The 42474-nt window shown below is 70.9% G+C and carries 39 protein-coding genes; 24 read left to right on the top strand and 15 right to left on the bottom strand.

The genetic code is table 11. The features are described from left to right. Together IT293_08910 and IT293_08915 are read right to left on the bottom strand one after the other, a co-directional pair. The coding region (locus IT293_08910; GenBank protein ID MCC6764768.1) for a methylmalonyl-CoA mutase at positions 1-530 on the bottom strand (530 nt) is incomplete at its 3' end. 65 nt (positions 531-595) lie between these two features. Further along, positions 596-904: a DUF2007 domain-containing protein gene (locus tag IT293_08915; GenBank protein MCC6764769.1), complete on the bottom strand. Its 309-nt coding sequence runs from the start codon at positions 902-904 to the stop codon at positions 596-598. Between the two features lie 109 nt (positions 905-1013). Between IT293_08915 and IT293_08920 the strand changes: the two genes are divergently transcribed. From IT293_08920 to IT293_08930, 3 genes are all read left to right on the top strand, one after another. Then, on the top strand, positions 1014-1865 hold the full coding sequence (locus IT293_08920) for a DsbA family protein (protein ID MCC6764770.1): 852 nt from the start codon (positions 1014-1016) through the stop codon (positions 1863-1865). A 410-nt stretch (positions 1866-2275) separates the two neighbouring features. Beyond that, positions 2276-2530: a hypothetical protein gene (locus IT293_08925; GenBank protein ID MCC6764771.1), complete on the top strand. Its 255-nt coding sequence runs from the start codon at positions 2276-2278 to the stop codon at positions 2528-2530. Positions 2531-2532: 2 nt separating this feature from the next. Then, a complete protein-coding gene (locus IT293_08930; protein ID MCC6764772.1) occupies positions 2533-2967 on the top strand; it encodes a type II toxin-antitoxin system VapC family toxin in 435 nt (144 codons plus the stop codon). A gap of 724 nt (positions 2968-3691) precedes the next feature. Here IT293_08930 and glpX read toward each other — a convergent pair. The 4 genes from glpX to recG form a co-directional block, all read right to left on the bottom strand. After that, the gene (gene glpX / locus IT293_08935) at positions 3692-4642 is read right to left on the bottom strand and encodes a class II fructose-bisphosphatase (protein MCC6764773.1); all 951 of its coding nucleotides are present in this window, start codon (positions 4640-4642) and stop codon (positions 3692-3694) included. Further along, the gene (locus IT293_08940) at positions 4642-5991 is read right to left on the bottom strand and encodes a homoserine dehydrogenase (protein MCC6764774.1); all 1350 of its coding nucleotides are present in this window, start codon (positions 5989-5991) and stop codon (positions 4642-4644) included. Before IT293_08940 ends, glpX begins: the two co-directional genes overlap by 1 nt. A gap of 68 nt (positions 5992-6059) precedes the next feature. Further along, entirely contained in the window at positions 6060-6698 is a 639-nt protein-coding gene (locus IT293_08945; protein MCC6764775.1) for a hypothetical protein, read from the bottom strand. 145 nt (positions 6699-6843) lie between these two features. After that, on the bottom strand, positions 6844-9315 hold the full coding sequence (recG, locus tag IT293_08950) for an ATP-dependent DNA helicase RecG (GenBank protein ID MCC6764776.1): 2472 nt from the start codon (positions 9313-9315) through the stop codon (positions 6844-6846). A 98-nt stretch (positions 9316-9413) separates the two neighbouring features. Between recG and mtgA the strand changes: the two genes are divergently transcribed. The 4 genes from mtgA to IT293_08970 all read left to right on the top strand — a co-directional run bounded on the left by mtgA (position 9414) and on the right by IT293_08970 (position 12717). Continuing rightward, complete coding sequence (mtgA, locus tag IT293_08955; GenBank protein ID MCC6764777.1) at positions 9414-10139, top strand: monofunctional biosynthetic peptidoglycan transglycosylase; 726 nt, start codon at positions 9414-9416, stop codon at positions 10137-10139. 128 nt (positions 10140-10267) lie between these two features. Beyond that, on the top strand, positions 10268-11539 hold the full coding sequence (locus IT293_08960; protein MCC6764778.1) for a beta-lactamase family protein: 1272 nt from the start codon (positions 10268-10270) through the stop codon (positions 11537-11539). Between the two features lie 16 nt (positions 11540-11555). After that, positions 11556-11885, top strand: a complete 330-nt coding sequence (locus IT293_08965; protein MCC6764779.1) for a TraR/DksA family transcriptional regulator — start codon at positions 11556-11558, stop codon at positions 11883-11885. 112 nt (positions 11886-11997) lie between these two features. Then, positions 11998-12717, top strand: coding sequence for a superoxide dismutase (locus IT293_08970; protein MCC6764780.1), 720 nt, complete (start codon positions 11998-12000; stop codon positions 12715-12717). Positions 12718-12812: 95 nt separating this feature from the next. Here the strand turns inward: IT293_08970 and IT293_08975 are convergent, their stop codons facing one another. After that, positions 12813-13460, bottom strand: a complete 648-nt coding sequence (locus tag IT293_08975; protein ID MCC6764781.1) for a GNAT family N-acetyltransferase — start codon at positions 13458-13460, stop codon at positions 12813-12815. A gap of 90 nt (positions 13461-13550) precedes the next feature. On the opposite strand from IT293_08975, the gene IT293_08980 reads away from it, so the two are divergent. Then, positions 13551-14075, top strand: a complete 525-nt coding sequence (locus IT293_08980; GenBank protein MCC6764782.1) for a GNAT family N-acetyltransferase — start codon at positions 13551-13553, stop codon at positions 14073-14075. Between the two features lie 17 nt (positions 14076-14092). On the opposite strand, the gene IT293_08985 is transcribed toward IT293_08980, so the two are convergent. After that, positions 14093-15703 (bottom strand): fumarate hydratase, encoded by a 1611-nt coding sequence (locus IT293_08985; GenBank protein ID MCC6764783.1) that lies wholly within the window; start codon positions 15701-15703, stop codon positions 14093-14095. A gap of 264 nt (positions 15704-15967) precedes the next feature. On the opposite strand from IT293_08985, the gene IT293_08990 reads away from it, so the two are divergent. The 9 genes from IT293_08990 (at position 15968) to gluQRS (ending at position 25361) form a co-directional block, all read left to right on the top strand. Beyond that, on the top strand, positions 15968-17062 hold the full coding sequence (locus tag IT293_08990) for a hypothetical protein (GenBank protein MCC6764784.1): 1095 nt from the start codon (positions 15968-15970) through the stop codon (positions 17060-17062). A 4-nt stretch (positions 17063-17066) separates the two neighbouring features. Next, positions 17067-18083: an efflux RND transporter periplasmic adaptor subunit gene (locus IT293_08995; GenBank protein ID MCC6764785.1), complete on the top strand. Its 1017-nt coding sequence runs from the start codon at positions 17067-17069 to the stop codon at positions 18081-18083. 19 nt (positions 18084-18102) lie between these two features. Beyond that, the gene (locus IT293_09000; protein ID MCC6764786.1) at positions 18103-19047 is read left to right on the top strand and encodes an ABC transporter ATP-binding protein; all 945 of its coding nucleotides are present in this window, start codon (positions 18103-18105) and stop codon (positions 19045-19047) included. Continuing rightward, the gene (locus IT293_09005) at positions 19044-19991 is read left to right on the top strand and encodes an ABC transporter ATP-binding protein (protein ID MCC6764787.1); all 948 of its coding nucleotides are present in this window, start codon (positions 19044-19046) and stop codon (positions 19989-19991) included. The genes IT293_09000 and IT293_09005 overlap by 4 nt, the downstream gene beginning before the upstream one ends. Positions 19992-19994: 3 nt before the next feature. Continuing rightward, the gene (locus tag IT293_09010) at positions 19995-21161 is read left to right on the top strand and encodes an ABC transporter permease (protein MCC6764788.1); all 1167 of its coding nucleotides are present in this window, start codon (positions 19995-19997) and stop codon (positions 21159-21161) included. A 2-nt stretch (positions 21162-21163) separates the two neighbouring features. Further along, complete coding sequence (locus tag IT293_09015) at positions 21164-22303, top strand: ABC transporter permease (GenBank protein ID MCC6764789.1); 1140 nt, start codon at positions 21164-21166, stop codon at positions 22301-22303. Between the two features lie 3 nt (positions 22304-22306). Next, on the top strand, positions 22307-23032 hold the full coding sequence (locus IT293_09020) for a SprT-like domain-containing protein (protein MCC6764790.1): 726 nt from the start codon (positions 22307-22309) through the stop codon (positions 23030-23032). 143 nt (positions 23033-23175) lie between these two features. Then, the gene (locus IT293_09025) at positions 23176-24432 is read left to right on the top strand and encodes a hypothetical protein (protein ID MCC6764791.1); all 1257 of its coding nucleotides are present in this window, start codon (positions 23176-23178) and stop codon (positions 24430-24432) included. Positions 24433-24521: 89 nt separating this feature from the next. Further along, entirely contained in the window at positions 24522-25361 is an 840-nt protein-coding gene (gluQRS, locus tag IT293_09030) for a tRNA glutamyl-Q(34) synthetase GluQRS (protein ID MCC6764792.1), read from the top strand. 102 nt (positions 25362-25463) lie between these two features. Here gluQRS and IT293_09035 read toward each other — a convergent pair whose 3' ends face one another. After that, the gene (locus IT293_09035) at positions 25464-25814 is read right to left on the bottom strand and encodes a hypothetical protein (protein MCC6764793.1); all 351 of its coding nucleotides are present in this window, start codon (positions 25812-25814) and stop codon (positions 25464-25466) included. Positions 25815-25972: 158 nt separating this feature from the next. Between IT293_09035 and IT293_09040 the strand changes: the two genes are divergently transcribed. Continuing rightward, positions 25973-27508: an aldo/keto reductase gene (locus IT293_09040; GenBank protein MCC6764794.1), complete on the top strand. Its 1536-nt coding sequence runs from the start codon at positions 25973-25975 to the stop codon at positions 27506-27508. A 23-nt stretch (positions 27509-27531) separates the two neighbouring features. Here IT293_09040 and nhaR read toward each other — a convergent pair whose 3' ends face one another. Further along, complete coding sequence (gene nhaR, locus IT293_09045) at positions 27532-28428, bottom strand: transcriptional activator NhaR (GenBank protein MCC6764795.1); 897 nt, start codon at positions 28426-28428, stop codon at positions 27532-27534. Between the two features lie 101 nt (positions 28429-28529). Here nhaR and IT293_09050 point away from each other — a divergent pair, with 101 nt between their 5' ends. From IT293_09050 to IT293_09060, 3 genes are all read left to right on the top strand, one after another. Beyond that, entirely contained in the window at positions 28530-29402 is an 873-nt protein-coding gene (locus IT293_09050) for a zinc metalloprotease HtpX (GenBank protein MCC6764796.1), read from the top strand. Between the two features lie 10 nt (positions 29403-29412). Next, entirely contained in the window at positions 29413-30357 is a 945-nt protein-coding gene (locus IT293_09055; protein MCC6764797.1) for a TerC family protein, read from the top strand. A 122-nt stretch (positions 30358-30479) separates the two neighbouring features. Then, positions 30480-31907, top strand: coding sequence for a wax ester/triacylglycerol synthase family O-acyltransferase (locus tag IT293_09060; protein MCC6764798.1), 1428 nt, complete (start codon positions 30480-30482; stop codon positions 31905-31907). 9 nt (positions 31908-31916) lie between these two features. On the opposite strand, the gene IT293_09065 is transcribed toward IT293_09060, so the two are convergent. Beyond that, a complete protein-coding gene (locus IT293_09065) occupies positions 31917-32849 on the bottom strand; it encodes a sulfotransferase domain-containing protein (protein MCC6764799.1) in 933 nt (310 codons plus the stop codon). Positions 32850-32972: 123 nt separating this feature from the next. Between IT293_09065 and IT293_09070 the strand changes: the two genes are divergently transcribed. After that, entirely contained in the window at positions 32973-34607 is a 1635-nt protein-coding gene (locus IT293_09070) for an ABC-F family ATP-binding cassette domain-containing protein (GenBank protein ID MCC6764800.1), read from the top strand. Between the two features lie 29 nt (positions 34608-34636). On the opposite strand, the gene IT293_09075 is transcribed toward IT293_09070, so the two are convergent. Both IT293_09075 and IT293_09080 read right to left on the bottom strand, forming a co-directional pair. Further along, positions 34637-35434, bottom strand: coding sequence for a TIGR03084 family protein (locus tag IT293_09075; protein ID MCC6764801.1), 798 nt, complete (start codon positions 35432-35434; stop codon positions 34637-34639). Between the two features lie 24 nt (positions 35435-35458). Further along, a complete protein-coding gene (locus IT293_09080; GenBank protein MCC6764802.1) occupies positions 35459-36598 on the bottom strand; it encodes a nitronate monooxygenase in 1140 nt (379 codons plus the stop codon). A gap of 201 nt (positions 36599-36799) precedes the next feature. On the opposite strand from IT293_09080, the gene IT293_09085 reads away from it, so the two are divergent. Both IT293_09085 and IT293_09090 read left to right on the top strand, forming a co-directional pair. Next, positions 36800-37303: a winged helix-turn-helix transcriptional regulator gene (locus tag IT293_09085; protein MCC6764803.1), complete on the top strand. Its 504-nt coding sequence runs from the start codon at positions 36800-36802 to the stop codon at positions 37301-37303. Positions 37304-37306: 3 nt separating this feature from the next. Continuing rightward, positions 37307-39112 (top strand): chloride channel protein, encoded by a 1806-nt coding sequence (locus tag IT293_09090; protein ID MCC6764804.1) that lies wholly within the window; start codon positions 37307-37309, stop codon positions 39110-39112. A gap of 60 nt (positions 39113-39172) precedes the next feature. On the opposite strand, the gene IT293_09095 is transcribed toward IT293_09090, so the two are convergent. Then, positions 39173-39901, bottom strand: a complete 729-nt coding sequence (locus tag IT293_09095) for a metallophosphoesterase family protein (GenBank protein ID MCC6764805.1) — start codon at positions 39899-39901, stop codon at positions 39173-39175. A gap of 303 nt (positions 39902-40204) precedes the next feature. Further along, positions 40205-42474 (bottom strand): carbamoyl-phosphate synthase large subunit (gene carB, locus IT293_09100; GenBank protein MCC6764806.1); only part of this gene is annotated, 2270 nt, incomplete at its 5' end.

Below are 42474 nucleotides of genomic sequence, written 5' to 3' on the forward strand. Positions count from 1 at the left end.
AGCTTCGCCATCGGGATGCCGCGGCGCTCGGCGACGGCGAAGTACATCGCGAGGATGATGCTCGCCGAGCAGTTGACGGTCATCGAGGTGGTGACCTCGTCGAGCGCGATGCCGTCGAAGAGCTCGGTCATGTCGTCGATGGTCGAGACCGCCGTGCCCTCACGCCCGACCTCGCCGAGCGAGCGCTCGTGGTCGGCGTCGTAGCCCATGAGGGTCGGCATGTCGAAAGCGGTCGAGAGACCCGTTTGCCCCTGCGCGAGGAGGAACTTGAAGCGCTCGTTGGTGTCGCGCGGCGTCCCGAAACCGGCGAACTGCCGCATCGTCCACGAGCGGCCGCGGTACATCGTCGGGTAGACGCCCCGCGTGTAGGGGAACTCGCCGGGCCTGCCGATGTCGGCGGACGTGTCGCGGCCCGCGAGATCGTCCGGCGCGTAGCACTCCTTGATCTCCATGTCGGAGACCGTCGAGAAGCGGCGCGCGGTCTCTTTCGACGCGGACCCCGGCGGGACGAATCGTGGTTGTGCGCTCATGGCAGTCTCCGGGTTCCGTCGACGGTCTTATCGCGATCGCCGCCGCCAGTGCGAGCGGCGTTTCGTCAGGGCTCGAGCGGCCGGGAGCCGCGCGCGCCCGGCGACACGCGGCGCCGCCGCCGGAAGTCGACGTCGATCACACGGGCGCGCGGCAGGCGCGGACGCGGGGTGCGATGCGAGATGAGCTTCGCCGCGACCGGCACCCATTCCTCGGGCACGAGGATGCGGATGGTGCCGAGGCTGCCGGTGCGGACCGGATCCATCTCGAAGCGCCGGCTCTCCAGCAGGCACGGAATGCCCTGGTGCTCGAGGAATCCTTTGACGAGGTGCGCTTCGGGCTCGAATGCCGTGGCGTGGCAGACTTTCCAGGGCATGACGGGACTTTTCCGTATAGATGATCCTCCTTGTCATGCCAAGGCATACTTGACGGTCGCACCAAACGCGGGCAAGCGGAAGCCCAACCAAATCCACAGGAGGCACCGCATGAACCGATTGGCACCGCGTTTCGCATTGGCCGGCCTGCTCGTCGTGGCGAGCGCCAGCGTGGCGCTCGCCCAGAGCGAGGACGCGCTGATCAAGTATTTCCGCAAGAAGAACAACCTCCCCCCCACCGCCGCCGTCACCGTCCAGGGCCTGAAGGACTCGGCCAACTTCAAGGGATCGAAGGAAGGCACGCTCAACATCGCGGGCCCGCAGGGCAACAAGGCGCTCAACTTCATCGCGTCGCCCGACCTCAAGTATGTCGTCGTGGGCGAGGTGGTGGACACCACGGTCGATCCGTCGAAGGCCGTGATGGCGAAGATCAACCTCCAGGGCGAGCCGTTCAAGGGCGCGAAGGACGCCAAGGTCACGATCGTCGAATACTCTGAGTTCCAGTGCCCGTTCTGCAAGCGCGGCTTCGACACCATCGAGAACCAGGTGCTGAAGCAGTACGAGGGGAAGGTGAAGTTCTACTTCAAGAGCTTCCCGCTGCCGTTCCACCCGTGGGCGATGCCGGCCTCGATCGCCGCCGAGTGCGCAAAGAGTCAGAAGGCCGAAGCGTTCTGGAAGGTCTACGAGTCGTTCTTCAACCACCAGTCGGAGATCAATCCGCAGAACGTGAAGGACAAGGCGGCGGAGTACCTGAAGGACACCGGCATCGACATGGCCAAGTGGAACACCTGCTTCGACAACAAGGAGACGGCGGCGAAGGTGAACAAGGAGCACGACGAAGGCGCGGCCCTCGGCGTCACGGGCACGCCGGCCTTCTTCATCAACGGCCGCATGCTGGTGGGGGCGCAGCCGTTCGAGCAGTTCAAGAACGTGATCGACGACGAGCTCGCCGCGGCGAAGTAGTCGCTACCTTTTCCGATCCGGGCGCCGCCTGCCTCGTGCAGGTGGCGCCTTCCCTTTTTGCGGTACAGGAAGACCGCGCGTAATGGCGCCGCTGCGGGGTGCGGGAGACCGGCTCGCTGGCTCCGCAGATCCTCGACTCCGCACCGTTCAAGGGCACCATGCGCAGGGCCGCGTAGCGGATCTAGTCGCCTGCGAGCCGGTCTCCCGCACCCCGCCGAAGCGCCGCTGCGCGATCTGGAACAGCCAGCAGCGGACCGTCGGTGTGCGACCGGCTGTGCGCCGCGCAGCATCACCACGACTGCGCCGCCGAAGCTCGTGCTTTCGTGGTCCGAGCGCGCACGTCGCGCCGCGGCGACCCGTCGGCAGCGTGGCGGCTTGCAGTGCGCCACTCATGGTGACACTGTGTCACCATGACGAGGAAGGGGTCGATCACCATCAAGGATCTGCACGCGCAGACGGGAGCGCACGTGCGGCGGGCCGGCCGCGGGCGGGCGCCGGTGCCGGTGACCGATCGTGGGAAGGTCGTCGCCGCACTGGTCCCCCCGACGTTGCTCCCGACGGGCCGCCGGCGGCGCACCGTGCTGGCGGAGTACGCCACGTGGCTGTCGCGCGAGCCGGCGACCCGGGTGCTCGACGATCTCGACGCCGTACGCGGCGAGCGCTGACGATGCTCTTCTGCGACACGTCGACGCTCGCGAAATACTATGTGGCCGAGCCGGAATCCGAGGCGGTCCGCGCTCGGCTCGACGCCGAGGATCGCGTGCTGCTCTCCGAGCTCGCGCGGGCCGAGCTCATGGGCGTGTTCCACCGGCAGCTCCGCGAGCGCCGATGGGATCGGAGCGCGTTCCAGACCGTCGTGCGGCAGTGGTCGACCGACGACGCCGGCGGCTACTGGACGTGGCTCCCACTCGATGCCGAGATCGTCGAGCAGGTCGTGCGGGTGTACGCCACGCTGCCGGACGACGTCTTCTTGCGGACGGCCGACTGCCTGCACCTGATCACGGCGCTCCGCCATGGGTTCTCGGAGATCCACACCCACGACGCCCAGCAGCGCGCGGGAGCCGGTGCGCTCGGCCTGACCGCGATCGCGATCTCCGCGTAGACGACCGCACCTGCAGCAGGCGCCCTATTTGCGAGCGGAGATTCAACCAATGAAACCCCGCCACGCAGCGACCGAAGTGCATCGCGACTCGGCGACTCGGAACGACGATCAGTATTCGGGCTTGAAGTCGAAAGTGGTGCGTCGTCTCGAGGTAGCGCACCGTGCGGGTCTGGGATCGACGACGAGCTCGCCGCGGCGAAGTAGTCCTCCGTTGCATCGAAAGGCGCCGCCCTCGCGCGGGCGGCGCCTTTTCTTTGGTGCCGACCAAACGGACCGCGCGCAGGGGCGGTGCCACGGGGCGCGGGGGAGCGGCTCGCTGGCTCCGCAGATGGCACGCCCATCCCGCTCAAGGATCACCATGCGCATGGCCGCGTGTGCCATCTAGTCGCCTGCGAGTCGCTCCCCCGCAGCCCTCGACAACGAGCTGCGCGATCTGTTTCTCCCGCCGACGGCAAGCCGACGGTGCGTGGCTGGCCGGCGACATCGCTGCAGCTTACGACGTCGCCGCCGATGCTCGTGCTTTCGAGGGCCGAAGACACCTTGCGCAGGGTCGCTACTGAGCGGGGTGGGGCGGCGCTTCGCAGGCGACTAGATCCGCTACGCGGCCCTGCGCACGGTGCCCTTGAACGCCACGGAGTCGAGGATCTGCGGAGCCAGCGAAGCGCCGCCCCACCCCGCCGCGCAGCGGCCCCGCTGCACCACGCCTCAGCGACCCGCGAGAGGGTCAGTATTCGGGCTTGAAGTCGAAGTGGTGCGTCGTCTCGAGGTAGCGCACCGTGCGGGTCTGGGAGCGCATGACGACCGAGTTCGTCTTCGCCCCGCCGCGGAAGAAGCGCACGCCCTGGAGGAAATCGCCGGTCGTCACGCCGGTCGCCGCGAACATCACGTCACCGCGCACGAGATCGTCGATCTTGTAAACCTGCTGCAGATCCGTGAGCCCCGCCGCGTAGCAGCGGTCGCGCTCGTCGTGGGTGAGCGGCGCGAGCCTGGCCTGCATGTCGCCGCCCGCGCAGCGCAACGCCGCGGCCGCGAGCACGCCCTGATGACCGCCGCCGACGCCGATCAACAGATCGATCCCCGACTCGGGGCGCGTCGTCGCGAGCGCCGCCGAGAGATCGCCGGCGCCGAGCAGCTTGATGCGCGCCCCCGCCTGTCGGACCTCGCGGATGAGCTTCGCGTGGCGGGGCCGCTCGAGCACGACGACCGTCAAGTCCTCGACGTACACGCCCTTCGCCTCGGCGAGCGCGTGCAGGTTGTCCTGCGGCGCGCGCGTGATGTCGATCACGCCCCGCCCTTCCGGCCCGACGGCGACCTTCTCCATGTAGGCGTCGGGGCACTGGAAGAAGACGCCGGGCTCGGCGATCGCGATGATCGAGAGCGCCCCGGGCCCGCCCGTCGCGGTGATGCTGGCCCCTTCGAGCGCGTCGAGCGCGACCTCGGTCGTGATCTCGCCACCGCCGATCTTCTCGCCGACGTAGAGGGCCTTCGTCTGCTCCTGTGTGCCCTCGCCGATCACGACCGTGCCGCCGACGGCGATCGCGTTGAACGCGCGCCGCATGGCCTCGACCGCGGCCTGATCGGCCCCCGCCTCGTCGCCGCGCCCCATGAAGCGCGCCGACGCGAGTGCCGCCGCCTCCGTGACCCGAGCCACCTCGAGCGCCAGGTTGCGGTCCATCAGGCTCCTCCGAGGTCGTCGGCGATGCGCAGGCAGATCGGCGTGCCCTGCGTGCCGGCCAGGCGCCCGATGCGGCCGAGCGCCGTCTGCAGATCCCGCTCGCGCGCCTCGTGCGTACGGATCACGACGGGCACCGTCCCGCCGGCGCTGCGCTCCTTCTGGATCACGGTCGCGATACTAATCCCGTGTCGTCCGAGGATGGAAGCGAGGTTTCCGAGGACGCCCGGCCGATCGCGCACCATGATGCGCAGGTAATACGCCGTACGGAGATCCCCCATCGGGATGCGCTTCGGACGCCGGAGCGCGGGGATGCCGAGCGGCGGGACGCGCGCCGACGTGTCCTGGAGGCGGTTGCGCGCGATCTCGATCAGGTCCGCGACGACGGCGGTCGCGGTCGGCATCATGCCCGCGCCGAGGCCGTAGTACATGCTCGAGCCGAGCGCCTCACCCTCGACGTAGATCGCGTTGAAGGCGCCGCGTACGCCCGCGAGCACGTGCGCCGCCGGCACCAGCGTCGGATGCACACGCGCCGCCACGTCGTCCCCGTGCATCGACCCGATCGCGAGGAGCTTGATCTCGTAGCCGAGCTCGCGCGCGTAGCCGACGTCCATCTGCGCCACGCGCCGGATGCCCTCGGTGTGCACGTCCCTCAAGTGCAGCTCGGCGCCGAACGCGAGCGCGCTCAGGATGACGAGCTTGTGCGCGGAGTCGATGCCGTCGATGTCGAAGCTCGGGTCGGCCTCGGCGAGGCCGCGCGCCTGCGCCTCCCGCAACACGTCCTCGAACTGCGCGCCCTCCGCGCTCATCTTCGAGAGGATGTAGTTGCAGGTGCCGTTCACGATGCCGCGGACGGCGACGGTACGGTCGGCGACGACGCCGTCGCGCAGCACCCGCACGATCGGGATGCCGCCGCCGACGCTCGCCTCGAAGCCGATGTCGACGCGCTGCCGGGCCGCCGCGCCGAAGATCTCGCGGCCGTGCACGGCGAGAAGCGCCTTGTTGGCGGTGACGATGCTCTTGCCGCGTCCGATGGCGCCGAGGACGAACCGCCGCGCCGGCTCGTAGCCGCCCATGAGCTCGATCACGACATCGACGTCGTCCGCTTCGTAGACGCGCCGCGCGTCGGGCACCAGCATGCCCTTGGGCAGGCGCACGCCGCGGTCGCGCCGGGTGTCGAGGTCGGCGATGCGCACCAGGCGCAAACGCGCGCCGAGCATCGCGTCGATCGCCGCGCGCCGGCGCTGCAGGAGCTTCACGACCCCGGTGCCGATCGTCCCGAAGCCGATGAGGCCGGCGCGGATCTCGCGATCCGCGGGCCGGATGCTCGCCAGGCGCTTGCTGCTACCCATGGGCCACGCGCGCGTCGAAGCCGGCGGTGATGCGGGGAAATTCCATCCGGACCGCGACGTCCCGGAGCTCAGAATCGGAAGCCGAGCGACCCCATCGTCGTCACGAACTGGCGATCCGAGCGGTTGTTGAGGAACGCCTGGTGGTAGCTGCCGTGCAGGCCGAGCGTGATCTCGAGCAGCGGCACTTCGTCGTTCTCGCGCTCGTAGAGCGTGAAGATGGTGCCGGTGAGGCCGAGCCCAGCTTCGATGCCGGCCGCATCCTCGTCCTCGTCGGTGAAGACGCCGATGCCGTTCACCTCGGCGCTGTTGAAGTTCGCGAAGTGGTACCACCCGCCCTTCACGGTCGCGTACGGCCGCACCGGATACGACGACGGCAGGAAATTGATGCGCGGCCCGAGCGCCACCACGAAGTTCTGGTGGACCTCGTCGGTCTTGAACTCGAAGTCGCCCTGCCGGTACCGCTCGGAGTCGCCGTCGTTGTCGTTGAAGGAGTGCGTGAACTCGAAGATGCCGTCGAGGAAGGGCAGGAACTCGTAGCCGGCCGCGATGCTGTAGGCGCCGCCCGGGTTCTGCTCGTGGCTGAAGTCGCCGACGGGGATCAACGCGCCGCCGCGCACTTCGAGGAACGCGGCGCCCGGCTCCGCGGCGGCACGCCCCACGAGCCCGAACACGCACAGGATGGCCAGCGACAGCGAGCGGATCTTCATGACCCCTCCCCTTTCCCCCAAAGCGATCGATTTGGCGCTAAGTCCGCGTCGTACAACGCGTGCGATCTCGGGCGACGATAGCGGGCACCTTCCGGGAAGGCAAGGCATGAATCGCAGCGTCTGCGTGACTCGCGCCGCGCCGCCGTCACCCGATCCGCGCGAGCTCGAGCCGACCCGCCCAGCGCGCCTCGAGCACCGCGCGCAAGGACCGAGAGGCCGGCGACGCGAGCCCCGGATCGGAGGCGAGCCACCCCGCCGCATCCTCCTGCGCCTGCCGCAAGAGCGCGCCGTCGCGCACCAGGTTCGCCGCGCGGAAGTCGGGCAGGCCCGATTGGCGCGTGCCGAGGAACTCGCCCGGCCCGCGGATCTCGAGGTCCTTCTCCGCGATGCGGAAGCCGTCGTTCGTCTCCTCCATCACGCGCAAACGCTCGCGCGCCACGTCGCCCTGGGCGTAGGAGGCGAGGAGGAAGCAGAGCGAGCGGTGCTCGCCGCGCCCGACGCGGCCGCGCAGCTGGTGCAGCTGGGCGAGGCCGAAGTGCTCGGCGTGCTCGATCACCATGACGGTCGCGTTCGGCACGTCGATCCCGACCTCGATCACGGTCGTGCACACCAGCACCTGGTACTCGCCGTCGCGGAAGCGGCGCATGACCGCGTCCTTCTCGTCGCCGCGCATCTGCCCGTGCATGAGCCCGACGCGGTACCTCGCGAGCGGCCCCGCGGCGAGCTCGCGCGCCATGCGGGTCGCGTCGAGGAGGTCCGTCTTCTCCGACTCGCTGACGAGGGGGTAGACCAGGTACGCCTGCCGGCCCTGGTCGAGCTCGCGTGCGAGGAGCTCCAGCACGGATTCGCGCCGCCGTTGGTTGAACACGCGGGTCACGATCGGCCGCCGGCCGGGCGGCAGCTCGTCGATCGCCGACACCTCGAGATCGCCATAGAGCGTGAGCGCGAGTGTGCGCGGGATCGGCGTCGCCGTCATCAACAGGATGTCGGGGTTCGTGCCGTGGCGCTTCAGCATCTGCCGCTGCAGCACGCCGAAGCGGTGCTGCTCGTCGATGATGCCGAGACCGAGCTTCTTGAAGGCGACGCCCTCCTGGATGAGCGCGTGCGTGCCGACGACGAGGTCGATGTCGCCGCGGGCGATCGCCCGCTCGGTGCGGCCGCGGAGCTTCCCCTGCACCCCGCCGGTCAGGAGCGCCACCGTGAGGCCGACCGGGTTGCCGAAGCGGCGGAGCGTGGCGCAGTGCTGCTCGGCGAGGAGCTCCGTCGGCGCCATCAGCGCGGCCTGATAGCCGGCGTCGACCGCGATCGCCGCGGCATGGAGCGCGACCACCGTCTTGCCGCTCCCGACGTCGCCCTGCACGAGGCGGTGCATCGGGTGGGGCGCCGCCATGTCGCGCTCGATCTCGCCGATCACCCGGCGCTGCGCCCCCGTGAACGCGAACGGCAACGTCGCCGCGAGCGCCCGGGTGCGCGCCGCCGGCACCGGGAACGCGATGCCGCGCTCGGCGACGACGTTGTGCTTGCGGAGCGCCAGGCCGAGCTGCAGGTAGAAGAGCTCGTCGTAGACGATCGCGCGGTGCGCGGGCGACGTACCCGCGTTCAGCTCGTCGACGTCCGCGTCGGGCGGCGGCTGGTGCACGGCGCGGAGCGCCGCAGCGAGGTCGACGACGCCGCGCCGCTCGGCGGTCGCCGTCGGCAGCGCGCTCGGCACCCGCCCCGCGTACTGGTCGACCGCCGCGTGGACGAGCCGGCGCATCGCGCCGATCGGGATGCCGGCGGGCTTCGTGTAGATCGGCACGATGCGACCGGTGTCGGCATCCTCCTGCCCTTCGAGGAGCTCGACCTCGGGATGCACGACGCGCAGACCGAGCATGCGCGCCATGCCCTTCGCCGCCTCGACCTTGCCGTGCAGCAGCACGCGCTGGCCCTCGTGGAAGCGGCTCCGGAAGTAGGCGATCTGATGGTACCAGAGGAGCGTCAGCGACCCGCTCGCGTCGACGGCCGTCGCCTCGAGGATGCGCCGACGGCCGGCGAAGCGTTCGCGAACGCCGCGGATCTCGGCCTCGATCGTCGCGTGCTCGCCCGACTGCAGCATCGAGATCGTGCGGACGTCGCGGCGGTCCTCGTAGCGGAAGGGGAGATGGAAGAGCAGGTCGTCGACGGTGGTGAGCCCGAGCGTCGCGAGCTGCTCGGCGCGCTTCGGGCCGACGCCCTTCACGAACTGGACCGGCGTCTCGAGATTCTGCAGCTGGCCCGCGACCGCGTCCGACGAGCCGCGATACGGGCGCGGCGGCGCCGGCGCCGCTGCGGGCGCCGCCCGGAGGTCGGCGACGAGCGCCATCAGCCGCCGCAGAGCGGCGCTCGCCTCCGCGTCGCCGCTCACGGCGGACGCGGGCGCCGGCGGCGGCAGCGGACCACCCGCGAGACCGTCGAGGAGTCCGCGCACCTCCTCGAGGCGGGCTCGGGTCGCCTCGTCGGGCGTCCGGGCGACGCTGAGCGCGAGCTTCTCGCGCAGCACGCGGAACGGCAGCGCCGATCGCGCGAGCCGCGGCGGCGCCGTCGCGAGGTACTGGAGCGGCGGTCCGAGCGTGCGGAGCAGATCTTCGAGCGGCGTCACGGTGAAGTCGGACCCGATGCGCCGGTCGTTCTACCCAGGCGTCGCCGCGATCGGCAAGGTGTGGACGACCCCGCCGTCGTCGGCAAGACTCGCCGTCCATGCGCGCGCTCCGAGTCGTTCTCCGCTGGGGCGCGTGCCTCGCCGTCGGCTTCGCCGCCGCCTCGCTCACGGTCGTGACGCTCTACCACTGGGTCGATCCGCCGGTGACGCCGCTCATGCTCCTGCGCGCCGTCGAGAGCGCGCTCGCGGGCGCGCCGGTCGGGATCGACCACCGTCGGGTCGCGCTCCGCGAGGTGAGCCCGGCGCTCGTCCGCTCGGTGATCGCGGCCGAGGACGCGCGCTTCTTCACGCACTGGGGCGTCGACACGACCGAGCTCGAACGCGCCGTCGCGTACAACGAGCGACAGGGCGGACGCCGGCTGCGCGGCGCCAGCACGATCACGATGCAGTGCGCGCGCAGCGTCTTCCTCTGGCCCGGACGCACCTGGATCCGCAAGGCGATCGAAGTGTGGCTCGCGGTGCTCATGGAGCAACTCTGGGGAAAACGGCGGATCCTCGAGGTCTACCTGAACGTCGTCGAGTGGGGGCCGGGGGTGTACGGCGCCGAGAGCGCGGCGCGCCGGCACTTCGGCGTGTCGGCGGCGAATCTCGACGCCGAGCGCGCGGCCCTGCTCGCCGCGACGCTGCCCGCGCCGCGGCGCTTCGACCCGGCGGCGCCCTCACCATCCCTCCGCCGGCGCGCGGCGACGATCCTGGCGCGGGCCCGCGCCGTCGAGCTCCCCGCCGCGCCGCGCCTCCGCGCCGCGCCCGCCGACGGACGTTGAACGGTCGGCGGCTTTCTCAGCGTTGCAACGGCCGCCCGATCGGCGAATCGCACTCGTGAGAACCCGCGGGGCAGACGCCCGATCTACATGGTCGGGGCGCTGGCACGACCAGTGCTCCGGTGATCGGTATGGTGCTGGATCTCGTTCCCAGGTCGTTCACGCTCCGGACGTGCCGACCCGTCGCCCTCGACGGGCATCTGCACCCGGATTTCCAGCCGGTCGCGACCGCGCTCCGCGAGCAGCTCCGCAGCCACCCCGGCGGCGCCGCGGTCGCGGTGTATTGGCGCGGCCGCTGCGTCGTCGACCTGTGGGGTGGCTACAAGGACGCGGCCGGGACGCCGTGGACACGCGACACCATGGCGCCGAGCTTCTCGACCACGAAAGGCATCGCGGCGACGTTGATGCACGTCCTCGTCGACCGCGGCCTCCTCGACTACGACGACCGCGTCGCACGCTACTGGCCGGAGTTCGCGCAGGCCGGCAAGGACGCGATCACCGTCCGCCACGTGCTCTCGCACCAATCGGGCCTCTACCACATCCGCCAGATGATCGATCACGCGGAGCGGATGCGCGACTGGCGCTACATGATCCGCGCGATCGAGCGCACCCCGCCGATCCATCCGCCCGGCACGCGCACCGGCTATCATGGGCTCACCTTCGGGTACCTGATCGGCGAGATCGCGCAGCGCGTGACCGGCCGGTCGTTCGCGGAGCTCGTACGAACCGAGATCGCCGGCCGGCTCGGCTGCGACGGCATGTACATCGGCACGCCGGACCATGAGCTGCCCCGCGCCGCGACGCTCCTCTGGCCCAAGCGCAACGTCATGACCCCGCGCCTCCCGGTCGGCGCCGGCGTGATGCACTGGGCGCTGCGCGAAGGGTCGCCCGTGCTGCAACGCCTCCTCGCGGTCGGCGGCATCGAGCTCGACCTGGCGAGCATCCTCGACGCGCTCGCGCCGCGCGGCATCGGCTCGTTCGATTTCAGCGCCCCCGAGACGCTGCGCGCGTCCATCCCCGCCGCCAACGGCCTCTTCACCGCGCGCTCGCTGGCGCGCACCTACGCCGCGCTCGCCGCGGGCGGCGCGATCGACGGGGTCCGCCTACTCTCGCCCGCGACGGTGGCGCGCGCGACCGAGATCCAATCGCGCGCCGCGAGCCGGGTGGTCATTCCCTTCGACATGCGGTGGCGGCTTGGCTACCACGGCGTTCTCACGACGCGCGGCGTACCCCGGCAGGCCTTCGGTCACTTCGGATTCGGGGGCTCCGGAGCCTGGGCCGACCCGCGTCGCGATCTGGCGGTGGCCCTCATCGTGAACAGCGGGCTCGGCACACCCTTCGGCGACCTCCGCATCGCACGCATCGGTGGCGCGGCGCTCGCGAGCGTCGACGACCCGCACTGACCCGGAAGGAGCGACCATGGGGACCGACGCCATCCGCGAACGCCTGCGCCAAGAGCTCCTCGGCCTGATCCAGCGCAACGCCAAGATCGCCGCCAACCTCCGCCGCGAGCAGAACCCGCTCGGCGGCGACTGGACCGAGAACGCCGCCGTGCTGGAGAACGACGAGGTGCTCGACGCGCTCGATGCCGAGGGCCGCGCCCGCGCGACCCAGCTCCGCGCGGCGCTCGACCGCATCGCCGCCGGCACCTACGGAACCTGCGTACGCTGCCGGGGTCCGATCCACCCGGGGCGCCTCGAGGCCATCCCCGAAGTCACGACCTGCATCGACTGCGCGCGCGCCGCCTGACCTCGTCATGGCCTGGTGGGGCGACGTCGTCGCGTCCGTGAGGCCGCCCCCCTTCCCCTTACCGGAACCCGGCAGTAGGGTGAGACCCTACTCTTCGAGAGGAGGACATGGCATGCAGAAGGACGATCCCGACACGGGCACGCACGAGGTCACGCGCCGCGAGTTCCTGGTAGGCGCCGGGGCGGCCGTTGCCGCCGGCGGCGCGACCCTGATCCTGCCCCGCGGCGCCGCGGCCGCGCCGATCGCGCTGCCGCCGCTTCCCTGGGCCGACGACGCGCTCGCACCCTACGTCTCGGCGCACACGATCGGTTTCCACTACGGCAAGCACCACAAGGGCTACGTCGACAACCTGAACAAGCTGATCGCGGGCACCGAGCTCGCCGACCTGCCGCTCGAGAAGATCATGACGACGACGGCGGGCAACGCCGAGAAGCAGACGATCTTCAACAACGCCGCGCAGGTCTGGAACCACACCTTTTACTGGAAGAGCCTGAAGCCCAAGGGCGGCGGCGCGCCGCCGAAGGAGCTCGGCGCGAAGATCGACCAGGCGTTCGGCAGCTACGACGCGTTCAAGAAGACCTTCATCGACGCGGCGCTCACCCAGTTCGGGAGCGGCTGGGCGTGGCTCGCGGCCAAGGGCGGCGTGCTGCAGATCGTGAAGACGCCGAACGCCGAGAACCCGGTCATCAAGGGCGTGAAGCCGCTCCTCACCATCGACGTCTGGGAGCACGCCTACTACCTCGACTACCAGAACAAGCGCGCCGACTACGTCACCGCCGTGCTCGACCACTTGATCGACTGGGAGTTCGCCGCCGCCAATCTCGCCGCGTAGCGCCACTACACGTCCGCGGCGTCGGCCGCGCTCCCGGTCGCGAAGGCGCGTGGCGCGCGCCGGGAGCAGGCCGTGGCGTGGATGGTGCGGAGTCCTCAGCCCCCTCGCCGCAGCTGCCGGATGCCCGGCGCGCCGAAGGTCGCCTCGAAGGCGGGATCGCGCTTCTCGTCGAAGACCGCGAAGCCCGCCCCCTCGTACGCGCGCTGCGCCGGCGTGTTGCCGATGAGGACGCCGATCTGGAACCGCGTGTGGCCGCGCGTGCGGCCCGCGTCGAGGATCGCGTGGAGCAGCGCCTTGGTGAGCCCCTTCCCGCGGTGGGCCGGGCGCGTCGCCACCCACTCAACGATCCACGTGTCGTCGGGTTGGTCGGGCGCGCAGGCGAGGAAGGGTGCGACCCGCTGCTGCATCGCGCCGAGCCGCGCCTCGTTCCATCCCTCGGCGGTCATCGCCTCGACGAGCGCCCGGAAGAAGCGCTCGCCGGTCGCGACCTTCGCGTCGTCGTAGGCCGAGAGCGCCGCCGCCGGCTCGCCGTCCACCTCGGCGACGAGGAAGCGCGACCAGTGCGCGAACGACTCCGGCTGCCGGTTCGCGATGCGCGCGACGATGCCGAGCCGGTACGCGTCGGATCCCGGGATCGCGAGATCCCAGAATCCGAACGGCAGATGCGAGCGCGACGCCTCCTGCTGCACCCAGGCGATGAAGGGAAGATCGCGCTCCGTGGCGCGGCGGATCGTATGGGCCATGCGGAGCGCATGCCACGCACCCGAAGGCATGTCGACGCGGGCCGCGGCGTTGACGCCTCCCGAGGGCGCGCGCTACGCGCTCTCGCTGCCATGACGGACGAAGCCGGAACGAGCGTCCTGCGCAGGGCGCGCCCGCCCGATGCCGACGCGCTCGCCCGCCTCGAGCGCGCGGCGTTCGTCGGGTGCTACGCCGCGCACCGTTTCGCGGCGGCGCAGCTTTCGTCGCATCTCACGCGGTCCGCGTCGTTCGCCCACGTCGTCGAAGGGCGCGGCCGGATCGTCGCCTACGTCCTCGGCGTCCAGGGCGCCGGTAGCCGCGCGCACGTCGCGCGCCTCTACAGCATCGCGGTCGATCCGAGCGCGCGCCGCCGCGACTTCGCCAGGCGTCTCTTGCGCGCGTTTCTCGCGACGGCGCGGCGCCGCGGCTGCACGGTCGTGTCCTTGGAGGTCGCGGCGACCAATCGCGCGGCGCTCGCGCTCTTCGCCCTCCACGGCTTCGCGATCACACGCCGGCTGCCGGCCTATTACTCCCGCACCACCGCCGGCCTCCGCATGCGCCGGGAACTCATCGGACGCGCGGATCGTCCACCCACGGGACACCGGACGCGCCCGTAGTGAGCCGAGACGGCGCCCTACAGCCGCCCGAAGAAATCATTCCCTTTGTCGTCCACCACGACGAAAGCCGGGAAGTCTTCGACCTCGATCTTCCAGATCGCCTCCATCCCGAGCTCGGCGTACTCGAGCACCTCGACCTTGCGGATGTTGTCGCGGGCGAGGATCGCAGCGGGGCCGCCGATCGAGCCGAGATAAAAGCCGCCGTGCTTCCTGCAGGCCTCCGTGACCGCGGGCGAGCGGTTGCCCTTGGCGAGCGTCACGAAGCTCCCGCCGTGCTGCATGAAGAGGTCGACATAGCCGTCCATGCGGCCGGCGGTCGTGGGGCCGAACGAGCCCGACGCCATGCCCCGCGGCGTCTTCGCCGGGCCCGCGTAGTAGATCGGGTGGTCCTTCACGTACTGGGGCAGGCCCTCGCCGCGCTCGATGCGCTCGCGGAGCTTCGCGTGCGCGAGGTCGCGGGCGACGATCATCGGGCCGCTGAGCGCGAGGCGGGTCTTGATGGGGTATTTCGACAGCGCCGCGCGGATCTCGCTCATCGGCTTCCCGAGATCGATCTTCACGACGTCGCCCGAGAGCTCGGCTTCGTCGATCTCGGGAAGGAAGCGGACGGGATTGGTCTCGAGCCGTTCCAGGAAGACCCCGTCGGCGGTGATCTTGGCCTTCGCCTGCCGATCGGCGGAGCACGAGACGCCGATGCCGATCGGCAGGCTCGCGCCGTGGCGCGGGAGCCGGATCACGCGCACGTCGTGGCAGAAGTACTTGCCGCCGAACTGCGCGCCGATCTCGAGGCGCTGGGTCATCTTCCAGATCTCGTCCTCGAGCTCGGGGTCGCGGATGGCGTGCCCGGCCGGATCGCCGCGCGTCGGGAGGTCGTCGAGGTCGCGGCAGGACGCGAGCTTCACGGTCTTCATGGTGAGCTCCGCCGACGTGCCGCCGATCGCGATCGCCAGGTGGTAGGGCGGACACGCCGCCGTGCCGAGCGTCTTCACCTTCGACTCGACGAACGGGAGCAGGCGCTCGCGGCTCAGGATCGCGGCGGTCTCCTGATAGAGGAACGATTTGTTCGCCGAGCCGCCGCCCTTGGTGACGAAGAGGAAGCGGTACTCGTCGCCGCCTACCGCGTAGAGCTCGAGCTGCGCCGGCAGATTCGTCCCGGTGTTCTTCTCCTCGAACATGGAGAGCGGCGCCATCTGCGAGTAGCGGAGATTGGTCTGCTGGTAGACGTCGTAGATACCGCGCGCGATCGCCGCCTCGTCGTCGCCGCCCGTCCAGACGCGCTGGCCCTTCTTGCCGAGCGCGATCGCGGTGCCGGTGTCCTGACACGACGGCAGCACCATGCCCGCCGAGACGCAGGCGTTGCGCAGCATGTTCAGCGCGACGAAGCGGTCGTTCATCGACGCCTCGGGATCCTCGAGGATCTTCTTCAGCTGGGCGAGGTGGCCGGGACGAAAGAGATGCGACACGTCGCGAACGGCTTCGAAGGCGAGGCGGGTGAGCGCGGCGGCGTCGACCGTGAGCACGCGCTGGCCGCGGAAGGTGTCCGTACCGACCCAGTCACCCTCGAGCTTGCGGTAGGGCGTCGTGTCGTGACCGTGGGGGAACATTTCCTGGTAGCGGAAGTCGGGCATCCGCACGGTTTAGACGATCCCCGCCGCCTGCGCCACGAAACGGCCCGCCGCGACCGCTCGGCCCGGGCCGACACCGGCGGGCTCGCGTCGCGACCGGCCTTTGAAAGACCGCCGCCGCCGGGATACAGGGCGGAGCGCGTGTCCCGTTCGACCTCCGCTCCGGATCGCCGCTCGCGACCTGCGGCCGCGTGGCTCGCGGGGACGCTCGTCCCGCTCGCGCTCGCACCGACCGGGTGTCTGCCGGCCCTCCAGCTGAATCGCACCATGGCGGCCTACGACGCCGTCGCGACCGACGCGGTCTGCCGCCAGCTGCTGCTGAACGTCGCGCGCGCGCGCCACAACGAGCCGTTGCACTTCACCGCGCTCTCCAACATCGCCGCGACGTACAGCCTGCAGCTGAACGCGGGCGCGACGCCGCCCCTCGGCGGCCTCGAGGGTGGCGCCGGCAATCTCTCGCCGATCTTCGGCGGCAGCTGGACCGACAATCCGACGCTCAGCATCGTGCCGGTCGAGGGCGAGGAGTTCACGCGCCGCCTGCTGACGCCGTTTCCCGAGAGCACGCTGACGCTCCTTCTGCGCCAGGGGGCGGACGTCGACCTCGTGCTGCGCATGATGGCGGGCGAGTACCGTACGGAGCTCGACGGCGCCCGGGTCACGTACGCGAACAAGCCATCCGACCGTGAAGGGTACACGGTGTTCCGCCGGGTGGCGGTGCACGTCTCGTCCATCCAGGACCGCGGCGCACTCTACGCCGAGCCGATGATCTTCACGGACACGTGGACGGTGCCGGCCGAGTCGGTGACGCCCGAAGTCCTGCAATCGTTCGGATCGGAGTACACGCTGACGCGCGAGCGCGGCGGGAACACCTACCGCGTCACGAAGCGCACGATCGGCCGCATCGTCATCACCAACTACGATCCCGAGGTCTTGAGCAACGACGAGCGGCGCAGGCTCCACGAGGAGGCGTCTCACAACCTCGACGACGAGCTCGTGGTCGACGTCCGGTCCGGCTACCCGGGCGGCGAGTTCCCGCTGCACGGCAAGTTCCGGCTCCGCAGCTTCGCGAACATGATCGACTTCCTCGGCCGCGCGCTCGGCGAGGATCCGGAATACGCGGTCGCGCCGCATTCGCACACGCCCGCGGTGCGCGAGAACCCGGCGTTCACGCTCGAGATGGTGGAGTCCTCGCGCCCGGTCCGCGGCGAGCGCGCGATCCGCTACCGGGGGCACTACTACGCGCTCGCGCCCGAGTCCGGCTACCCATGGAACAAGAAGGCGTTCGTACTCCTCTACCAGCTCTTCCAGATGACGGTCGTGAAGCCGGCGTCGGCCGCCCCCAGCATCACGATCGCGAAGTGATTTCTTGAGCGGAATGCGTCGTCCGGTCGTCCTGGCTCTCGCCGCCGCCGCCCTCGTGGCGGCGGCGCTCCTCGGCGCGCGCTGGTGGATGGTCCGCGAGCGCTCCGCCGCGGCGATCCGCGGCTCGGGCATCATCGAGGTGACGCAGGTCGACGTCGCTTTCGAGGTGGCGGGCCGCATGATCGAGCGTTCGGTCGACGAGGGTGCGATGGTCGACAAGGGCCAGCCCGTCGGCCGCCTCGACGACCGCGAGTACCGCCTGCACGTGATGCGCGCGACCGCCGCGAAGGAGGCCGCCGACGCGCGCTACCGCATGATGACCAAGGGCGCCCGCGAGCAGGAGATCGACCGGGCGCTCGCCGCCCGCGAGGCCGCCGACGCCGAGCTCGCGCTGCAGGCCCGGGAGTACGAGCGGGTCACGCGCCTGCGCGCGGAGGGGATCGTCGCGCAGACCGAGCAGGACCGCCTCTCGAACCTGCTTGCGAACGCGCGCGCGGCTCGCGACCAGGCGGTCGCCCAGCTCGACGAGCTCCGCGAGGGCTTCCGCACCGAGGAGATCGAAGGCGCACGCGCCGACCTGCAGCGCGCCGGCGCCGAGCTGGAGCTCGCCGAGCTCAACCTCGCGCGCTGCCTGCTCTTCGCGCCCGCCGCCGGACGCGTGCTCAGCAAGAGCCGCGAGCCGGGCGAGATGGTGCAGCCCGGAACGCCGATCGTGACGCTCGGCGATCTGAGCCGGCCGTGGGTCAACGTCTACGTCGGCGAGCGCGACCTCGGGAAGGTGCATCTCGGCATGGCGGCGCAGGTGACCGTCGACTCGTTCCCCGACCAGCCCTTCGACGGCAAGGTGGCCTTCGTCTCCGACCGCGCCGAGTTCACGCCGAAGAACATCCAGACGCCCGACGAGCGCGTGAAGCTCGTCTATCGCGTGAAGGTCGAGGTCGAGACGCGGAACGAAGCCCTCAAGCCGGGCATGCCGGCCGACGCGCTCCTGCCGGTCGCGACCGCCGCGGCCTCGCGGTGACGCGCTCGTGGCGACGTCGATCCCCACAGGCAGGCCCGCCGTCCGCGCCGTCGACGTCGCCAAGCGCTACGGAACCGTTCAGGCGCTCCGCGACCTGACCTTCGAGGTCCGCGCCGGCGAGCTCTTCGGACTCGTCGGACCCGACGGCGCCGGCAAGACGACGTTCCTCAGGCTCCTCGCCTGCCTGCTGCGCCCCGACGGCGGCCGCGCCGAGGTCGACGGCGTCGACGTCACCGAGGATCCCGCCGAGGTGAAGCGCCGCATCGGCTACATGTCGCAGCGCTTCAGCCTCTCCGGCACGCTCTCCGTGCTCGAGAACCTGCTCTACGTCGCCGAGGTCTGGGGCGTCGACCCGGCGGCGCGCCGCACCCGTATCCAGCGCCTCCTCGAGTTCAGCCGCCTCGGTCCGTTTCAGAAGCGCCTCGCCAAGGACCTCTCGGGCGGCATGAAGCAGAAGCTCGCGCTCGCGGCCTGCCTGATCCACCAACCGAGGATCCTGCTCCTCGACGAGCCGACGATCGGCGTCGACCCGCTCTCGCGTCGCGACTTCTGGCTCATCCTCTACGACCTCCTCCAGGAAGGCTCGACGATCCTCCTCTCGACGCCCTACATGGACGAAGCCGAGCGCTGCGGCCGCGTCGGCTTCCTGCAGGACGGGACGATGATCGCGTGCGGACCGCCCGCGCAGCTGAAGATCGACCTCGGCGTGGCGGTGTTGGATCTCCGGTGCGCGGCGCCGCGCGCCGCCGAGCGTACGCTCCGGCACCTGCGAGGCTTCGAGACGACCGCGCTCTTCGGCGATCGCATCCACCTCACCCTGCCGCGCGACGGCCTCGATCCCGACACGGTCGTGGCGCGCGTCCGCGCGGCGGGCGTCGCGGTCGACGACTGGAAGCTCGTGGCGCCTTCGCTGGAAGACGTGTTCCTCGCCTACACGCGCCCGACCGCGGCGGCGCCGCCATGAGCGCCGCGCTCGCGGTCGAGGCGGCGGGCCTCACCCGCGTCTTCGACTCGTTCGTGGCCGTCGACCACATCGACCTCGCCGTGCCCACCGGCCGCATCTTCGGCTTCCTCGGACCGAACGGCGCCGGCAAGTCGACGACCATCAAGATGCTGTGCGGCATCCTGCGGCCGTCGGGCGGCACGGCACGGGTCGGCGGCTTCGACGTCGCCCGCGAGCCCGAGCGCGTGAAGGCCAGCATCGGATACATGTCGCAGAAGTTCTCGCTCTACGAGGACCTGACGGTCGCGGAGAACCTGCGGTTCTTCGCCGGCATTTATGGGGTGCGCGGGGCTCGTCTGGCGGAACGCATCGCCTGGGCGCTCCACATGGCTGGCCTCGAAGGACGCGGCGACACCCTCACCTCGGCGCTCGCCGGCGGCTGGCGCCAGCGGCTCGCGCTCGGCTGCGCCGTCCTCCACGAGCCGCCGATCCTCTTCCTCGACGAGCCGACATCGGGGGTCGACCCGGTGTCGCGCCGCCGCTTCTGGGACATGATCGGCGACCTCGCCGAGCGCGGCATCACGATCTTCGTGACGACGCACTTCATGGACGAGGCCGAGCACTGCGACGAGCTCGCGCTCATCTACGCCGGCACGGTCGTCGCCGCGGGCACGCCCTCGCAGCTCAAGCGCGAGCACATCCGCCACGCCCTCCTCGAGATCGAGAGCGATGACCTGATGGGGACGTACGAGGCGCTCAAGTCGACGCCGGGCATCGACGGCGTAGCGCTCTTCGGAAACGCGCTCCACGCCACGGTCGCCGACGAGGCGGCGGCGCGCGCGACGATCCGGGAGCGGCTCGCGGCGAGCGGCCTGCCGCTCCGCCGCCTCGACCGCATCGAACCCTCGCTCGAGGACGCGTTCGTCGCGATCATCGAAACCCACGTAGCGGCCCGGGGGAGCTGACCCATGCGCCTCCCCCGCCCCCTCCGCACGATCCGCGCCATCCTCCGCCGCGAGTTCATCGATGTGCTGCGCGACCCGCGGAGCCTGGCGCTCACGCTGCTCTGGCCGATCAGCATGCTCGTCATGTACGGCTACGGGATCCGCTACGACGTCGACAACGTCCCCATCACCGTCCTCGACTACAGCGCCACCCCCGAGAGCCGCGACCTCTCCGAGCAGATGCGGCGCTCCGGCTACTTCACGATCGTCCGCTTCGCGCGCGACGACCGCGACGTCGAGTACGACCTGATGAACGACGCGGTGAAGGCGGCGATCGTGATCCCGCGCGAGTTCAGCGACCGCCTGCGCGCGGGCGAGCCCACGGCGGTGCAGGTGCTGATCGACGGCTCCGACTCCAACACCGCGACGATCGCCCAGGGTTACGCGCTCGCGATCGTGAACCAGTTCGTCGGCGCCTGGTCGGGTGTCGGCACCCGGCGCGCCGGCGCGCCGGCGGCCGCAGGCGATCCGACCATCGGCCAGGCGCCGATCCAGGTCGCGAGCCGGGTCTGGTACAACCCGGAGCTCAAGAGCGTGAACTTCATCGTGCCCGGGGTCATCGCGGTCATCATGATGATCGTCGGCGCCATCCTGACGGCGCTCTCGATCGTGAAGGAGAAGGAGCGCGGCACGATCGAGCAGATCCTGGTCTCGCCGATCCGTCCGCTCGAGATGATGATCGGCAAGATCGTCCCCTACATGGTGATCGCGCTCGTCGATCTCTCGATCATCATCTGCGCGGGCTACCTGCTGTTCGGCGTACCCATCAAGGGCAGCGTCGTGCAGCTCGCGATCTTCTCGCTCCTCTACCTCTTCTGCGCGCTCGGGGTCGGCGTCCTCGTGTCGACGATCGCCGACACCATGCAGAACGCGATGTTGGCGGCGATCTTCATGTCGCTGCTGCCCTCGGTGCTGCTCTCGGGCTTCGTGTTCCCGCTCGAGGACCTGCCGACGCCGATCCAGGCGGTTTCGTACCTCTTCCCGGCGCGCTACTTCGTGACCGCGATCCGCGGCATCTACCTGAAGCGCGTCGGCCTCGAGGTCCTGTGGCCGGAAGCGCTCCTGCTCGTCGTCTTCGCCGTGGGTATCGTGTCGTTCAGCGCATCGCGCTTCCAGGAGCGTCTGGAGTAGCCGTGCGCGCCTCCCTCGCCCGCATCGTCCAGGTGATCTGGAAGGAGGTGATCCAGATCCGGCGCGACAGGCGCATGTTCGGCATCGTGCTGATGATGCCGGTGCTGGAGCTCTTCATCTTCGGATACGTCGTCGCGACCGAGGTCGACGACATCGCGCTCGCCGTCTGCGATTACAGCCAGACGGCGGAAAGCCGCGCCTACGTCGATCAGCTGACGGAGAGCGGCTACTTCCGGATCGCGGCGCGCTGCGCCGGGGTGAACGACACCGACCGCATCCTCGACCACGGCCAGGCGAAGCTCGTGCTGGCGATTCCGCCCGATTTCGCGGAGCTGCTGCGGCGCGGGAAGCCCGTGCAGGTGATGGCGGCCGTCGACGGCAGCAACTCCAACACGGCGACCATCGCCCTCGCCTACCTCGAGCAGGTCACGCTCTCGCAGGCGGTCGACGTGCAGCTCGTCGACAAGAGCCTCGGCGTGACCGCGACCGCGCGCCATCCCGTCGTCGCGGTCGAGCCGCGCGCCTGGTTCAACCCCGAGCTCCGCAGCGTCAACTTCATGGTGCCGGCCATCACCTGCGTCCTCCTCATGGAGTCGCTCGTGATCCTCACCGCGATGGCGATCGTGCGCGAGAAGGAGCACGGCACGATGGAGCAGCTGATCGTCACGCCCATCCGCGCGTTCGAGCTGATCGTCGGCAAGGCCGTGCCGTTCATCGGCCTCGGCTACATCAACGTGGCGATCGTGATCCTGGTCGGGGCGTTCTGGTTCCAGGTGCCGATCGCCGGCAGCCTCCCGCTGCTCCTCGCCCTGACCGGACTCTTCATCGTCACCTGCCTCGGCTTGGGGCTCGTCGTCTCGGCGATCTCCAACACCCAGCAGCAGGCGTCGATGACCGGACAGTTCGTGCTGCTGCCGAGCATGTTCTTCTCGGGCTTCATGTTCCCGATCGCGAGCATGCCGCCGGTCGTCCAGACGATGACGTACGTGATCCCGCTCCGCTACTACATCTCGATCTCGCGCGGCATCTTCCTGAAGGGAGCGGGGTGGGCGGAGCTCCGCGACGAGGCGCTGATCCTCGCCGTCTACGGGATCGCGATCCTGGTGCTCGCGACGATCTTCTTCCGGAAGGAGATCCGCTGACCCATGCTGCACGCGCTGAATCGACTGCGGCGTCTGGTCGCGCCCGGGCAGCTCGAGCTCGCGCTCACACCGCGCGTCCCGGCCGCGGACGGCGAGATCCCGCGCCCGGACGAGGCGGCGCGGCTCCTCGCGCGCCTCCGCGCGCTCGGGCTCCGCGGCATCCGCCGCTGCGCTCTCACCCGCAACCGCTCGACGATGGTGTCGTTCCGTGGTGACGCGCTCCGCCTCCACCGGGCGTTCGCCACGGCGGCCGACGACGTGCTGCGGGCGGTCGTCGGCTTCGTGAACGGCCGGGGCGCCGCGCGCCGCGCCGCGCGCCGGGCGCTCACCGCATTCGAGATCCCGCGCGACCCCGCCGCCGCGCGCCCGCACCGGCCGGTCGCGTCGCATCCCGACGACGCGGCGCTCGCCGCACGCCTCCGCGCCGCGCATGCGGCCCTCAATGGCGAACGCTTCACGGGCGCGCTCGGTCCGGTCGCGATCCGCGTGTCGCGCCGCATGCGGTCGCGGCTCGGCCACTACTCGTCCGGCCGGCGCTCGGCCCCCGAGATCGCGATCGCGCGCCGTCACGCGCGCCGCGACGGCTGGCCGAGCGTCCTCGAAACCCTCGTGCACGAAATGGTCCACCAGTGGCAGCACGAGACCGGCCGCCCGGTCGCCCACGACGCCGACTTCCGCCGCAAGTGCCGCGAGGTCGGCATCGCGCCGCACGCCAAGCGTCCCCATTGAGACGCCTCGGACGGATGCGGCACCGAGCCGTCGGGCAGAGGCGCACATCGTGCAGCCCGGCACGATCGCCGCGCGTGTATATCCATGATCTTGCGAGGACGGGCTCGGCAAAGAGATTGCTCCGGGTTTCTCCCGAGGCCCCCATGCGCATGCTCCGAACCCTCGCCCTCGTCCTCGCCGCCCTCTCCGTGATGCTCGCCGCTCCGACCGTCGCCCGCGCCTGGCACATCAGCGGCCGGGTGCTGTGCGACGACGGCGATCAGACGATCGGCGCCGGCGACACCCCGCAGGGAGGCGCCTCGGTCCTCATCACCGCGCTCACCGTCGCGCCGGGCGGCACCTTCCCCGCCACGACCAGCGCCGGGACGGGAGCCTACGACGTGAAGCTCCCGGACCACGACGACGACTATCGTGTCGAGCTGACCGGCGCCGGGATCCCCGCCGGCGCGGTGGTCATCGTCCCGAGCAGCGGAGCCTATGGCGTACCCCCGATCGCCGCGATCCACCTCGGCCCGCCGAACGACACCAGCGCCGCGAACGTCGATTTCCTGCTCGCGAACTGCACCGACCCGACGCCGACCGCCACGGCGACGGCGACGCTCACCCCGACCGTCACCGCCACCCCGACGGTCACCGCCACGCCCGCGGCGACCCCGACGACGACGCCCACACGCACTCCCGCGCTCACCGCGACCCCAACGCCGGTCCACACCCCGGAGGTCTTCGCGAGCCACTTCCAGTGCTACGAGGTCGACCGCACCACCCTGGCGCCGATCACCGGCGTCTCCGTCGTCGACCGCTTCGGCGCGGCGACCATCGACCTCGCGAACTCGACGCTCGTGAAGCGGCTCTGTAACCCGGCGGGCGTGAACGGCGCGGGTGCGCCCGGCGGTCCCGATCACCTCGCGGGCTACGTGATCAGCGCGCGTACGCCGCGCTTCACGCCGCGCACCAACACCACGGTCGTGAACGCCTTCGGCACGACGACCCTCACGGTCCTCCGTCCGACCCTCCTCATGGTGCCGAGCGCGAAGAGCCTCGCCGGGCCGCCCCCGCCGTTCGGCCCGCCGGGCATCGACCACTTCCAGTGCTACGTGGTGCGGAACGCGCGCGCCCGCCGGTCGCGCATCACGGTCACCGACCAGTTCGGAACGATGACGCTCGACGTGAAGCGGCCGTCGCGGCTCTGCACCGCGGTCGACAAGCGCAACGAGGGCATCATCAACCCCGACGACAACCTCATGTGCTACGAGGTGCGCACGTCGTCGGGTACGCGGCGCTTCACGGGTCCGGGCGGCCCCGTCTACATCGACAACCAGTTCGGGCCGGACACGCTGAAGGTCACGCGGCCGACCGAGCTGTGCGTGCCGTCGACCGTGGTCTCGCCGCAGCAGCCGTAGGCCGGCGGCGCGCCGTACGGGCGGCGGGGCGCTCCGCGCATCGCATCGCCTGCTTGCATGCCTCCGGCGGCAACCGCAGAGTCGGCCGCGTGTCCGCGTTCGTGACCCGGTTCGCGCCGAGCCCCAATGGCTTCCTGCACCTCGGACACGCGTTCTCCGCCCTGACGGCGTGGGACGCGGCGCGGGCAGCGGACGGCCGCTTTCTGCTGCGCATCGAGGACATCGACGGCAGGCGCTCGCGGCCCGCGCTCGAAGCGGCGATCTTCGAGGATCTCGCGTGGCTCGGGATCGCGTGGGAGACGCCGGTCCGCCGGCAGTCGGAGCACCTCCGCGAATACGCGGCGGCGCTCGTGCGGCTCGACGATGCCGGGCTTCTCTACCCCTGCTTCTGCACGCGGCGCGAGATCGAGGAGGCGTTGACGGCGCCGCACGGACCCGCGGGCGCCGCCTACCCCGGCACGTGTCGGCGGCTCGATCGGGCGGCGCGCGCCGCGCTGGTGGCGTCGGGCCGCCCCTTCGCCCGCCGCCTCGACCTCGGGGCGGCGCTCGTGCGCTCCGGCCCGCTCGCATTCGAGGAATCGGGAACACGCGTCGCCGTGGATCCCGCGCGTCTCCACGCCGAGATCGGCGACGTCGTGCTGGCGCGGAAGGACGTGCCGGCGAGCTACCACCTCGCGGTCATCCACGACGACGCGCTCCAGGGCGTGACCGTCGTGATCCGCGGGGAGGACCTCGCCTTCGCGACGCCGCTCCACCGCGTGCTGCACGCCCTCCTCGCCCTGCCGACGCCCGCCTACCGCCACCATCGTCTGGTGACCGACGCGGCGGGTAAGCGCTTCGCGAAACGCGACGGCGCGGCCACGCTGCGCGCGCTCCGCGCCGCGGGCGTCACCCCGGCCGAAGTGCGGGCCCGCGTGGGACTCGCGTGAGCAAGCGGCGCCGCGTCTCGGAGACGCCCGCGACGGCCCGCCTCCGCCCGTCGGCGACATGCGCGGAGGCGCGCGCAGACCGGGCGGCGCCCTGGCGGGACGTCAGAACGGATAGTCGCAGCGCCAGTCGGCGTAGGGGCCGAGCGCGAGCGCCGTCCCCGCGAGCCCGGCCTCGACTCCGAAGCAGCGCTCGACGGCCTCGCCGTCCGGCGGCGCGATCCGCGCGCGCACGAGGAAGCGGCTGGTCGCGCCGTCGAGGATCTCGTGCGGCCAGTTGCGATCCACGTCGGCGAGCGTGATCGCGGCCCGTGCGTACGCCGGGTCGCGGGCGCGAATCGCGGCGGCGATCACGTCCTCGGCGGGCTGGCCGTGCCAGCCGATGCCGAGACCGCCGAGCGCGACGCCGAGGAGCGCGAGCCCGAGCTGGCGGACGCGCCGTCCGGCCGCCCTCACCCGCGCCGCACCGAACGGCGCGCCAGCGCGTCGCCGACGGCCGCGCCTTTCGCCGCGGCCGCGCCGCGCACCTCGAGCAGGAGCTCGATCGCCGTCCGACGCCTCATCGCGATGGCATCGGGTAGCACCCGCGCCGCCGCTGCGCTACACGAGGCGCCATGCCCGCTCCGCCGCCGACGCCGCGGCCGACGCCGGAGCACCCGGCCGTGCTGATCGCACTCTGGCTTGCGACGCTCGCGCTCTCGTGGACGCTCGTCGCGCGTCGTGTCGGCAGTTCGCTGGTCGGAATCGATCCGGCCGGCCTCTCCTGGGGCGGCGTCGGAGTGACCGCGGCGGTAGCCGTGGCGACCGCCGTCCTCACCTACCGCGCGCTCCGCCGCCGCCTCGTCGCGCGCCGCCTGCGCCGACTCCCGGAGAACGAGCGGGCCGCGGCGCTCGAGCGTCGGCAGGTGCTCGCGAGCGGCGTCGCCGGCACCGCGGCGGTCGTGGGCGCGGTCGCGGCCGGCGGGCTCGGCGTCGCGCGCGCGTACGTCCGCTGGCACGGGCCGGTGAACGAGATCTTCCGCGCCCAGGTCGAGAAGACCGCCCCGCGTGTGCTGCCCGCCTGGCGCGGCGCGCGCATCCGCGCGTACCGCAAGCTCGGCCGTACGGGCGCGGTCGTTTCCGACGTGGCCCTCGGGACCGGCGCGATCCGCGGCGAGAACGGCGAGGCGATCGCGCGGGACGCGATCGAGCGCGGCGTCACCTATTTCGACACCGCCCCCGACTACTCGGGTGCCGGCTCGGAGGAGGCCATGGGGCGGGCGATGCGCGGCCACCGCGACCGCATGTTCGTCGCGACCAAGTTCTGCACGCCGCGCGGACACCTGCCGGCCGGGAGCCCGGTCGCGGCGTACATGGAAGCGATCGAAGGCAGCCTCCGCCGCCTGCAGACCGACCACGTCGACCTCGTGCACGTCCACGCCTGCGACGAGATCGACCGCCTCCTCGACCCGAACGCGCACGAGGCGTTCGACCGCCTGAAGGCGCAGGGCAAAGTGCGCTTCCTCGGCGTCTCCACGCACACTCCCGACCTCGAGCGGGTCGCGCGCGCTGCCATGGATTCGCGGCGCTTCGACGTCATGATGCTCGCCTACCATCACGGCATCTGGGGCAACCTCGACGCGATCATCCACGAGGCCGCCGCGCAGGGCATCGGGATCGTTGCGATGAAGACGCTGAAGGGCGCGCGCCACCAGAATCTGACCTCCTTTCGCGACGACGCGACCTCCTACGCGCAGGCGGCGTTCCGCTGGGTGCTCTCCAATCCCGACGTCGGCTGCCTGGTGGTCTCGTTCGCGAGGCCCGAGCATGTCGACGAGTACCTGTATGCGTCCGGCGGCGCGCTCGACGCCCACGACCTCGCGGTCCTCGAGCGCTACGACCAGCGGATCGCCGGCACGTACTGCCATCCCCACTGCGGCGTCTGCCTCGACGCCTGCCCGGAACGGCTCGCGATCAACGACGTGCTGCGCCACCGCATGTACTTCGAGGACTACGGCCGGGAGAAGGAAGGCTTGCGCCTCTACGCGGCCCTCGACCGCAAGGCCGACCGCTGCCTCGCCTGCCCCGCGCCCTGCGAGCCGACGTGCCCGGTCGGCATCCCGATCCGCGCCCGCATGCTCGGCGCCGACCGCCTGCTGCGCCTCGTCTAGTCCCCGGCTGCGGCGCGCGGGGGTCAGACCAGGCCGCGCTTGGCGGCCGACGAGATGGCCACCACCGCCGGGTGCTTGAGACGTCGCTCCGCCGAGATCGCGTAGAAGCGCTCGCGAACGTCGGGAAGACGCGCGATCACCCGCATCCCGTACTGACGCGCGACCGCGCGCTCCACGACGCTCGGGACGGGCACGATGCCGACGCCCTCGCGGCCGAACGCCTGCATGAGCGCCGAGTCCTCGAACTCGCCCACGACGCGCGGCCGCAGGTCGTGGCCCTCGAGCCACTGGTCGAGCCCGCGGCGGAGCGCCGACCCGGGCGCCGGCAGCAAGAGCGGCGCGCCGCCGAGCGAGCGCGGGAAGCCGCGTCGATGCTTCGCGGCGAGCGCCGGAGCCGCGACCAGCGCGACGTCGCACTCGCCGAGCAGGTGGGTGAACACCTTGAGTGCGACGCCGGGGTCGGCGGGCACGTCGGAGAGCACGACGTCGAGCCGATGGAGCGCGAGCTCGGCGAGCAGCGTGGCCGGCTTGCCCTCGCTGCACACGAGTCGGACGGGCACGTCGAGCTCGAGAGCGGGTGCGAGCAGCCGGTGCGCGACGAGCTTCGGGAGCACGTCGGCGACGCCGACGTTGAGGCGGAGAGGCCGGCCGGTGGGCCGGTCCTTCACCGTGTCCACCATCTCGCGCCCGAGCGCGAAGATCTCGTCGGCATAACGGAAGACGGTCTGCCCCGTGTCGGTCGGCACGAGGCGCCGGCCCTGGCGGCGGAAGAGCTTCTCGTCGAGCGCGCGCTCGAGCGCGCGGATCTGCGCGCTCACCGTCGACTGCGAGAGCCGGAGCTCTTCGCTCGCCTCGGTCACGCCCCCCGTCTTCACCGTCAGCCAGAAGTACAGCAGGTGGTGGTAATTCAGCCATTCCATGGGGTGCATTTACCTCGTTTATCTCGAAGAATCACAACTGAATTATCTATTTGCTCACTGCGTTGTCCCCCCGTAAACCCGACCGGGAAAGGAGACCCAGCATGACCCGCTGGAACAACCATCTGAAGACGATCGTCCTCCTGGGCGCCCTCTCGGCCCTGCTGGTCGGGATCGGGAACGTGGTCGCTCCGGGACACCTCGGCATCTTCGCCGTGATGGCGCTCGCGATGAACCTCGGCGCCTACTACTTCTCCGACCGACTCGTGCTGCGCATGCACGGAGCCCGCGAGGTCGACCCCTCCCAGGCCCCGAGGCTCTACGGTACGGTGCGGGAGCTCGCGGCGCGCGCCGCGCTTCCGATGCCGCGCGTCTACCTGATCGAGGACCCGCAGCCGAACGCGTTCGCGACCGGCCGCGATCCGGCGCACGGCGTCGTCGCGGTGACGACCGGCATCCTCGACGTCCTGTCGCCGCGCGAGCTCCGCGGTGTGCTCGCGCACGAGCTCGCGCACATCAAGAACCGCGACATCCTGGTCTCGACCATCGCCGCCTGCGTCACCGGCGCGATCACCTACGCGGCGCACGCGGCCGGCTTCCTCGGCATGGGGAGTCCCGAGGACGGCGACGGCGAGCACGCGTCGCCCTGGGCGGGGGTCCTGATGGCGCTCGTGGCGCCGCTCGCCGCGACCATGATCCAGCTCGGTATCTCGCGCTCGCGCGAGTATCTCGCCGACGAGACCGGGGCGGCGATCTCCGGCGATCCGCTCGCGCTCGCGAACGCTCTCGCCCGCCTCGAGCAGGCCGCGACCGCGGTGCCGTCCATGGCGGCGCAGCCGGCGACGGCGAGCCTCTTCATCGTGCACCCGTTCGCCGGCGGCGCGCGGGCGGCCCGGCTCTTCTCGACCCACCCGCCGACGGCCGATCGCATCGCGCGTCTCGAGGCGATCGCCGGCCGCGGCCTCGCACGCGGCTGACAGAACGGCCATGGACGTCGCCACGATCGGCACGCCGGCGCTCTGGATCGGCTTCACGACCCTGGTGCTGGCGCTGCTGGCGCTCGACCTCGGCGTCTTCCATCGCGATGCCCATCCGGTCGGGTTCCGTGAGGCCCTCCTCTGGACCGCCGTGTGGATCGGGCTCGCGGCGGCGTTCAACGTCTGGCTCGCCGCGAGCTTCGGCGCCGAGCGCGGTCTCGAGTTCCTGACGGGCTACCTGATCGAAAAGGCGCTCGCCGTCGACAACATCTTCGTCTTTCTGCTGATCTTCTCCGCGTTCGCCGTCCCCGCCGCGTACGTCCATCGCGTGCTGTTCTGGGGCATCCTCGGCGCGCTCGTCATGCGCGCCCTCTTCATCGTCGTCGGAGCGGCGCTCCTCGAGCGGTTCCACTGGGTGATGTACCTCTTCGGCGCCTTCCTGGTGATCACCGGCGCGAAGCTCCTCTTCCAACGCGAGTCCGAGCTGCATCCGGAGCGCAACCCGATCTACCGGCTGTTCGCGCGCTGGATTCCGTCGGTGGCCTCGTACCAGGGGCCCGCATTCGTGGTGCGGCACGCCGGGAGGCTCGTTGCGACGCCCCTCCTCCTCGTGCTCCTCTGCGTCGAGACGAGCGACCTCGTCTTCGCCGTCGACTCGATCCCGGCGATCTTCGCCGTCACCAAGGATCCGTTCATCGTCTACACCTCCAACGTCTTCGCCATCCTCGGGCTGCGCTCGATGTTTTTCCTGCTCGCCGGGGTGATGGATCGCTTCCACTACTTGAAGGTCGGACTCGCGCTCGTGCTCGCCTTCGTCGGCACGAAGATGCTGCTGGCCAACCTCTACGCGATCCCGATCGGCTGGTCGCTCGCGACGATCTTCGCGATCCTCGCGACGGCAATCGCGGCGTCATGGTGGCGGAGCCGGCTGCGCGCGCTCACGAGTCGGTGCTGACGCCTCCGCGTGTCGACGTGGTGCGGGAGCGCGCTTACGAGTCCGACGAGTCCCTTGGACGTCGGAGGCAGCGCTCCGCTCCCGGCAGCGACCGTGCGGCCAGCTTTACAAGGCGGGCCCGGGTGCATAGATCGCGGGCCGACGCCATGGAGTTCTACGAGCGGATCTCCGTCCAGGACCGGTCCTTCCTCCACTTCGAGGACGCGACCACCCATATGCACCTCGGCGGCCTCCTCGTCTTCGAGGCGGGCCCGCTCACGACTCCCGAGGGCGGTATCGACATCGCGCGCATCCGCTCGCACATCGCGGGCCGCCTGCACCTCGTGCCGCGCTATCGGCAGCGGCTCGGCTGGATCCCGGTCTTCAACCAGGCGGTGTGGGTCGACGACGACCATTTCCACCTCGGCTACCACGTGCGCCACGCGGCCTTGCCGCGCCCGGGGGACGACGCGCAGCTGAAGGCGCTGACGGCGCGGATCATGTCGCAGCAGCTCGATCGCGGAAAGCCGCTCTGGGAGCTCTGGGTGATCGAGGGCCTGGCCCAGGGGCGCTTCGCCCTCCTCATGAAGACCCATCACGCGATCGCCGACGGCATCTCGGCGTTCGATCTCTTCCAAGCGCTCGTGAGCCCGACGCCGGACGAGGCGATCGCCGAGCCCGAGCCGTGGACGCCGCGGCTCGCGCCGAGCGGCGTCCGCCTCCTCGTCGACGGCCTGGCGCACCAGGCGGCGACCCCGATCACGATGGCAAAACGCCTCTTCGCGATCGCCAGCGATCCGGCCGGCGTCGGCGCCTCGACGCGCGCCGGCATGCGGGCCCTTCTCGATCTCGCCGGCGCCGTGAGCCCGCTGCCGTCGACGCCACTCAATCGTCCGATCAGCGCGCACCGGCGCTTCGACTGGCTGACGCTCGACCTCGACGCCGTGAAGGCCGTGAAGACGAAGCTCGGCGGCACGATCAACGACGTCGCCCTCGCGAGCGTGAGCGGCGGCCTGCACCACTTCCTGAAAGGGCGCGGCACCGACGTACGGACGCTCGTCATGCGCATCGTCGTCCCGGTGAGCGTCCGCACCGAAGACGAGCGCGGCCAGGCGAGCAACCGCGCATCCGGCTGGCTGATCGATCTGCCGATCCACGAGACCGATCCCCGCCGACGCCTGGCGCACGTCTCGGCGGAGACGCGCAAGCGCAAGGAGGCGCGTCAGGAGCTCGGACCCGAGGTGCTCGGGCGCGCGGCCGAGTATGCCATTCCCGGCATCGTCGGGCTCGGCGTCCGCCTGCTCTCGCGCCTCCACCCCTACAACCTGATCGTCACCAACGTCCCCGGGCCGCAGTTCCCGCTCTACCTGCTCGGAGCCCGTCTCCTCACGGGCTTCCCGCAGGTGCCGCTCTTCGAGAACCAAGGGCTCGGCATCGCGCTCTTCAGCTACTGCGGCTCGCTCGGCTTCGGCTTCAATGCCGATCGCGACGTCGTGCCGGACATCGACGACTTCGCGGCGGCGGTGGCGCGGAGCTTCGCCGAGCTGGCGCGCGCCGCGCGCGCGCGCTGACGGCCGTCGTCAGGCGGCGCGCGGATCGCCGGCCGCCGCGCGGCCGCCCTCGAGCCACGCCTTGAGGCGGGCCCCGAGCCGCGTCGCGGCGATCTCCTCGTAGAGCGCCTGGTTCTCGGAACTCAGCTGATCGCGCCAGGAGCCGCGACGCGCGCTCCGGAAGAAGTCGCGATTGCTCCGCCACTCGGCGAAATGGGCGCCCGGCGCGATCTCGTCGGCGCGCTCGCGCATCGCGCTGAAGCTCGCGGCCGCGAGCAGCGACGGCCAGACCCGCTCGTCCACCGGAACGCCGAGGAACGCCGCCAAACGCCGCAGCTCGGCGTCGAGATTCGTGGAGAGATCGGCGTAGTGCAGGAAGAGCAGGTTGGGGACGTGCCGGAAGCGCCAGTAGCCCGCCGTCTGACTCAGCACCGAGCCCATCGGGAAGCCGTCCTCCAGCCCGTCGGCGTACGGCGTCGTGAGCCAGAGCGCGAAAAGCCGGCTCGGCTCGTCGGGGAACTCGAAGTCCTCGGGCAGGCCGGCGCGCCGCCGCGCGTCCTTCTGCGTCTCCTCCGAGCCGTTCGCGATCTGGTCGCACATCGAGAAGAACGCGTCGCGAGGATCGCGGCCGCAGAACACGTACGCAACCGTCGGATCGTACGGCAGGCCGTCGATGGGCGTGTGGGTCTTGACGATGCGGCGATGGGGCTGCGCCTCGTACGACGCGAGTATCTCCTCGACAGGCTCGCGATTGCGCTCGAGCCACCGCGACAACCGGTTCAGCGGCTGTGGGAAGGTCGGCGACTGGTGCACGAGGAGCGCACAGAGCATCTGCGTCCAGGTGGTGCCGCTCTTGACCGGCGTGCAGACGACGATGTCGCCGGGTCGCAAGCGGAAGCGGTCCCACCGCGTGCTGTCGAAGATGGGGGTGACGTACGTCCGCGTCCGGACCGGAAGCTCCATCGCGCGGAATCCTAGCCAACCTCCGGGCCGTGCGGCAATCGTCGTCACCGCCGCTTCCGCAACGACACGGGTCGCGACGCGCTCGACGGACGCGGCGTCGCGGTCTAGAAGCGTCGTTTCCCCATGATCCGTCTCGAGTCCGTCTCCAAGCAACACGCCGGTCGCATCCTCTTCCTCGACGCGTCGATGGCCGTCTTCCGCGGTGAGAAGATCGGCCTCGTCGGTCCGAACGGCGCCGGCAAGTCGACGATCTTCCGCCTGATCGTCGGCGAGGAAGAGCCGGACTCCGGCGGTGTTCTCGTCGAGAAGCGCGCTTCAATCGGCTACTTCTCGCAGTCCGTCGGCGAGATGCAGGGGCGGAGCGTGCTCGAGGAAACGATCGCGGGCGCGGGCGAGGTGGCGGCCGTCGCGCACGAGCTGCACGAGCTCGAGCTCGCGATGGCCGACCCGGCACGTCACGGCGAGCCCGGCGAGCTCGACAGGCTCGTGGCCCGCTTCGGCGACGTGCAGCATCGCTTCGACGAGCTCGACGGCTACGGTCTGGAATCTCGGGCGCGTGCGATCCTCGCGGGCCTCGGCTTCGCGCCCGCGGTGATCGAGCGCGACGTCGGCGAGCTGTCGGGCGGCTGGAAGATGCGGACCGCCCTCGCCCGCATCCTCCTGATGCAACCGGACGCGCTCCTCCTCGACGAGCCGACGAACCACCTCGACATCGAGTCCATCCTCTGGCTCGAGGGCTTTCTCCGCGACTTCGAAGGCGCGCTCGTCATGACGTCCCACGATCGCGCGTTCATGAACCGGCTGGTCACCCGCATCGTCGAGATCGACGGCGGCGAGCTCGCCTCCTACAGCGGCGACTTCGACTTCTACGAGCGCCAGGGCGTAGTGAACGCCCAACAGGCCGAGGCCCAGTATGCTCGCCAGCAAGCGATGCTCGCCAAGGAGGAGGCATTCATCGCCCGCTTCAAGGCGCGCGCGAGCCACGCGGCACAGGTGCAGTCGCGCGTGAAGAAGCTCGAGAAGATCGAGAAGGTCGAACCGCCGCGGCGTCGCCGGGTCGTGACGTTCGACTTCCCGAAGCCGCCCCGCTCCGGCGACGACGTCTGCAAGCTCCTGCGCGTCGACAAGGCCTTCGGAGAGCGCCGCGTCCACCACCACCTCGACTTCACCATCCGCCGCCGCGAGCGCTGGTGCGTCATGGGCGTGAACGGCGCCGGCAAGAGCACGCTCTTGAAGCTGATCGCCGGCGAGACGGCGCCGGACGCCGGGACGGTGGCGATCGGCGGCAGCGTGCGGCTCGGGTACTTCGCGCAGCACGCCATGGAACTGCTCGACCCGACGCGCACCGTCATCGGGACGCTCGAGGCGGCGCACCCGCGCGCCTCGTTCGGCTCGCTCCGCATGCTCGCGGGCGCGTTCGACTTCTCCGGTGACGACGTCGAGAAGAGCGTCCGCGTGCTGTCCGGCGGCGAACGCGCCCGCCTCGTCCTCGCGGCGATGCTCTTCGACCCCCCGAACTTCCTCGTGCTCGACGAGCCGACGAACCACCTCGACCTCGCGACCAAGGACATGCTGGTCGGGGCGCTCGGCGACTTCGACGGTACGATGATCTTCGTCTCGCACGACCGCTCCGTGCTGCGCGGGCTCTCGAACCGGGTGCTCGAGCTCGGCGGACCGGACGGCCCCGTGCAGTACGGCGGCGGATACGCCGAGTACGTCGAGGCGACGGGCTACGAGGCGCCGGGCGTCCGCGTCTAGGAGTCGGCGCAGAGGCTCTGCGCCGGCGATCACTGCGCGAAGCGCGTTCCCGGCGCCGGCGGATCCTGCGGCGGCCCCGCGAAGCACTGCGCGATCGCCAGCCAGTCCACGGCGATCGGCCCGGTCACGCGGAGTCCCGTGTCGGCGACGTTCCGCGTCTGCGTCACGACGCGGCAGAAGTCGACCGCGCTCCCGGTGACACGATTCCCGCTCTCCCCCTCGTTCCAGGTCCAGACGGCGCCCGAGGGCGCCGTGAGCCGCACCTCCGGCGCCGGCGCCGGCACGGGACGCCCGCGGTTCACGTAGGCCCACCCGAAGGTGCGGACACCGAGGTCGGCGACGTTCTTGATGCGGTCGGTGTGCGCGCACTCCCGACCGAGGAGGTCGTAGACCTCCTGGCCGTGCGCCCAGGTCTCCATGAGGCGGGCGCTGATGCTCGAGCGGACGCTCATGTCCGGCCCGGCCCAGGCGACGCGCTTTTTCGGGTCGGCGGCGAGGAAGCGCGCGGTCATCCCCAGGTAGAACTCGCGCCACTGTTCCACGCGGGCGCGTCCGGTCCTGTCGTCGAGCAGGTCCGTCTCGACCTCGCGGATCCCGCGGCCCCTGCCCATCTCGGCGAGCGCGTTCCCCACGAAGTCGGCGAACCCGGCGGGATCGTTCAGGGAGAGATCGGCGGCCCAGTTCCAGAAGTGCAGGTGGCTCACGACGTCGTGAATCGTCCAGCCCTTGAACTGGGTCCGCCGCCCGAAGTCGGCGTCTGGAAGCGCGGCGAGCACGCCGTAGAGCGCCTCGCTCTCGTCTCGAAAATCGAGCGGTTGCTGGAACATCGGCGTCTCCTTACGCGGGGACCGTCACTCGGCGAGACAGGTCGTGAGCCGCTCGTAGGCCGTGAGAAAGTCCTCTTTGAACTCCTGCATCACGGCGCGCACCGACTTCCGCTGGTTCATGAGCCCGACGCCCTGTCCGACCCAGTACGTCGCGAGCTGTTGCGCCCCCGCGTGCCCGCCCTCGGCGAGCTTGTCGACCTTACGGAGCGCCGGCTCGCTCACGAACGACTGGAGCGGCATCGGCAGCGGCGTCGGCGCCTCCGGGCTCTCCCAGGCGTCGGTCCACGGTGACCGTAGCTGGCGTGAGTGCTTGCCCGTCCGCGCCCGCGAGCGGACCGTGTCGCGCGAGGACGCAGCGATCATCTTGTCCTTCACGACAGGATTGGTCTCGGCCTCGTTGGTGGTGAGCCAGACCGAGCCCGTCCACGCGCCCGCCGCGCCCATCGCCATACACGCCGCCATCTGCCGTCCGGTGACGATGCCTCCGGCGGCGAGGATCGGCGCATTGCGGTAGGGTTGGATCGCCTCCCACACCTCGGGCACGAGCACCAGGGTCGAAACGTCGCCGCAGTGGCCGCCCGCCTCGCCGCCCGCGACGACCAGGATGTCGACGCCCGCCTGCACCTGGCGGATCGCGTGCTGCTTGCTCCCGACGAGCGCCGCGACCGGCACGCCGTGCCTCGATCCCAGATCGAGCATGAGCTGCGGCGGGACGCCGAGCGCGTTTGCGATCAACTTGATCGGATGCCGGAAGGCGACCTCGAGTGAGGCTGCCGCGCCCGCCTCTTGGAGGTTCTTTCCGAGACTCAAGTGGCTGCGCCGAGCGTCGTCCAGGTCGTCGGTCTCGATGCCGTAGCGCGCCAGGATGCCCGCCGCATATGCCTTGTGCTCCTCGGGAACGAGTCCGAGGAGGTCGCTCGTCGAGAGCGATTGCCCCTTCCCCGCGATCTTGTTCGGCACGATCAGATCGACGCCGTACGGCTTGCCCCCGACGTGATCGTCGATCCAGCGCAGCTCCTCCTCGAGGCGGTCGGGCGGCAGGCTCACGGCGCCGAAGACCCCCATGCCGCCGGCGCGCGACACCTCGGTCACGACGTCGCGGCAGTGGCTGAACGCGAGCAACGGGAACTCGATACCGAGCAGGTCGCAGATCGGTGAGCGCATTTGGGAACCTCCGATGGCGATGAGCGAACGTACGGGTGTCGCATCTTCTCGACGCCAACGCCACCCGCGCGTAGCGGGCCGGCGCCTGGACTCGCTACCCGCGACGGGACCGCGTGCGCAACGGCGCTGGCGGAAGGACGCGATCCGCCCGCGACGCGTCAGGGCCGGCCAAAAATATCCGGACGATATATTGGCACCCATATGAATACCCGCTATGGTGGACGTTCCGTGCCGACGCGCCTCCCGCACTCGCGCGAAACACTCCTCGTGCTCGACCACCTGCGCCGCATCGTCCGCACGCTGCGCGAGTCGTCGCGGGCGGCCGAGGTCCGGTTCGGCGTCACCGGCGCGCAGCTCTTCGTCCTGCGCGCCCTCGCCGGTGCCGCACCGTCGTCCCTGAACGAGGTCGCCGCGCGTACGCACACGCACCAGAGCACGGTGTCGGTCGTGGTCAAACGCCTGGTCGCGCGCGGGCTGGTGCGCCGCGCGACCGCGACGAGCGACGCACGGCGCGTAGAACTCACCCTCACCGCGCGCGGTCGCACCGTCCTCGCCCGGGCGCCGCTTGCCGCCCAGGATCGCCTGATCGCCGGTCTCGAAATGCTGACGTCGGCCGATCGCGACCGGCTCGCGACGACGCTCGGACGGCTCGTCACCGCGATGGGACTCGGCGCCGCCGCGCCCGGAATGTTCTTCGAGGACTGAACGATGAGCCGACACGAGATCGAGGATGCGTCCACCACCGAGGGCCTGCCGGTCGCACCGTCGCTCGGCCCGACGCTCGCGCGCGTCGACCTCGCCTCGCGTGCCACGCTCATCGGGCGGCGGGATCTCGCCGTCGCGGCGATGGCGGTGGCGCTCGCGCTCGTCGTGGGCGGCATCGCGCAGCTCCTCACCCGCATGATCGGTCTCGTCACCAACCTGGCGTACTATGGCCGGCTCGCGACCGACTTCGTCTCGCCGGCCGACCACCAGCTCGGTGCGCTCGCGGTGCTCGTGCCGATCGTCGGGGGGCTCACCGTCGGCGTGATGGCGCGGTTCGGCTCGGCCGCCATCCGTGGGCACGGCATCCCGGAAGCGATGGAGCACGTCCTGACCAACGGGAGCCGGATTCCGGCGCGCATGACCTTGCTCAAGCCGGTGTCGGCGGCGGTCGCGATCGGCACCGGCGGCCCGTTCGGCGCCGAGGGACCGATCATCGCGACCGGCGGTGCGCTCGGGTCCCTCCTCGGCCAGGCGGTCCCGATGTCTCCGGCGGAACGCAAGACGCTCCTGGCCGCGGGCGCCGCCGCCGGGATGGCGGCGACGTTCGGAAGCCCCGTGTCGGCCGTGCTGCTCGCCGTCGAGCTCCTGCTCTTCGAGTACCGTCCGCGCTCACTCGTACCGGTAGCGCTCGCCGCAATCGTCGCGACCACCGTACGTGCCGCCATCGTGGGAACGGCGCCGATGTTCGCGATGCCCGACGTCCCGATCGCGAGCGCCGGGGCGCTCGTCGCATACGTGCTGCTCGGCGCCGTGGTCGGTGCGGCCGCGATCGCCATCACGCGGCTGGTGTACGGCATCGAGGACGCGTTCGCGCGGCTCCCGCTGCACTGGATGTGGTGGCCGGCCCTCGGGAGCGTGGTCGTCGGCCTCGTCGGCCTCGCCGCGCCGAGGACACTTGGCGTCGGTTATGACAACATCGAGCGCATCGTCGCGGGCGATCTCGGCGGTGCGGAGTGTCTCGCGTTCTGCGCATGGAAGCTCCTCTCGTGGTCCATCGCGCTCGGCAGCGGAACGTCGGGCGGCACGCTCGCCCCGCTGTTCACGATCGGCGGTGGACTCGGCGCAGTGCTCGGCGGGCTCGCGGGCACAGCCCTGCCCCAGGCGGGCGTCGACGTGCGGGTCGCCGCGCTCGTCGGCATGGCGGCGATGTTCGCCGGCGCGTCTCGCGCGCCCCTCGCGTCGGTGGTCTTCGCGTTCGAGACGACGCGGCAATTCGGCGGCCTGCTGCCGCTTCTCGGCGGGTGCACGGCGGGATTCCTCGTCTCGTGCGTCGGCATGCCGACGTCGATGATGACCGAAAAGATCGAGCGCCGTGGCGTGCGTGTCGTCGGCGAGTACGTCGCCGACTATCTGAGCCAAGTGACCGTCCGCGACGTGGCCCTCCGCTCGGTGGTGACGCTCCGCGCCGACACCACCGTCGGCGCAGCCCGCCGCTGGCTCGCGTCACGCGTGCCCGGCTCCGACCACCACGGATTCCCCGTCGTGGACGCGGACGACCGCCTCGTCGGCGTCGTGACCCGCCGCGACGTCTTCGAGACGGGCACCGACGACGCTCGCCTCGCCGACCTCGTCGGCTCCGACGTCGCCGTCGTCTACGACGACTGCTCGCTGCGCGACGCCGCCGACCGCATGGCCACCCGCCGCATCGGACGCTTGCCGGTGGTGCATCGCGCGCGACCCGACACCGTGATCGGCATCGTCACGCGCAGCGACCTCGTCGACGCCCACGCCCGCCGCCTCGCAAGCTGACACCGCAGCCGGCCGGGGCGAGGGGGCGACTACCAGGAAACCTCTGCTCAGATGGGTTCCCTAGCGGTACTGCTCGAGCAGGTAGTGGCGGATCGGGTTGTCGGTGGCGGCGATCGCGGCCGCCATGGCCGCCCTGTCGACCGGCACGCGCCGGAGCTGGACCGCGACGGCGCCGTTGGCCGCTTCGATCATCGCGTATTCGGCGTGGCAGAGGAGCGTGGGGGGGCAGCCGTCGGGGTGCTCCTGGAACGGCAGCCCGACGCTGCCGGGATTCACGATCAAGACGCCGCGATGCTGGCGCGTCATCTGGAGGTGCGTATGGCCGCCCGCCATCACCGTCCCGCGCCGTCCCATCAGCATCTCGTCGACCTCCTCGGGCGGCGTCGTCGCGAGGAGATCCTCCATGTGCGAGCGCAGCGTGCCGTGGAAGAGCACCAGGGTCGCTTGCCCGTCGAGCGGGATCGCGAGGCTCGCCTGGAACGTGCGGAGAAACGCGACCTCGTCGTCGGAGAGCCGGGCACGGCACCACTCGACGCTCTCCACCACGATCGGCGTCTCGGTGTAGCTATGGATGAGGTCGCGCTTCAGCATGAAGTCGTCGTGGTTGCCGAGGATGCGGCGGGTGGTGCGCTCGCGCAGCAGCTGGATCACCGCGTTCGGGGCCGGACCCAGCGTCGCGACGTCGCCGAGACAGATGATCTCGTCGCAGCCCACCCGGTCGGCATCCGCAAGCACGGCACGAAGCGCGACCTCGTTGCCGTGCAGGTCGGAGATGAGCGCGATCCGCATGTCCCATAGATGCCTTGGCGCCCACGTGCCGGTCCAGCACCCGATCTCGGCGGCCCGCACCGGGGCCCCCGTGGGGACGGCCCGACCACGAGCCGCCTTCACGCGGTCCAAGGCATGTCAACGAACCGTCACGAACCGCGCAGCGCGAAATCCCGTGCCTTCGCCGCCGCGTCGGCCCGCGTCGGACGACGGCGCCACGTCCGGCGCCCCGTCCGGGGGTACGCATGTCACGCCCCCGGGCGGCGACCGCCCCCGGTCAGCCGGCGTCCGCCACCGGCACCAGCGCCTTCGCGTCGGCGGTAGTCAGAGCGGCCTCCGCATCTCGCGATGGTAATCCTGCACCGCCTTCACGCCGAGCGGCCCGGGGGCCATCGCCGCGATCGCCTCGGCGGCCGCGATGGCTCCGGCGATGGTCGTGAAGTAGGGGATCTTGCGCTCGAGCGCGGTCCGCCGGATCGAGAACGAATCGCGGAGCTCCTGCGCGTCGGGGCGCGGCGTGTTGATGACGAGCGCGATCGCGCCGGTTTCGAGCGCGTCGACGACGTGCGGACTGCCCTCGGAGACCTTCTTGACGACCTCGGCGGGGATGCCGGCGCGCGTGAGCACTCCGGCGGTGCCGACCGTCGCGACGATGCGGAAGCCGAGCCCGTGGAGGCGGCGCGCGGCGACGATCGCCCCGTCGCGATCCTCCTCGCGGACGCTGACGAACGCCGTCCCGCTCCGCGGCAACACCGTCCCGGCGGCGACCTCGGCCTTGGCGAAGGCAACGCCGAACGAGGGACCGATGCCCATGACCTCGCCCGTCGACTTCATCTCCGGGCCGAGCACGGTGTCGACGCCCGGGAACTTGAGGAACGGGAAGACGGCCTCTTTGACGCTCACGTGCGTGGGAACGACCTCGCGGGTGAAGCCGAGCTCGGCGAGCGTCTTCCCGGCCATGACGCGGGCCGCGACCTTCGCGAGCGGCACTCCGATCGCCTTGCTGACGAACGGCACGGTGCGCGACGCGCGCGGGTTCACCTCGAGGATGTACACGCGCCGACCCTGCACCGCGTACTGGACGTTCATGAGGCCGACGACGCGGAGCTCGCGCGCCATCGCAATCGTCTGCCGGCGGATTTCTCCCTGCACCTCGGCGTCGATCGACGTCGGCGGCAGCGAGCACGCGCTGTCACCCGAGTGCACGCCGGCGCGCTCGATGTGCTCCATGATGCCGCCGATCACGACGTCGCGCCCGTCGCTGACGGCGTCGACGTCGACCTCGATCGCGTCCTCGAGGAAGCGGTCGATGAGGAGCGGCCGGTCCGGTGACGCCGCAAAGGCGCGGCGCACGTAGCGCTCCAGGTCGTGCGGCTCGTAGATGATCTCCATCGCGCGTCCACCGAGCACGTAGGACGGCCGCACGAGCACGGGGTAGCCGATGCGGTTCGCGATCGCGATGGCCTCGGCCTGCGAGCGCGCGATGCCGTTGTCGGGGCGAAGCAGGCCGAGCTTCGTCAGCACCTCGTCGAAGCGCTCCCGGTCCTCGGCGCGGTCGATCGAGTCCGGGCTCGTGCCGATGATCGGCACGCCCGCCTCGGCGAGCGGAACCGCGAGCTTGAGCGGCGTCTGCCCGCCGAACTGGACGATCACGCCGTCCGGCTTCTCGCGGTGGACGATCGCGAGCACGTCCTCCAGCGTGAGCGGCTCGAAGTAGAGGCGATCGGACGTATCGTAATCGGTCGAGACGGTCTCCGGGTTGCAGTTGACCATGATGGTCTCGAAGCCGTCCTCCTTGAGAGCGAAGGCCGCGTGCACGCAGCAGTAGTCGAACTCGATGCCCTGCCCGATCCGGTTCGGGCCGCCGCCGAGGATGACGATCTTCCTGCGCTTCGTGACGTCGCTCTCGTCCTCCGCGTCGAAGCTCGAGTAGAAGTACGGCGTCAGCGCAGCGAACTCGGCGCCGCAGGTGTCGACCTTCTTGTAGACCGCGTGCACCGCGTCCCCCGTGCGCCGAGCGCGGACGTCGCGCTCCGGCGTGCCGGCGAGCGTGGCGATCCGCACGTCCGAGAAGCCCATGGCCTTGGCGGTCTGCATTTCGGCCGCGCCGTCGCCGCGGAGCTCGTCCTCGTACGCGACGATCTCCTGGACGTTCCGGAGGAACCACGGATCGATGCGGCTCTCCTTCGCGATCTCCTCGAGCGAGAGCCCGGCGCGGAACGCGTCGCCGATCGCCCACAGCCGCTCGGCGTTCGGCTCGCGCAGCCGTCGACGCAGCTCCGTCTCGTCCTGAAAGTCGGTCGGCTCGAAGCCGAAACTGCCGGTCTCGAGCGAGCGCATCGCTTTCTGCAGCGACTCCTTGAACGTCCGGCCGATCGCCATCGCCTCGCCGACCGACTTCATCTGGGCACCGAGCACGTCGCGGGTCGCGGGGAACTTCTCGAAGGTGAAGCGTGGGATCTTGGTCACGACGTAGTCGATCGTCGGCTCGAAGCAGGCCGGCGTCTCGCGCGTGATGTCGTTCTTGATCTCGTCGAGCGTGTAGCCGACCGCGAGCTTGGCGGCGATCTTCGCGATCGGGAAGCCGGTGGCCT

The organism is Deltaproteobacteria bacterium (assembly GCA_020848745.1).
GTDB lineage: Bacteria > Desulfobacterota > Binatia > UTPRO1 > UTPRO1 > UTPRO1.

What these genes read in the sequence shown, in the direction of transcription:
- glpX (MCC6764773.1), bottom strand. Translation starts at nt 4,642, where the DNA reads ATGGACCGCAACCTGGCGCTCGAGGTGGCTCGGGTCACGGAGGCGGCG.
- IT293_09065 (MCC6764799.1), bottom strand. Translation starts at nt 32,849, where the DNA reads ATGGAGCTTCCGGTCCGGACGCGGACGTACGTCACCCCCATCTTCGAC.
- IT293_09090 (MCC6764804.1), top strand. Translation starts at nt 37,307, where the DNA reads ATGAGCCGACACGAGATCGAGGATGCGTCCACCACCGAGGGCCTGCCG.
- IT293_08975 (MCC6764781.1), bottom strand. Translation starts at nt 13,460, where the DNA reads ATGGCCCATACGATCCGCCGCGCCACGGAGCGCGATCTTCCCTTCATC.
- IT293_08985 (MCC6764783.1), bottom strand. Translation starts at nt 15,703, where the DNA reads ATGCCCGACTTCCGCTACCAGGAAATGTTCCCCCACGGTCACGACACG.
- IT293_08940 (MCC6764774.1), bottom strand. Translation starts at nt 5,991, where the DNA reads ATGGGTAGCAGCAAGCGCCTGGCGAGCATCCGGCCCGCGGATCGCGAG.
- IT293_09095 (MCC6764805.1), bottom strand. Translation starts at nt 39,901, where the DNA reads ATGCGGATCGCGCTCATCTCCGACCTGCACGGCAACGAGGTCGCGCTT.
- IT293_08970 (MCC6764780.1), top strand. Translation starts at nt 11,998, where the DNA reads ATGCAGAAGGACGATCCCGACACGGGCACGCACGAGGTCACGCGCCGC.
- IT293_08980 (MCC6764782.1), top strand. Translation starts at nt 13,551, where the DNA reads ATGACGGACGAAGCCGGAACGAGCGTCCTGCGCAGGGCGCGCCCGCCC.
- IT293_09025 (MCC6764791.1), top strand. Translation starts at nt 23,176, where the DNA reads ATGCGCATGCTCCGAACCCTCGCCCTCGTCCTCGCCGCCCTCTCCGTG.
- mtgA (MCC6764777.1), top strand. Translation starts at nt 9,414, where the DNA reads ATGCGCGCGCTCCGAGTCGTTCTCCGCTGGGGCGCGTGCCTCGCCGTC.
- IT293_09075 (MCC6764801.1), bottom strand. Translation starts at nt 35,434, where the DNA reads ATGTTCCAGCAACCGCTCGATTTTCGAGACGAGAGCGAGGCGCTCTAC.
- IT293_09080 (MCC6764802.1), bottom strand. Translation starts at nt 36,598, where the DNA reads ATGCGCTCACCGATCTGCGACCTGCTCGGTATCGAGTTCCCGTTGCTC.
- IT293_08925 (MCC6764771.1), top strand. Translation starts at nt 2,276, where the DNA reads ATGACGAGGAAGGGGTCGATCACCATCAAGGATCTGCACGCGCAGACG.
- IT293_09085 (MCC6764803.1), top strand. Translation starts at nt 36,800, where the DNA reads ATGAATACCCGCTATGGTGGACGTTCCGTGCCGACGCGCCTCCCGCAC.
- IT293_08960 (MCC6764778.1), top strand. Translation starts at nt 10,268, where the DNA reads ATGGTGCTGGATCTCGTTCCCAGGTCGTTCACGCTCCGGACGTGCCGA.
- IT293_08915 (MCC6764769.1), bottom strand. Translation starts at nt 904, where the DNA reads ATGCCCTGGAAAGTCTGCCACGCCACGGCATTCGAGCCCGAAGCGCAC.
- IT293_08930 (MCC6764772.1), top strand. Translation starts at nt 2,533, where the DNA reads ATGCTCTTCTGCGACACGTCGACGCTCGCGAAATACTATGTGGCCGAG.
- nhaR (MCC6764795.1), bottom strand. Translation starts at nt 28,428, where the DNA reads ATGGAATGGCTGAATTACCACCACCTGCTGTACTTCTGGCTGACGGTG.
- IT293_08920 (MCC6764770.1), top strand. Translation starts at nt 1,014, where the DNA reads ATGAACCGATTGGCACCGCGTTTCGCATTGGCCGGCCTGCTCGTCGTG.
- IT293_09010 (MCC6764788.1), top strand. Translation starts at nt 19,995, where the DNA reads ATGCGCCTCCCCCGCCCCCTCCGCACGATCCGCGCCATCCTCCGCCGC.
- IT293_09040 (MCC6764794.1), top strand. Translation starts at nt 25,973, where the DNA reads ATGCCCGCTCCGCCGCCGACGCCGCGGCCGACGCCGGAGCACCCGGCC.
- IT293_08945 (MCC6764775.1), bottom strand. Translation starts at nt 6,698, where the DNA reads ATGAAGATCCGCTCGCTGTCGCTGGCCATCCTGTGCGTGTTCGGGCTC.
- IT293_09005 (MCC6764787.1), top strand. Translation starts at nt 19,044, where the DNA reads ATGAGCGCCGCGCTCGCGGTCGAGGCGGCGGGCCTCACCCGCGTCTTC.
- IT293_09070 (MCC6764800.1), top strand. Translation starts at nt 32,973, where the DNA reads ATGATCCGTCTCGAGTCCGTCTCCAAGCAACACGCCGGTCGCATCCTC.
- IT293_08990 (MCC6764784.1), top strand. Translation starts at nt 15,968, where the DNA reads ATGGCGGCCTACGACGCCGTCGCGACCGACGCGGTCTGCCGCCAGCTG.
- IT293_08965 (MCC6764779.1), top strand. Translation starts at nt 11,556, where the DNA reads ATGGGGACCGACGCCATCCGCGAACGCCTGCGCCAAGAGCTCCTCGGC.
- IT293_09050 (MCC6764796.1), top strand. Translation starts at nt 28,530, where the DNA reads ATGACCCGCTGGAACAACCATCTGAAGACGATCGTCCTCCTGGGCGCC.
- IT293_09020 (MCC6764790.1), top strand. Translation starts at nt 22,307, where the DNA reads ATGCTGCACGCGCTGAATCGACTGCGGCGTCTGGTCGCGCCCGGGCAG.
- IT293_09055 (MCC6764797.1), top strand. Translation starts at nt 29,413, where the DNA reads ATGGACGTCGCCACGATCGGCACGCCGGCGCTCTGGATCGGCTTCACG.